This window comes from Gardnerella washingtoni (genome assembly GCF_049262705.1).
GTDB classification, from domain to species: Bacteria; Actinomycetota; Actinomycetes; order Actinomycetales; family Bifidobacteriaceae; genus Bifidobacterium; species Bifidobacterium vaginale_D.
The window spans coordinates 459,781-517,451 of the sequence record NZ_CP058398.1; the positions used below are offsets into that span (position 1 = coordinate 459,781).

Sequence of the window (57,671 nt, forward strand, 5' to 3'; positions counted from 1 at the left end):
AAGTTGGATTAACGGGAGATCGCAAGCCTGTTGCAATGGACGCTAGAAAACTGCCAGAAGATATTAACGAATTGGCTAAAGTGCTTGAAAATGTGGATGTGCTTGGTCGTGTGCTTCCTCATCAAAAGAAGGCAATTGTTCAGGCGCTTCATACTCAGGGTCATGTGGTTGCTATGACTGGTGACGGCGTGAACGATACTTTGGCTCTTAAAGAAGCTGATTTAGGCGTTGCTATGGGCAATGCTGCTCCCGCTGCAAAAGCTGTAGCTCAAGTGGTTCTTGTTGATTCACGATTCTCGCATTTGCCGGATGTTGTAGCTCGCGGTAGGCAAGTAATGGCAAATATGGAACGTGTGGCTGGCTTGTTCCTTGTAAAAACTGTATATTCTGCGCTTATTTCTGCAGGAGTCGTGCTTCTATCGTTGCACTTCCCGTATTTGCCTCGTCACATTACTTATATTGGTTCTTTAACTATTGGTATTCCAGCATTTTTGCTCGCTCTTGCTCCTAATACTCGTAGATACATTCCAGGTTTCTTGAAGCGAGTTGTTCGTTTTGCTGTTCCTAGCGGATTTGCTATAGCTACTTCTGTGCTCGCTACTGCTGTTATAGCTCCTCGCGTTTTGGGATTGAATCTTGACGAAGATACAGAAAATAGTTTGAAAGCTTCTCGCTTTATTGTTTCAAGCGTGCAAGCACTTGCAACTACTCGTAGTATTTGTTCCGTAATCGTATTTGTTCTTGGCATACTCGTACTTGCAAGCGTTGCTAAACCTTTGCGCTCGTGGAGGGGGATTATGGTTGCGCTATTTGCTGCAGCTGGAGTTGCTGGAGCTTTTATACCGTTTACTGCAAAATTCTTTGAACTTCACGTGCCGACTGCAGGAAGTGCATTTATTGCAATGCTCGTAGCTGTTGTTTTAGCTGTACTCTTGTGGTTTGTATGCGTGAGCTTAGCAAACTTATTGTCTCAACAAAGCAAGAAGTGAACAATCTAACATATTTCTAACGCAATTAGTGTGTCGTAGCGAGATTGAGAATGCTTACAATAGATACGTGTTCAGTATTTTAGAAATGTTTTCAGTTGGAGTTGGTCCTAGTTCTTCGCATACGGTTGGTCCTATGCGTGCAGCTTATGCGTTCGTTACTTCATTACAACAAAGCGGTAATCTTAAAAAAGTTGCGCACGTAAAAGTGACGCTTTATGGCTCATTGTCTCTAACCGGTCTTGGTCACGGAACTGATCGTGCTTGTGTTGCAGGGCTTGAAGGAAATCTTCCCGACAATGTAAATACTAACCATATGCTTACAATTCGTGAAGAATGTCAAAAAACTGAAGCATTGACGCTTGCTGGAGAGCATACAATTGCTTTTGATTACGATAAAGACGTAATTTTTGAAAAATGGAAGCGTATGGTTGTGCATCCTAACGGAATGCGTTTTGTCGCAACGGATGTTGACGGAAATAACATTGATGAGCAAGTATGGTATTCAATTGGCGGCGGATTTGTGCGTCAAGGTCATGCAGACGACGCAATGGTTGGGTTGCATGAGCGAGTCACTGAGCAGGATGAAAATAACGCAAATAAGAGTGATATAAGCGAAAGTAATAGCGAAAGTAATAGCAAAAATACAGAAAGCATTTCAAAACAAACAAAAGATTCCACGGTACCATATCCTTTTACTTCTTGCGACGAGCTTATAAATATTTGTCGCGAAAAGCATATGTCAATAAGCGATGTTGTATGGCAAAACGAGCTTGCATTGCATGAAGGTGATGCCGACTACGTACGTAACTATTTGTTACACGTTTGGAATGTTATGAGCAAATGTGTCGAAAATGGCTGTAATTCAAAGCAGGCGATTTTGCCAGGCGGGTTGGATGTGCCTCGCAGAGCGCCTCGCATGTATGAGCGTCTTGCAGCGAACTCAGACATGCTTCGCAATAATCGTAGACGTGCAGATGCAGCTTTGGAAACTTCGGATTCTGCATGGGTAAATCTTTTTGCGCTTGCAGTGAGCGAAGAGAATGCTGGTGGTGGACGTATTGTTACTGCTCCAACGAATGGTTCTGCAGGCATTATTCCTGCGGTATTACAGTATTACTGGCGATTTGTTGATTCTGCTGATGAAGATGGAATTGTACGTTTTTTGCTTGCTGCTGGTGCTGTTGGCTACTTATTTAAGCGCAATGCTTCGATTTCGGGTGCTGAAGTTGGTTGCCAAGGTGAAGTGGGTTCAGCCTGTTCAATGGCTGCAGCAGGACTATGTGAAGTATTAGGTGGTACTCCTGAGCAGGTTGAAAATGCTGCAGAAATCGGCATAGAGCATCATTTAGGATTGACTTGTGATCCGGTTGGTGGATTAGTACAAATTCCGTGCATTGAGCGTAATGCTATGGCTGCGAATACTGCAATTAACGCTGTACGCATGGCCATGCTGGGGGACGGTTCGCATATGGTAAGTCTTGACCAGGCGATTAAGACGATGAAAGAAACTGGTCATGATATGATGTCGAAATATCGAGAAACCTCAAAAGGTGGATTAGCTGTTAACGTTGTTGAATGCTAATTTGTGATTACGAGTGATATTTACATGAAGTTATGCACAATATATTATATGTATGTGCGACCGTAACGATTCAGTGCTAATCTAGGACAGGTTAATCTCAGAAGTATTAATCTCAGTGGTGCTTGCTGGTTTGGTTACTTACAAATCTGGAGAAGTGCTCATGTAGTAATGCAGGATGTGGCTATGAAATTTTTATGTAGTCACCTATGCAGATGTTATACTATTTCAGATTATACTGTTTGGAAGTTTGTAAAGGAGGCAATATGGCACAGGATATGCCAGAAGTGATTGCAGAATTTGGCACGACGCCAACGGTGACGTTCCCAGCATCTGAACCGCCAGCTGGGCTAAAAGTTGTTGAGTTGGTTGAAGGTAATGGTCCAGTGGTTCGTGCTGGTGACACCGTAACTGTGAATTATCACGGCGTTGTTTGGGGTGCTGAGCAGCCGTTTGATTCTAGCTTTGCTCGCCATACTCCAGCTAGCTTTGGTATTGGTGTTGGTCAAGTAATTCAGGGTTGGGATCGCACGGTTCCAGGACATAATGTTGGCTCTCGCTTACTGATTTCGATTCCACCTGAGTATGGCTACGGTTCTCGTGGTGTTCCGCAGGCAGGCATTGGTGGTGGTGATACCTTAGTGTTTGTTGTTGATATTATTTCAACTCGTTAATGAAGCGTATTTATTTATTTGTGAATATGGATTATTGCTCGTATAGAGTTTGTATCCTTATAGGAGATCGTTGGATAAGGAGGTAACAATGGCTGAAGAAAAAACTATTCTGCTTACGCAGGAAGCGTACGATAAATTAAAAGAAGAGTTAGCGCATCGTGAAGGTGAATATCGCGATGAAATTACTGAGCGAATCGCTGCAGCTCGTGCTGAAGGTGATTTGTCGGAAAACGGTGGCTATCAAGCTGCACGTGAAGAGCAAGGTAAGAATGAAGGACGCATTAATGAGCTTATTGTGAAGCTTCGTAATGCGAAGATTCTTGAAGCTCCTAAGGATGGCAGTGTTGGTAATGGATCATTAGTAACACTGGAACTGGCTGGCCGTGAGATGACCTATGTTCTTGGTTCTCGAGATATTGCTGTTGCTACAGAGTACGATGTTATTAGCCCTGAGTCGCCAATTGGTGCAGCAATTATGGGTGCTCATACTGGAGATACTGTTAGCTATGCGGCTCCAAATGGACGTGAAATTTCAGTGACAATTAAGGATTCGCATCCACTTGCGTAAGTAAGTTTCATAATCTTGCCAAGATGCTTTGCTGTATTTTGTCGTTAACGTTAGTTTGTGTGTTATTTTTTCAATAAGAGCAGATTATAGTTAATTTTGCAGTAGCTGAGGTAAGTATTGTTCTCCCCACCTAATTCGTGTGTGAATAGGTGGGGAGATTTCTTTAGGGTTTGGGTTTAAAATTTTGTATCTTAGAATTTTAGAATTTTAGAATTTTAGAATTTGTTTTTATGATTTGCAATTTATATTTTCTGCTGTTTTGCTTCTCTGTGCTAATGGTATGCTGCACCTGATTGCGTTAAATTTTATTGTTTGTTCAGCAGTTACGTATTTGTTAGATTTTTCGCAATACTGTAACAACTTTTCCCATAATAGTCGCGTGTGAGCCGTCAATAGGAGAGTAAGCTGGATTGTGCGGAATGAGCCACACGTGACCGTGGTCATTTCTAAAAGTTTTAACAGTTGCTTCGTTATCTAATAATGCAGCAACAATGTCTCCGTTTACTGCTTCATGCTGTTCTCTCACAACAACATAATCTCCGTCGCAAATAGCGGCATCAATCATTGAGTCTCCATGTACTTCAAGCATAAAAAGATTGCCACTACCTGTAAGGCGTTCTGGTAGACGCATAACATCTTCGACATGTTGTTCAGCTGTAATGGGTACTCCGGCAGCGATGCGACCAACTAACGGCACGTCTCGAGAGTTGATGAGTGCATCAGATTCATAAATACTGATGTTGGCAGCCTTTGAGATATTTTCGGTATTGCTATGGGAAGTATCACTACTTGTAGTATCAGTTGCTGCGTCTTCAATAATTTCGATTGCACGACCTTTATTTGCATTAATCCGCAAAATGCCTTTTGTTTCGAGAGCACGTAGTTGATGTTTGACAGATGATGGGCTACGTAGTCCGACTGCTTCTCCTATTTCGCGGAAAGAAGGAGGATAACCATGGGTTTTGAGATTACGTTGAATTGCATTAACGATATTGCGCTGACGTTCAGTAAGTGGCACTTTGGTAGTGCTGTTAATACGGGCGTCTTTGTTGCCTGTATGTGTGTCCTCGTTGCTCATGATACTCCTTTCGTTATGTATATAATAACGCATTTTTGAAAAAAATCAAACATCTGTTCGACACGCCATTGCAACTTACGAACAAATGTGTCATTATTAGTACACCTGTTCGATAGAACAAATGTTCAATTCGCTAAAGGTGGAGGAAAGATGACAATGAGTGCGTTATTACATAATAGTTATCGTGCTGTAGTTTTGGCTGATAGATGCGAGACTAAATATGCTAATCACAGGATTAGTAATGCTGTAAAACATGCTCATAAGAATTTGATATTTCGTATGTTACCGTTATTGATAGCAGCAATTGCAATCTGCGCACTATGCATGCCGCGGATGGCTATTTCTGCTGTTCCAGAAAAATATGTGACTTACACAGTTCGACCAGGAGATACGCTGTGGAGTTATGCTGAAGCTATTACTCCTCGTGATGGTGATATTTCGGATAATGTTGAACGATTAATTCTTCTTAATCATCTTTCTTCGCCGGATTTGGAAATCGGACAGTCTATTAATGTTCCGGTAGTTGATGCTAGGTAATTGATTATACTGATGCAACAATGTATGAATGGGGGAAATCATGAGAAGGGAAATTATGAATACGTGGGTTATTACTTCATACGAAGGTAATCATCATGATGATGAGGATGAGAGCGGTATGCAGTATGAGTTTTGGTTGTATCCAGATGGGTTCTATGTTATAGATAGCAGTTATTTGGAATATAGCTTTGAAACTATTGCTGATGATCCAAAAGGTTGTATACAAGAAAATTGCATTGAAAATATTGAAGCACAAATATACATTGTTTGTTGTTAAACGTTGTTGTTAACAATCGTATGTTGATAGAATTCTTTACGTGGAAGTAAATAATTGCATTTTATTCAGCAATATTTGAATAAAATAAATAAGATGTGTCGTGTTTTCTTAATTTTTTAGTATGCTGGATGTATGCATTGTCCTTTTTGTAAAAATTCTGATACGAAAGTTATTGATACACGTATTAGCGAAGATGGCTATTCTATACGCCGTAGACGTGAGTGCCAGGTGTGTGGAAATCGCTTTACAACAGTAGAAACAACGCAGTTGCTCGTTATGAAACGTTCTGGTTCTATTGAACCTTTTGATCGAGCAAAAGTTGTTGCTGGTGTCGGTAAAGCATGTCAAGGTCGTCCTATCGATATTGAAGCGTTGAAAAATCTTGGTATGCAGGTTGAAGCGGATTTGCGTGCGCGTGGCTTAGCACAAGTAACATCTGAAGAAGTTGGTAAAGCCATTCTTAAACCACTACGCGAACTAGATGAAGTTGCATATCTTCGGTTTGCAAGCGTATATCAAAACTTTACTGGTCTTGAAGATTTTGAACATGCCATTGAGGATTTGAAACAAAGCAAACTAGAAGAATAAAAGAATAGAAAACACGTGTAAATAATACAAATTTTTGCGTTTCTATTCTTTTATTCTTCTATAACGCATACTTATGAACCGCAATGATGATATGAATTATTATTCAAAATTCTTATCATCGTGAGTGCGAATAATGTGTAATTGCTGCGTTGGTCTAGTCATGGCCACATAAAGATTGGCTGCAGCAGTGAGCCTAGAGGCTGCTTCTTGTTCGATTTGTGAAGGTTGAAGTACAATCACTGCGTCATACTCTAGACCTTTTACATCTTCTGCTGTGCAAACGCTGCATTGACAATCGTCGGCGCTTTGCTGACATAATTGATTCCACGTTTTTTCGGGTAATGCAAGTCGTAATGCTTGATTAACAATAAGCTGAGTATGTTGTACTGTGTCGCGAGGCGCAATGATTGCAATACGTCCACTTCCATCATCAGCAATAAATCGTTGGAATAGATTTGTGCAAGACTGCGCAAGAGCTGTATCAAGTTCTTTTTGAGATTCAACTGTTTGAGATACAAGTGAATCAGGAACTGATCGAACTGCGTTGACTGTAGATATATATAATCCGGAATCAGTCGCAGCTTTGCTTGCAAATTCAGAAACTTCGCGAGGATTGCGATAATTAATCGTTAATTCGTAAAGATCCCAATTGGACTCGCCAAACAGCGAATTCATATTTTTCTGCCAATGGTGAGTTCCACCCAAGGCAGAAGTTTGAGCAACATCGCCAACAATAGTAAAGGAGCGTGAAGGGCATCGACGAATAAGCATACGCCAATCCATGGCGGTAAGTTCTTGAGCCTCATCAACGACTACGTGTCCATATGTCCACTCGCGGTCAGATGCAGCTTTGCGGGCAAGTATACTAGCGTCATCGCCCTGCAAATTGTCGAGAAGCATATCGGCGGTTACTATGCCATTGCCAATTCCAGCTTGTGCTAAAGTGTCGGCCGCAAACTGTTGTTCCTCAAGTTTCTTAGCCTGCATCGCTGATTTCTGAGCCTCAATCTTAGGATCCGGGCCGAGTAATTCCATAGCTTCGTCGAGTAGCGGTATATCGGAACGAGTCAGTGGGCTACCTTTTGGTCTAGTAAGAGTGTCAATATCGTCATTGCTTAACCAAGGTGCGTATAGGCGTAGTTGATCCGGTTTAGCAAAAAGCTGATCAATGAGCCATTTGCCAGTCATAGGTAGCCAAGCAAGATTCAACGCAATTCGTAGCTTGTCGTCTAATCGAAGTTGAGAAGTTATGTCGTTCAATTCAGCCTGATCAGGAACATAATCAAGCTGCTCTAAATAGCGGTTTTTTAAGATGCTTAGCACAGTTTTAACAAATGTAGTACGTGCTTGATTATGCGGTTGATGAGTGTGTTGTGCATCTGATTGAGCGAGTTTTATATCTTGCGCGAGAAGAGGAATGCTGAATCCTCCAATACGTATCGTTGGAAGATTTTTAGGCACACGAATGCGAGCCGCAATAGCATTGGCAATAACTGTGCGCATGCGATACATGCCTTTTAGTTTCGCTGCATAAGGAGCATCTTCAGAAGTTGCGCACACTCCTGGAATTAAGTCTGCAATAGTACGACTTACTACGCCAGTTTCACCTAAGGAAGGGAGCACTTGATCAATATAACGCAAAAACGCTGAGCTTGGTCCAACAATAAGTACGCCAGAGCGTTCAAGCTTGCGTCGGTGCGTATATAGTAGGTAAGCTGCACGGTGTAATGCAACTGCTGTTTTGCCGGTACCAGGTCCTCCCTGTACTACAATTGTATGATCAAGTGGTGCACGAATAATGCGATCCTGCTCAGCTTGAATGGTGGCTACAATATCTGTCATCTTCCCGGTGCGACGAGAACCCAAAGAAGCAAGTAATGCGCCTTCTCCGGTAAGAGTTCCTTGCTGTGACGCTTTCCCTACTTCTTCAGAATGGATATCAAGAACTTCATCTTCAATACCGATAACATCACGGAAACGAAGAGTGATATGACGTCGCATAACAATATCTCCGTGATGTGAAGGTGTTGCCTCATAGAAAGGTCGTGCAGCTTCAGCTCGCCAATCAGTAAGAATAGAATCATGATTTTCACTTAACAAACCGATACGACCAATATAGCGACGTGTACCTTCGGTATTGTCAAGCCGACCAAAAACGAGACGATCTTCAACAGCTCGTAACTGCGTAAGACGATCTTCATACATGGTTGCAAAGGAATCGCGTTCTGTACGTTGCGTGGGAGAACCATGTGAACCAGCAGCGCGTACAGCGTCCAAACGTGTACGAATAGTGTTACGCAAGTCATCGAGCCGACTATAAGCACGGTTAACAGCCTGCTGTTCTTCGCTAAGTTGTGAGGAATAAGTAGACATATTCGTCCATTCTTCGTAAAGTATTGCAACCGAATTGTATCTAAAATTAGGCATTTAAGTATATCTCGAGGTTTATACACGTATCTTGATTTCGTGTTGCGTAAGAATTGATATTCCATAAATTGAGGATTCCATAAATTGAGCGAAATTTTAGTTTTATTTCCGAATTGACAAAATATAATCTAAACATATGTTTATAAGGGTTGATTTTGAATTATAAAGGGATAGAATTTTCAGATTGTTAAGCATAAAACGATGAGGTTTACTCCTATAAGTTTGTTGCAACTGGTTAAAAAATAAACAGAATATCTTACTTCATCACTGTTGATGGTAGTGAGTTTATGATATAGAAAGGCTGCTCACATGAAGAAGCTCATTCTTGATTTGGATACTGGTGTCGATGATACCTTGGCAATTTCTTATGCTCTTGGTAGTCCAGAAGTTGAGCTGATTGGTATTACTGGTACTTACGGCAATGTGCTTATGGAACAGGGTGTTCGTAATGCTCTTGCTATAACCGAATTATTCGGACATCCAGAAGTAAAAGTATATCGTGGTCTGTCGCATGCAAGCAAGAAGGATTCATTTGAAGTATTGCCAATTTCTGCATTCATTCATGGTGACAATGGTATTGGCGACGTTGTTATTCCGGATTCCAAGCGTGAAGCTGAATCCGAACCTGCAGTAGATTTCATTATTGATGCAGTAAAAACATATGGAAAAGATCTTATTTATGTTCCAACAGGACCTATGACCAATATTGCTGCAGCTTTGAAGAAAGCTCCGGAGATTAAAGATGAGATTGGTAAGATTGTTCTTATGGGTGGGGCTCTCACAGTTCATGGAAATGTAACGCCTTGGATGGAAGCGAATATCTCCCAAGATCCAGATGCTGCAGATGTCCTATTCCGTTCTGGTGCTCCGGTAACAATGGTTGGATTGGATGTGACTTTGCAAACCTTGCTTACCTATAAGGAAACACAAAAGTGGCGTGAACTTGGTACCAAAGCTGGTACCTTCTTAGCAGATATGACTGATTTCTACATTAAGGCTTACGAAACTACTGCTCCACACCTCGGTGGTTGTGGTTTGCACGATCCGTTAGCTGTTGCTGTTGCTGTGGATCCAACGCTGGTAACAACGTTGCCAATTAACATGCAGGTAGATGTAGAAGGTCCAACGCGTGGGCGCACTATTGGTGATGTCACTCGCTTGAACGATCCAGTTAAGACTATGCAAGTAGCTGTAGGTGTGGATGTGAAGCGTTTCTTGAATGAATTCATGTCTCGTATCTCTGGTTTGGCAAAAATCGCCGGCTGAATGCTGTAAACATTGTCGAATATAAGGAATTAACTGATTGGACTATTATGACTGAAAATGCAACTTCTATTGCGGTAGATCCGTATGAGGATCCAAAAACGCGTAACAAGGTAGCAATTTATTCTCTTATTTTGCTGCTGATTACATTTATTTTAGGAACATTGTGTTTGCAAGGTTTTAATCTTGTATTCAACCAGATTGGTAAAGCTGTTGGAGCTCCAGAACAGGCGTCTCTTATTACCAGCTTACCGATTATTGTTCTAGGTATAGTTTGCTTTATATATGGATCTTTAGGTGACTTTGTGTCACTTCGTAGACTCATAACAATCGGTCTTGTTACCTTGTTTGTTGGGTCTCTGTTTGGTTTTGTTGCAAACTTCTATTTCACTCCAAACTTGTGGACCGTCATTATTGCACGTATTCTACAAACCGCTGGTGAACAGGTTGCAGGATCTTCCTTCCTTGTTATTGCAACTAAGTATTTGCGTAATGATTTGAAGGTTATTTTCTTCGGTCTCTTTACGGCCGCCTATCAGCTTTCTGCCTCTATTGGCGTGTTTGCTGCTGGTGCTCTTAGCTCTATTGCTTGGCAGTATTTGTTCTTGATTCCTGCAATTACGATTTTGTTCTTGCCTGTGCTTGTTAAGTGCTTGCCTACAAAGAATGGTATTGGTGGAAAGATTGATAAACTTGGCTTTACAGTATTTGGTATTGCTGTAACACTTCTTACACTGTTCTTCTCTTATAAGGCGTGGGGATTGTTACTCGGTTCTATAGTGCTTTTTGTTTTGTTTGCTTTCTACATTATGAAGGCAAAGAACCCGTTTGTAACTCCCGCATTCTTCAAGAATAAGCGTTGGCTTTCGGGCATTATTTTGATCTTCATCTTCTACTTCACCAACTATTGCATGCCTCCTATTTACAATGTGATTGGTGGCGCTCTGTATCATATGAATACTTCGCAAGTATCTTCCTACCTTGTGTGGGCTTTTGTGTGCGCTGCAGTATTCGGTGTGCTTTCTGGTACGATTATTAGTCATATTGGCCGCAAAGCTGGCATTATCACAGCATCATTATTGATGATTGTTGGTTGGGTTGGTGCTGCTTTGCTCATCAATACCGATTTCATGTCGCTTACTATTTGCGCTTGCATTTACTATGCGGGATGCGGTTTGATGTATTCTCCAATTGTCTCAACAGTTCTTTCTGCTCTTCCAGTTGAAGAATCTGGTCGCGGCTGTGGCATGAATGATTTGATTATGAATGTTACTGCTTCTATCGGTATTTCTATTTTCAGTGGTTTCTTTGGTGGAGATTTATTCAAGGGCTTCTCCCTCAGTGGTCTTCATGGACAGGCTTCTGGTTATTCCAATTTGCTCATGATGGGTGCTGGAGTGGCAGTTATTGGCTTAGTAGTTTATTTGGTTCGCAGCTGCTTTATCTCCGAAAAGAATGAAATTAGTGAAGAATAGTCTCAATAGGCTAATAAGTAAACAAAAATAAGTGTAGGCGGTCGTACAAAATGCGTGTGACCGCCTACACTTTTAGTTAATCATTTTATGCGTCTAGCTTTCGCATACGCTGTATACTAATTGGGTAAGCTGTTCCAAGTTCTTGTGCCCACAGTGACACATAAAACTCTTCGCACATCCAACGCAATCTTTCCGCAATATTTTCTGCTTCATCATGCGATGGCCCGGCAGGTAAAGATTTAGCTTTATCTTGTGCTTTTTCAACAATTTTGTGCGCTTCTTCAGCTTCCCAAGCCCAGCGAACATCGCGATTCTTATCTGATTTAGCTTTAGTGAGTCTAATCGCATCAGCTTGCAAGTATTTTTCAATTCTAGGAAGTGAATTTGCTGGAGCTTTTGCAATAAACCCTTCGTACACGAGGCTTGCAACATGTTCGCGAATAGATTGCAAAACAGATAATAGTGGTAAATCAGCCTTACCGGAAACAGCTTTGGTAACTTCTGCCTGTCGTTTTAATATGGCAATTACATCGTGTGCAACTTCATATACAGTATCCTCATACATTTGAGAAACGTTAGCTACAGCTTCTTTTAATAAAATATCGTCCGTGATTTTTTCAGGATTTGGTATGAGTCGCTTAACTGCAGCCATTTGCAAGTCTTCAGCTAATTTTTGAGAACTTGAATAAGGTGCAGCGGTAAGCATAAGAGCTTCTGATCCAAGCCATCGAGAAGTAATGCGCTTATTATCCAACCGTAACATGTGTAGAGCACCTTCCCATACCATTTGAGAACGCGAAAGCATAGTTGCGCCAGATTTATGTAACAGATCAGCTCTTTGTACAATGTTTCCAGCTTGTGCTGCTTTATTTGCTCTACGATCAACTACTGCTCTTGCTGACTTCTGAGCTTCTTTGGCAAAATGTTGCTGTAATGTAATCAAAGACTTATTAGTACCAAGAATTGTAGGTTTTACTCGATAAGCAAAGTTTTTATGATTTGCAGGCTGATTGTGATTTCCTTTAGATTTTCTTTCTTCAACGCTAAAAGTCACGCGTAAATATGATGAAAGTCTGTTCATCTGTTCATCGTTAAATACTTCAGGATGAATTTGTGCTCCAACAACAGCAATAGCAGCTTGAGTAAAAACTTCACGAAAATCTTGCCACGTAAGTTTGTTACTATCTTCGCTAGTTTCAACAATTCCAGGAAGCATATCATAATGTTCGTCAATCCAACCGCGAATTTTTTGAGCAGTGTCTGGTGCTGGCACGAATTGCACGCGCAAAGCTTTTGGTAAAGACTTAATCATGCCGATAATCAATTCGTTAAGTAAGCCGGGAACATTCCATGTGAATTCTTCTGGAGTTAAACGAGAAAGTACATGAAGAGGAACATGCACTGTTACACCATCTAAAGGATTGTGAATATCGTACACATAACTTAAACGCAATCTTATAGGTTGACCATCGGTTCCGATTGTGTTCCAATGGTCTGGATAATCGGCTAAATCGGTGCTTTGTGTAGTTTGTAAACGCTCAACTTCATCAGGATTAAAATCAAGTTTGTGGGGATTTTCTGCACGATTGTCTTTCCACCATTTTGCTAAAGTAACAATACTGGTAATTTCTTGAGGAAGTTGATTATCATAAAAAGTAAATAAATCTTCGTCGTTTACTGTTTCGCTTATTTGGCGCGTACGATTTGCTTGATTATCGGCGTCGTCAAGAATAGCACGATTTGCCAAAATAAAACCGTCATGGGGGAATCGTTGCTGGATATCTCCTTCAACAAGACCCTGACGAATCATCAACATTCTAGCTTCATACGGATTGATGCGTGCCCATTGAACTGTACGATCTTGTACAATAGGTAATCCGTACAAAAGTACTTTTGACTTCGCTACAGCGGAGCCTTTAGAAGCACTCCAATGAGCGTCAGAATACGTTATTCTCGTAAGATTTTTAGCAAGAGGCTCAGCCCAAGCAGGATCAATCTGTGCACAATATCTTGCCCAAAGTCTAGAAGTTTCAACTAATTCAGTGCATATAATCCAGGAAGGTGTAGTTTTAGCTACAGAAGAAGCTGGGAATATTGCAAATCTTGTGCCGCGAGCGCCTTGATAATCGTTTTTAGCCATTTTTTGTGCACGCTTCATGGCTCGAATTTTTGCTGTTCCGCTTAATCCAGCAAAATCAGAAGCTTTCGGTTCACGCACAACTTGCATTCCCATCATCGAAAGTAAGCCTGCAAGCATTGAAGCGTGTATACCTTGTGAATCCCAAGAGCAACATAGACTATGAGCAGCCTGCTGATTATTAGGAAGTTGACGAATTTCCAGAGGAGGTCTTTTAACTGGAGCAGGTTCGCCAATTTTATAATGCAATTCTTGACACAAGTCTTGCAGTTGATGAACTAAATCTTTCCACTGTTTTAAACGCAAAAAATGGAAAAATTCTGCCTTGCAAATCTTACGAAGCGCATTATTACTCATATCTCCATCTGCTTGGAATAACCTATCCCAGATGTTTAAAGCAGTCAAAAAATCGCTTGTTTCATCAGCATAACGACGATGCAACCTATCTGCTTCTTCGCGCTGATCTTCAGGTCGTTCTCGAGGATCTTGCAAACTTAAGAATGCAACAACTACTAGTATCGCGGCAAGAGTATTTGGCGTAGTACGCTTAGCGGCTTCAATAATCATGCGACCTAAGCGAATGTCAATCGGTAACTTAGCAAGCTCGCGACCAATATGAGTTAAAGTAATTACACCAGATTTTCTGCTTATTGCGCCAAGCTCGGTAAGTTCGTTAAAACCGTCGCTTACGGCTTTGATGTCTGGTGGGTCAATAAAACCAAAATTAGTAATATCTTCGCCAGTTTTAGCAACACCAACCGAAAGCATATGCAGAACCACTGCACCAAGAGAAGTACGCAAAATTTCAGGATATGTAAAACGTGGGCGAGTTTCATAATCTTCGCGCGAGTATAAGCGAATCGCAATGCCGTCTGCAATACGACCGCAGCGTCCGGAACGCTGATCAGCACTAGCTTGAGAAATTGGTTCTATAGGAAGTCTTTGCACTTTCGCAGATTTAGAATATCTGGAAATTCTCGCAAAACCAGGATCTACAACGTATCGAATACCAGGAACAGTAAGTGAAGTTTCTGCAACATTCGTAGCAATAACAATGCGCTGATGAGAGTGTGATTCAAAAACTCTATGCTGATCTTTTGCAGAAAGACGTGCAAAAAGAGGCACAATTTCAATCGCATCAGTTCGTTTCATATCGTTTGCGCGTGTGCCAAAATATGAACGTAAACCATCTTCAAACTCTCGAATATCGCGCTCGCCTGAAGCAAAAACCATAATGTCACGAGCACCATGTTCGTGACTTGAATGAATAACCAACTGTGCGCATGCTCGAGTTACAGCAGAAGTCATATCTTCGTCAGCAATATCTTCACGTTCTTGTTGGTTAGATTGGCTTTCTGCAACGGTATCTTCATCCATGGTTATGTCTGCAAAACCTGGTACATGTCTCATAAGAGAAGGTGCAGAGCCAAGTGGTTCGTAAAGTACTCGCACAGGGTAGGTTCGTCCAGAAACTTCAATAACAGGAACTTTTGTATGTAGCGCGTTTTCAAAATGGTCGCGGAATTTCGCAGAATCAATAGTTGCAGAAGTAATAATTAGCTTCAAATCGCGACGTTTCGGTAGCAAAGTTGTTAAATAGCCGAGAAGAAAATCAATATTAAGGCTGCGTTCGTGCGCCTCATCGATAATAATCGTGTCATATCGAGTAAGAAGTGGATCGCGCTGAATTTGCGCAAGTAAAATGCCATCAGTAACAATACGCAATTTTGTTTGAGATGAACTTTCATCAGTAAATCGCACCTGATATCCGATTTCTTCGCCCAGCTTTACTTCCATTTCGTTAGCAATACGCTCGGCTACAGTGCGAGCAGCCAAACGGCGAGGTTGAGTATGTACGATTTGCTTTCCTCTGCCACCTCTTCCAAGCTCAAGCGCCATTTTTGGGATTTGCGTAGTTTTACCAGAACCAGTTTGACCGGAAACAATCACAACTTGAGAAGACTTAATTGCTTCTATAATTTCGTCATGTGCTGCACAAATAGGAAGATCAGCAGGGTAATCGAATTTCATAGTATATTTATTTCTTTTCGTAGATATTTACTTTTTTAGTACTTCGATAACACGGTACCCTTTGGAACTAGCGTATTTTTCAACGCTAAAACTTTCATCCAGATTCTCCGCAAGCCAAGTAATTAATGAATCTGATCCAAGATTTTTTTGCACAACTAAATATGCTGCTCCTCCTACTTTTAAACGCGGTAGCCAAGTAAGCAACATATCGTGCAATATCTCTTTTCCAACGCGAATTGGAGGATTAGACCATATAATATCAAAATTATTAAATTCTTCAGCATATTTCTGCAAAGCATCTTCAACAAGAGTTGCATGAATATGTTTTAGTCCAGCGTTTTTTGCGTTTTGCGTAGTAAGTTCTAATGCACGCTCATTAACATCGACTGCGAAAATTCTTGCATTTGGAGACTCTAATCCAAGCGCCACACTAATAGGACCCCAGCCGCAACCAATATCAAGGAATTTTCCATTTTCTGGCAATTTTGGAGCATGTTTTAGTAATACTGAAGTGCCTAAATCAAGTCTCGAAGCACTAAAAACCCCGTTAGAAACTTGCATAGATACATCATTATTTCGCAAAGTAACGTGTAATATTCTGCGCTCGTCTTTTGATGATGGTGCTGCGGAAAAGTATTGTTCTCCGCTGATTTTTGTTTTACTAACTGTCTCTGATTGTTTCACTCGATGCTGATTGCTCATAATATTGCTCAAATTGTATTGTCTTGCAACAGCAGTACTGCTAGTGCTGCTATCTTGTTATATTTTGCGCTGCTTTATCGTATCTTTCGTATTACTTGAGTATTGTCTCCTCAAATCTCCATAATAAAACAAACGTTGTAAAACGCTAGCGAGGTTCTAGTCGCAACTCGCTACAATCGAATAGGGGCGGGTATAAGTGGTCGATAGTCGCAGCACTGCTGAAAGAGCTGATATGTTTAAAGAGCATGATTCCAGCTTTCCAGAACATAACTTTGATAAGAAAAATGCAAGTTCTCATAATTCTGGCCTGCTTTCATGGCATTCTGATGTACTTCTTGACACTACTTCAGCAAGTGAACAGCATGATGAAACTTGGCAAGAGCGTGAGTCTCGAAATGCTTTGAAACGTGTTGCCGGACTTGGTGAGTTGCAAGATGTTACAGAAGTTGAGTATAGAAAACTCCGTCTTGAGCGCGTTGTGCTCGTAGGTGTATGGTCTAGTGCAAAGGGAACTCTTGCTCAGGCAGAAGAGTCATTGCGTGAGCTTGCAGCTTTGGCACAAACTGCCGGTACAGTAGTGTGCGATGGTATGCTTCAACAACGTTATAGGCCAGATGCTGCAACATATGTTGGTTCAGGTAAAGCGCGAGAACTTGCAGCTGTAGTAGCGCAACATGATGCTGATACGATTATCGTCGATGATGATTTGCCGCCAAGTCAGCGTCGTGCTTTAGAAGATGCAACTAAAGTTAAAGTTGTTGACAGAACTGCTGTGATTTTAGATATTTTCGCTCAACATGCTACGAGTCGCGAAGGTAAGGCTCAAGTTGAACTCGCACAGTTGCAGTATATGCTTCCTCGATTGAGAGGATGGGGCGCAGCTCTTTCGAGACAGGCCGGTGGTCGTGCTGCGGGAGATGCTGGTATTGGATCTCGAGGTCCTGGTGAAACTAAAATTGAAATGGATCGACGTGCAATTCGTAATCGTATTGCTAAATTACGTCATGATATTGCACATATGGCACCAGCGCGAGTTGTAAAGCGTGGCTCTCGACGTCGTCAAGATATACCGACAGTCGCAGTAGTAGGTTATACGAATGCGGGGAAATCCTCTATTATTAATCGGCTAACTGGTTCGCAAGAATTAGTAGAAAATGCTTTGTTTGCAACGCTCGATACCGCTGTGCGTCGCGCTCAAACTCAAGATGGTAGAACTTATACGTTAGTAGATACAGTAGGATTTGTACGCAGGCTTCCAACCCAGCTAGTAGAAGCTTTTAAATCTACGTTGGAAGAAGTTAGTCAAGCAGACGTCATCTTGCACGTAGTTGACGGTTCGCACCCAGATCCTATTGCGCAAATTGATGCTGTAAACGAAGTTCTCGCAAATATTGATGGGGTAGAAGATACTCCGCAGATTATGGTGTTAAATAAAGCAGATATGATGAGTGATGCTGCACGAGAGCGTTTTGCTTCGCTGTATCCAGACGCTGTTATAGTTTCTGCAGCAAGCGGCGAGCATCTTCACATATTGCGTAACCGTTTAGAGGCATTACTGCCATCGCCGCGTGTTCGTGTAGAAATTATCTTACCGTATACTGCGGGAGCGTTACTGTCACAAGTCCGTGAAAATGGTGTTGTAGAAAAAGCTGAATATGCTGACAATGGCGTAGAACTTGTGGCTTGGGTAGGTCCGTCATTGGCTGCAAAACTAATGCAAGTGGCTTTGGAATAATAAATTCCGGTGGTGCGATTAGAGTAAAGGTGTTCATACCAATAGGCTCTTAATGTGAGAGCAGTCCCAGATAATCACAATGGGCGTATGATTGTGCGCTCTACGGGACGTAACAGGTTGCCGAAAAGAGGTTTTTGCTCATGGTGAGTTCGCAGGTTAAGCCAACGAAGCTTGCAATTATCGGTGCTGGTGCAGTCGGTTCTACGCTTGCTTTTGCTGCTGCGCAGCGTGGTGTTGCGCGTGAGATTGTGCTTGAAGATATTGCTAAGGAACGTGTTGAAGCTGAAGTTTTGGATATGCAGCACGGTTCTAGTTTCTATCCTGCAGTTTCTATTGCAGGTTCTGACGATGTGGAGATCTGCCGCGACGCTGATATGGTTGTAATTACTGCTGGCGCTCGCCAGAAGCCAGGTCAAACTCGTTTGGAACTTGCTGGTGCCACTATCAATATTATGAAGTCCATCATTCCAAATGTGGTGAAAGTTGCCCCTAACGCCATTTACATGCTGATTACCAACCCTGTAGATGTGGTAACGCATGTTTCTATGAAACTTTCTGGTCTTCCAGCAAATCAAATCTTTGGTTCTGGCACCAACCTTGATTCTGCTCGTCTTCGTTTCCTGATTGCACAACATACTGGCGTTAATGTTAAGAATGTTCACGCTTATATTGCTGGCGAACATGGTGATTCTGAAGTTCCGCTGTGGGCTTCTGCAACCATCGGTGGTGTTCCAATGTGCGATTGGAATGCTCTTCCAGGTCATGAGCCACTTGATGCAGCTAAGCGTGAAGAGATTCATCAGGAAGTTGTGAATGCTGCTTACAAGATTATTAATGGTAAGGGTGCTACTAATTACGCTATTGCAATGTCTGGTGTAGATATTGTAGAAGCCGTTCTTCGTGACACTAACCGCATTTTGCCAGTATCTTCTTTGCTTGATGACTTCCACGGCATTTCTGATGTGTGCATGTCTGTACCAACCTTGCTTAACCGCAATGGTGTGAACTCTCGTCTTAACACTCCAGTTTCTGACCGCGAATTAGCTGCCTTGAAGCGTTCTGCAGAGACTTTGCGTGAAACTGCTGCTAAGTTTGGTTTCTAGTTTATAACATACTAGTTTCTTTTCTAAAAGTTTAAGCCACTTCTTTACTTAGTTGTGAGGGAGTGGCTTTTGCTATGACTCAACAACATGCCACATAATATTTTCTACGAGTTCGATATATCATTATTATTATGGCAGATTTTTCTCATATTCTTGCGACTCGTTCTGATTTTAACGATAGTGATCGCGAATGGCTTCATCATCTCGTAGCTGATTGGCAAGTAATAGCTGATTTAAGTTTTGCAGATTTATTGTTAATTATTCAAAACGGTGAGGGAGATTATGTTGTTGCTGAGCAGTGCAGACCTTCCACGGCTATTACATTGCGTACTGATGATTTGCTAGGGAAGAAATTGGATGATTCGCTTGTGCCAGAGCTTAGCGATGCAATTAAGTCTGAAACAAGTTTCCATTCATCGACTTTGCGATCAGTTGGTCGAGCAACAGTGTGTTATGTTTATGCTCCAGTTAGACATCGCGGTAAGACGCTTGGATTGGTTATGCGTGAAACCAATTTAGCAACACGTGAATCGAATGGTCGATATGAGATGGAAAGCATTAATGCGGGAAAAACATTATTTGATATGATTCCTCGTGAACAATTCCCGTATCGTGAATCTGTGTTGAATCAACGACATAATGCGCGTGTTTCTGATGGTTTTATTGTGTTAGAAGCTGATGGAATAGTGCGTTATGCTTCACCTAATGCGATTAGTTGTTTCCGTCGTTTGGGTGGTTTAGATACTATGCAAGGCGAGTATTTGAGTGAATTTGGTACGCGTCTATTGCATACTAATGATACTGTTTCTGAAAGCCTTCCTCTTGTACTTACAGGTAAAGCAGATGTTGATTGTGAGTTAGAAGCAAATCATTCTATAGTTTCTATGCGTTCTTTGCCGTTGTGGGGACCAAATAATCGCGTTGGTGCGGTTGTATTATGTCGTGATGTTACAGAAGTGTTGCGTCGTGAGCAAGAATTACGAACTAAGAATGCTACTATTTCTGAAATCCATCATCGAGTAAAAAACAATTTGCAAGCTGTTTCTGCATTGTTGCGCCTGCAAGCGCGTAAAACAAAATCAGCTGAAGTAAGGAAAGAACTTGAGGAAGCTCAACGTCGTGTGCAGACTATTGCATTAGTTCATGAAGGTTTAAGCCAGACTGCTGATGAAATTGTTGATTTCGATAAAGTTATTTCCAGTCTGTTGAAAATGTCTATCGAATTGGCTTCTCAGAATCAAAATATTGATATTGATTTTGTTGGTAAATTTGGTCGTCTGGCTGCACAAGATGCGACTCCGTTATCATTAGTGTTGACTGAATTAGTAACGAATGCTGTTGAGCATGGCTTTGAAGGTCGTGAAAGCGGTCATATTCGTATTGCTGTTGGTCGTGGCGGCGACAACCTTAATATTGTCGTGGAAGATGATGGAGATGGGATTGATAGTGAATCGTCTCATGGAATGGCGAAACCGTCAGGTTCTGGTCTTGGAACACAAATTATCAACACATTTGTTACTAATGATTTTGGCGGAACTGTGCGGTGGTCACCTCGTCGTGAAGGTGGCACTCGTGTAGTATTGGACATCAAATTGCGTGTCTCTGGCATTGAATGATACGTCATGCAGAAGAGCTAATACTATAAAGTAACAATAAGTATCACTATAGGGAAAGTATCACTTATAGAGAATCTCATCACGCATAAATACAAATTGCCGCAGTTTAAGTAAGCATCAAAAATGAGCTGCTTACTTGTGGTGAGTTCTCTTATGGTGAGCTTATATCATTTTACATTGTTGCATCTTGACTTTTGCGCGCGCGAATGACTCGACGTTTTAACGTGCGTCGTTCATCTTCGCTCAAGCCGCCCCATACGCCATAGTCTTGATTCGTTTCTAATGCGCATCGTAAGCATTCGGTTGCAACTTTGCATGAACGACACACTGCTTTTGCTTCTTCAAGTTGCTGCATTGCAATGCCCGCACTACCAAGAGGAAAGAAAAGCTCAGGATCTTTATCTCGGCATGCAGCTGTATTACGCCAATTAAACGAATTGCTCATGAATTACTATCCTCATTTCTTATACCTTACGGAGGTGCACTTAAGAAGTCTACCTGAATGTAAGGAAAGCATGAATATGTGATTTTTTCAAGGTATTTTGCATCTTTATTAAGATTTTTTATTTTCTGCAATCGTTAGGCCATACTACTTGTACTAAATTTGCTGCCCCTGGAGCAATAATGACACAGCGTCCTGGGAGTTGGTAGTCTTGTGCATCAAGAGTTTTTGATAATGCTGTGGGTATGCCAAGCATAGTATCCATTCCAACATCACCAGTGGGGAATATGATGCGAACTGGTGCTTGTTCTGGCAATCGTAAATTGCGTGCAGTATTCGTGCTAAAAACAATAGGAAAGTAACTATTCTGCAATTGTTCTTGGAAAGCAATCGCCTGCTGATCAGCATTAAGCGGATTAAGCAATTCATCTGCATCATCAATGAGCAATGGTGAAACATTATGTTGAACGCATGCTACATTTTGAGCTGTTAATGTTGTGCCAGAATATACTGGCACTTGTAGAGCTTGTGAAATTATGCGTAGTATTGTGCTTTTACCTTGTTGACGTCCTCCAATAATAGCTACGTTTCCTAAATGCAGTGGTAAGAATGCTGGAGATAAATGAATGCTGTCATCCTGCAAACCAATAACAACAGCTTGTGCTAATGGATTCGTTATACGCGTTTGTTGATGAGTTGCTACTTTTATTTTATTATCGTCAGTTTTATGCTCATATCGTTTAAGTTGTTCTATAGAGAGTAGAGATGGTAATGGAGCGCTAAATAATGTTGGTGAATATTCATGATGACAGAACCTTCCTGCCAATTGTATAGCGCGCACCAATCGTCGAGGGTTTTGACTTTGAGCACATCGTAGTGAAGTTACTCCCTCTCCAATATTGTAGTAGGCACTTCCTGGGGTATGGGGGCTTATGTGAGAAGCTTGCGATGTGCCTAGTAATTCTTGAGATTGCATTCCGTCTCTCACGCGTAAACAAATATTAATAGCAATATTAGCTTTCATATCTGCGCTCACTTGACCTAACGGATTTTGCGTTCCAGCAATAATATGCATGCCTAGAGATCTACCTACGGAAGCAATGCGTATAAGACGTGGCATGTAGTCAGGAAGTTGATCTTTTAAAGCATGAAATTCGTCTATAACAATAAGCAATGAAGGTTCTGCTGGAATAACTTGTGAAATATTGTGACAGCCTTGTTGTGCAACTAAGCGTTCGCGCCTATCTAATTCTAATTCTAGTCCTCGCAGGGCTCTAGTTGCGTGACGTAAGTTTAGATCGCCAACGTTTCCTACAGTGTGTGGCAGAGTTGACAGGGCATCGAAAGTTGCGCCACCTTTAAAATCCATGAAAACAAAATGTAATTGTTCTGGAGCATACTGGAATGCTAATGCTAAACACCAAGTTGTAAGCAATACGGATTTGCCTGATCCTGTAGTTCCTGCTACTAACGCATGTGGACCATTGTTAATTAAATCCATGTAGCAGTAACCATTGTTACTTACGCCCAGTGGTGCAATAAGGTGCTTTTGTTTAGTACTAGGCAAAGATGCGTGTGAAGTTATATATTGATTTGCTGATTCTAGTGTATTCTGTGCGCAATTTGTTGTTATATTTTTTAACCAAGTGTATAGTACCGTTTTCCAAGGTGGTTGTGCTGTACAAGCTGCGTTTCTATTCATCAATAATGTTTCTAAACTTACTGGTGTAAGATTATCTGGTAGATTTTCTTCAGATGCTTGTTCATAAGAAAAATTAGCTGCAGAAGAGTAGGGTTCTTGTGTAATTTGCTGGTTTTGTTCTGCGTTTTGTGTGTTCTGCTGTTGTGTTAAGTATTGCAAAATTTGTGGTACTAAACTTGTTACATACATCATAATGCTTGGAACAATCATTGCCAGCATCATCCAATTGTTTTGCATCCAAGCCATTATTGCTAATGCAATATGAGCTAGTATAGGTACAATACTTGCTGCAAGTTGTACGTACATGAGTACTTTGGTGGTAGTTATCGTTGTATGAGATTCTTTGCGCATAATTGTATAATGACAATATTTGCTTACTCATAACAAGAGTTGCATGAACTTGTGGTTAAAAGATAAAGCGGCGGAGTATGCAGCTTAGCTATATTTTATAGACAAGTGCGTGTCAGAACGCAGTATTTTGTAATTCGGCAAGTGTTCCAACAGCACCTGGTTTATGTGTTCCTGCTGCAAGCTGATTGAACAAATCTAGATTTTTAGCATCGTCAAGCAACACAGATGAACCGACTCCTGGCACTTGATAATCAGGGTTTGTCCAATATATTGTGCCAGATACGCCTTGTGAACCTGTTGCTTCTCTAAAAGCTTGAGCCATTTCCCACAGAGTACCAGGATTAGATTTTTCGTCAAGTAAAACTGAGCTTAAGCCTGCTTTGGCAAGTTTTTTTATTTTCCCCAAATTTGTAATCGTATCGCGTGCTAAAGCTTTTTTCATAATTGCTGCAATAACCATGCGTTGACGTGCAGCACGACCAAAATCGGACTGTGGATCTGCATAACGCATGCGTGAAAATGCTAGTGCTGTGGCACCATCAACATGATGACAGCCAGAGGTCCAATGTAATCCGCTAAATCTATCACTTACTGTGCGGTTGTAGCATAAATCGATTCCATCGAGTGCGTTAACAACATTGGTAAGACCATTAAAACGTATTTCTGCAACGTGATCGATTCTGTGACCAGTAATGGATTCAACTACTGAAGTTAGTGCTTTATTTCCGGCAAACTGAGCTACGCTGTTAATTTTCATATGTTCACCATTGAAGGAAATAAGTGAATCGCGAGGAATGGAAATGAGAGAACTGTGACCGTTGCTTGGCTTCGTGAGTACAAGAATAGTATCAGTTCTAAAACCGGTAATTTCTTTAGCTTCTTCACCTTCACGCTGATCAGAACCGAGAATAAGCCAAGCAGTTCCTTGGGTGCTTGGTGTATTCGTAAGCCATGATGTGCGATTCATGCGGGAATCTACCCAATGCCACGAGTATACGCCTAATCCCATGCATGTTATTACGAGTATTGTGAGCAGTGCTAAGAAAACATGGAGGAACCTGTGCGACTTTTTGACTGGCATTTGTGCAGCAGCTTCTGCGACATTGTTCAATGCCGTGGAAGCGTGGATATGTGGTGCTGGGTGTATTTGTCGTACCTGTTTTGGTTGCTGCTGATGTGGTGCGTAAGTAACAGGCTGTTGTGTATAAAACTGATTTGATGTTCTTACTTGTTTTCGTTGCGTTTGAGGTGCAAAGGAAGGTGCCTGTGTTGTACTGGGATGATGTGCAGTAGTTTTCGCTTGTTTTGTGTGTGTTGGTATGAAGCTTGGGGGAACGTTGGTAAGAGACGAATCGTTAGTGTGCGAAGGATTGAAGATTGGCGGATTTGTGCTATCTTCAGAAAAGTCCTTGTGCGATTGCGAATTCATGCATCCTCCCAATGCGCTTCATAGTTATTACAACGAAATAATGAGTACTGTAAATCTACAGCACTCATGTTACTTATATTACCTCATTTATTTCGAGGTACAGCGCACAATACATTATTAACATACCGATCTGCAATACCAACATATTGTCCAGTTTGTGGATCGTGAATAGTTCCATTAGTAGGATTTACAATTCCACCAGTGTTTGGATCGATAAGTTGTCCTTGAGCATTTTTAGCTAACCCTGTTTTAGGATTAATTGAACCTACATGCGTAGTCTGCGTATTTATTTTGTTTAATTTATCGTTTTCACTTACGCTGGTATTGTCGTCATCAATATCATCAGTCTGATTAGTATTTTTGGAATTATTGTTAGTACTTTTTTTGTTTTTATTTGTAGCTTGCAAAAAGAGTGGCTTATTCTCGCGCATTCTTTTCCAAATACTGTCTGCTTCATCGGACCATACAACGCGATTTGGATCATACGCATCTGGAACAACAGGAATTGTTTGCGCATAAATATGAGAAGTATTTAATTTGCGCATACTGAGCGCAAGACCAACTAGAGTGCTCGGATCAGCTAATCCTTCGCTGATACTCAAAGCACCTAATGCTGATTTAGCAAGCTGATAAAGTTCTCCAGTTTGGGTAAATAAATTCTTAGATAGTGCTTGATGCAAAAGCTGTTTAATAAGATATTGCTGCCTAGTAGTGCGCATAATATCGGAACCGTCACTTGCGGTATCGTGTCGCATACGTGCGTATTGTGTAGCAAGACGACCATCTAAATGCTGCATGCCTTGTTTAAAATTCACGCCTGTATACGTATCTCGTGTAGCAGTTGGAATACATAAAGATACGCCGCCAATAGCATCAATCATATTGCTTAATCCACTAAAATCAGTGACAATAAAATGATGAATATTTAAGCCAGTAAGTGCATTAACCGCTTTCAAGGAACATGACGCTGCTGAAGCTAAATCTCCGCCTTGTGCGTATCCGCTAGCGAAAATTGAGTTAAACATAACGTGTTGGCGTGCTGGAATGCGACCTTTTGTAGTGTCGCAAGCAGGAGCATTGACCATGGAATCGCGTGGAATAGAAACGATATTCATATATGATCTGTCAGCACTAATTTGCACTACCATGGTGGTGTCAGATTGATGATCGCCTGTCTCGCTATCGTGAGTAAAGCTTCGATTATTGCCGTCGCGTGAATCTTGACCTAAAACGAGAAAAGTTACAGGTTTTCCTGCATTAACGTCTAGGGTTTGGCGTGCCTGTTTATCTCGGGAAATTACGCTGATAACACGACTGCTTACAGTTGAAGAAAAATCTAACCATGTAGCAGCCATAATTGTCAAAAAGAAGGTGAGTACTGAAATGATAACTATACACAGTATCTTGCGCGTGCGGTTAATCATACGATAACCGAAGCTATGACGCGGAGTAGCGGAATTCCAATTATCTGATTGGTACCGTACATCTTCAGGATACCGCGAAGTTGCCATCGTGCCTTCTTTCGCAATAGGAGAAAGACTCTGTATGCTGCTGTAATGCTAATTTTATGCGCAAGAAATAAAGCTATATTCCAGTAAGCACATATAACGAGCTATTGTAGTGTAAGGCATTGAGATTTAACGCTTTGCGTGCCTTATGTTGGTAATCATTGTTGAGAACAAAAGATTGTAGATTTTTAATTCATCAAGTTGATAAATTTTGATAAATTTTTCATTTATGAAGTCGCGACAACAATAACGAATTGTAATATTCGTACTAGTTTAGTGTTTGCTTATTAAACATGTGTGAAATTTAAATACATTTTTGAATAAGTTTTTTAAAAAATAGTGGTTTGTGTTGCGGCGGATACCTACCCCTTGCGTACACTGGTAAGTATGGATTCAACTACTGCTTATACTGGTGCATTTGAAAACGAAGTTTTACAGGTGCTTTCTACAGCAAAATCAGCTCGTCCACATGAAATAGATTCTTCTATTATGGCGATGATGTGCGTGGAAAGAGATACTCGTTTCTATACTGAGACATTGAAGGCAGTATTGAATCAGTCGGTTCTTCCTGGAACATTAGTTGTAGTCGACTGTGCAAACAGAGTCCATCAAATCATGCAAACAACGATGCAAGTGCGTCTTAATTCGAACTTGTTTTCGGGAATGCTTGATTCGAGATTATCATCTCTGCCTTCTTTGGACGCTATTCATCATAATGATTTAAATGTTTCAAATGATTACCGTGATAGTAGCGCTCCATATGAGTCACATGCCCAGTTTGATGATAATTTTGAACACAAGCCATTGCGCATAGTTATTGTTCCAGTATCATCAGCGCGTTCGTTTGGTGATGCTATTGAAAAGGCTTTGAAACAGCTTTTACCATGTGCAGGAGTCTCGTCATTATGGCTTCTGCATGATGATTCTAGACCGGCTGACTCGCATTGTTTGGAAGCTTTGCGTGAAACTTGGCGTAATACGCCAACCGCATCGGTACTAGGTGCTAAACAAGTTGATTGGCAAGATACTGTTCTACATAATGTTGGTATGTATGCATGGAAGCATACTGTGCATACACTCACGGTTGACGGCGAGGTTGATCAAGAGCAATATGATGGTCGAGGTGATGTTTTTGCGGTATCTCTTGCTGGCGCATTAGTTACACTATCGGCTTGGCAAACCTTACGTGGAACTCAATCTTGGATGACTACATTTGGTGAATCAAGAGATTTTTGTCGCCGCGTATGCTTATCAGGCGGTCGTGTAGTAGTGGTTCCGTCTGCTCGTATCGCTCATCGACGCGCACGTTTAGAAGGGCTACGTACGCGCAATGGAGAAGCTAGAAGTAACGAAAAAGCTGGTTTTCAACATGGTGTAGCTCCTGCTCTTATTGCAAAACAGCGTTACCGGTATACTGATATACGTATGTTTTTGTGGCCTATTGTTTGGGTTTGCAGTTTGCCAGCGGCTTTAGTGAGCGCTTTGCATTCTTTGTTTGTGAAGCATCCTTATGCTGCTGTAGTGCGGTTGCTACTTCCTTGGCTTGCTATTATGCAATTGCCTCATGCTATGTTTGCGCGTCGTAGAGTAGCGCGTAACACTCGTGTTTCTCTCAAACGACTGACTTCGTTGGTAGCGGATCGCAAACAGATTGCTCGTTGGCGTGATCGCAGTATAGCATTACAATCTCAGCAACATTATGTATTACTAAGTCCTCTAGCAAGAACCCATTTACATGTTCGCGTATTACGACGTTGGAGTGCGGTTGTTCTTGCAGCATTATTGTTATTTGCTGTCATATTGCACTTATATGGTGCGCCGTGGCGTGAAGTTTTAGGCGGTGCATCGCTGTACGCGCAGCAGTGGTTACCAACCGGCGCAGATTTTCATCAATTATGGAATGCTGCTATCGGTGCATGGACTCCTGACAATGGTTTTGGCCCTGCGCTACCTCCTACACCTTGGCTGAGTGTTTGGTTGTTGGCATCAGCTATAACGGGTGCTAAACCAGTATTAGCTGTTACACTTATGTTCTTTTTTGCAGCGCCTGCCATGTGTATGAGCTTTTGGGCGCTCGCAGGTGTATTTACTCGTTCCGATACGGTTCGTGTTTGTGCTGGCATTTGTTGGACTATGATTGCCATAGCCTTTGGTTTGTTTGCTCGTGGTGATTTACCAATGCTTATGACTATGGTATTTCTGCCTGCTGCATTTGCCTTTGCGTTCCATGCAGTTGGAATGTATGTAACAGAAGATCCTGTACGTCCTGTTCCTTCTGTTCAGAGCGCCGCTTGCGCTGCACTATGTTTTATGGTTCCAGTGGCAGCAGAACCGCAACTTTTACTTCCGCTTATCATTATTTTTGTTGCATCTCTTATTATGGTACGTTCGCATCGTCTTATGTTCGTACTTATGCCAATTCCATCAATTGTGGTGTTACTTCCAACTATAGGTAGTGCTATTCGTTATGGAAATTCCGGTATGTGGCGTCAAATATTTTCTAGTATGGCATTGCCTTTGCGTAGTGTTCAAGGTGCACCACGTGTACAAAATTATATTGATGCATTATTGCAAGCGTTTAATATGGCTTCACCTCATGTTGCAAGCGCTATACCTTTGATGAGTTTGCGAACAATAATCATGGTAGTGTTTGCTGTTCTCGCAGGAGTTATGGCAGTTTCGGCATTAGCTTTGCCTTTTGCTTTGCGTGTTTCACGTATGATGTGGGTTGTAATTATTAGTGGCATGTTGTTGACGCTCATTGCTGTGCGCATTGTAGTAGCAGCTGATATTACTGGCCCTGTAGCAGCGAGTACTTTACCAGGAGTAGCATTGTCAACCTTAGGTGTTTTGTCATGCATGTGTATGGTTGCTGGACAAGCTGTTCGTCGTTTTGAACCTCTTCGTGTTGTGCAAAAATCAGAGTCTGAAACTGTTGAAAATTATCAAACTCGTATCGATAAACGTGCTGCTATGCGGCGTTCCGCAGCTAAATTAATGCAACATGTAATTCGAGTGACACGTGCTGTGCTTGCCAGCGGTATGTTGACTATGGCAGTATTGCTGGGTCTTTTTGCTGTGCTCAGTGGACCAGCCACGTCTATTATGGCAAGTAATGATGGTCTACCGATGGTTGTGTCAGATTATTTACATAAAGCGGATACTCATCGTGTACTTGCTTTACAGGCGCAGAGTGCTCATAAATTAGCAATTGCCGTTATGCGAACATCTCGAGGAGATGCTATCGATGAATCTCCTGCACTTCGTGTAAAGCAAATAATGTTTGGTGAACCTGTAACTGATAAAGTAGTATCTCGTGCAGCAGCTCAACTGTTATCTCATGCAGATAATGGTGCTATAGCTGCACTGAAGCAACTTGGAATTGGTGGCATTTATATTGTTAATGGTTCTACTAAATTGCCAACGAATTCCGTAAATACCATGTCAATACAACAACTGCTTCGTCCTGTAGCGCAACCTGCAAGTATGGTTAATAAAGAAGCTACAGATCGATTAATAGCACATGTAAATGCGTCAGAAGGTACACAGTTAGTGGTTTCTTTACCTCAAGGTACATATTGTCGATTTGATGGCATGCCAGACGCAAAGTCATTAGCATCAACGTCGTCATATTATCGTTCACGTCCATTGTCATGGAGAATCCCATGGGTGTTTTCTTTGGCAATGGTGCTGTTGATATACTGTTTAGTTGCTGTTCCGCGCTTTGGGCGATATGCAGTACTTGAACGTTCTGATAATCAGCGTCAGGAGGAATTTGATGAACTGGCGTAAACATCCTCATGAAGGTTCAAAACATGGTGAATTGCCTTCAGAAGTAGATATTAAGCAGCAACACAAAATTGTGGGAGTCGCAACACTCGCTACTTTAAGTGCTGTATTGTTACTTACTGTTGCTTGCATTGTAACAGTATGCGGCGCTATGCCACACTTTGCTGATAATGCGCACAATCCGTCCAGTAGTGTTGCTCGTAATGTTGGCGCGACTCGTCTGCAATCAGTGTGTCCTATTCGCTTATCGTTACCAGATCTATCGCAGTATGGTGATAGTCAATATAACGAATCAGAAGGGGACTTGCAATCTTTTGCTCGTTATGGAGCTTTTGGTGATGTGTATCGTGCTAGTGTGCACAATGTACAAGATGCTGATGATCAGTCATTGATATTGAATACGCAAGCGTCTGATACAGATTCTTCAGCGCTTATCGCTGATCACGATGTTAATCATGATGCTCAAGTTTTAGAAGGACGTTTATCTAGAGTGGCATCTGGGACTGGTATAGCTGCATCAATGATTTCATGGGCTACGAAAGGAGACGTGCGAGGCTTGGCTGCTACTACTTGTTCCATACCAGTAATGAAACAAACTTTTTTGGTTCCAGAAGCCAGCGAAGGCACTTCTCTCCGTTTGGAAGCATTTAATTCCGCTGCTAAACCAACGGTAGTTCGCGTTCGTGCATGGTCTGCTCAGCACGGTAGTACACCATTAACTTTTTTCTACAGGCAGTGCTTTTACGGTACCTGCTCACTCACATGCTTATTTTGATCTTGCTGCTGCAGCGCCAAGATCTGGAGGATTATACGTACAAGTTGAAAGTGAGCAAACGCCAGTAGCTGCTTTTGTGAAAGTAATACATATGCGCGGATTGACAGTAAGAGGTGTCGATATTATTCGTGCGTTAAACTCACAATCACATACTAATATTCTTTCTGGTATCAGTGAGGGTGACCAAACAAAAGTGTATGTATGGCCTCAGAAAGATGGTAACGTAACACTTTCCTGGATGAATGAATCTGGCGTTCAAACGATTAAAGAATTGTCATTGAAGTCTCGTCATTTACAAGTTATTGATCTTGGGAAAGTGCCTGAACATGTTCATGCTCTGAGTGTAACAGGTAGTACTCCAGTAGCTGCTATGGCATCAATTACGCGTGAAGGTAAAGATGGTCAGGCTGATGTTGCTTTTATTAGTGCATCGCGCTCGCAGGGCAGTAGTGCTATTGTTTCGCCAGTAGCTGCTGATGAAACAACGTTGTATCTGGCTTCAGCCAACGATCATGATTCATCTGTGCTATTACAAGGTTTTGATGCATCAGGTGTTTTAGTTGACGCAAAACGTATTACAGTTCCATCTCATGCAGTAGTTTCTATTCCTGCTGTAGACGTATCACGCGGTGCTGTAATGTTTACAGTACAATCGCATAATAACATTACTTTTTCTGCACGCATTAGTAAAAGTGAAGTAGAAAAGTCTGATGTTGCTGGTGTTGCATGGCTTGATTCACAGTCTTTAGAGCCACAACAGATGCAAGTATATGTCAGCAGTAATCATCATATTGTGCATTAAATATTGTAATAAAGAACTTGTTACAAAAATAATCGTATATTATTAGTAAGAGTTTATATGACTAATCGTAAAAAAATTATTATAGATACAGATTGTGGTTCTGATGATGCTATGGCGATTGCTATGGCGTTGCGTGATAGTAATTACGAGATACTTATGTTTTCTACTGTCGCAGGCAATGTAAGCATGAATCAGGCTACTATAAATACGTTGACGACGATTGAATATGCAGATACTTATGCGCCACCAGTATATTGTGGTAGTCGCAAAATGTTAGTGCGAGATCTTGCGTTTGCTCATGAAACACATGGTTGCGATGGTTTGGGGGATATTGGGCTAGTGCCGCAGAAACTTAAGATTTCAAGCGGTAGTGGTGTGCTCAAGATGCTTGACTTACTTCGTAATAGTGATGATGGTGAAATCGACATTATTACGTTAGGGCCATTAACGAATATTGCGCTTGCTTTGCGTCTTGATGAGGATGCAATGCGTAAAGTTGGTAATCTTATCATTATGGGATCTGCTGGTCTTGGCAGGGGTAATGTTACACCAGTTGCAGAGTTTAATATTTGGCAAGATCCTGAGGCTGCGAAAATAGTGATTGAATCGGGGTTGCCTCATATTACGCTGGTTGGTTGGGATGCTTGTTTGGGTGATTGTATGTTAAGTCCGCAAGAAATCTCTATGATTCGTAAGAGTGGTTCTTTAGGACAATTTGTTATTGATTGCAATAGAGAACTTATGCAAATGAATATCGGCCGCTTCGGTGACGCATATCTTGACATGGCTGATCCTTCGGCTGTTGCAGTTGCATTATATCCGGCATGCATTGCAGCGTGTGAACCATACTATTGCGAAGTCGATATTACACAAGGACCGAGTTATGGTGCTGTTATTGTTGATGTTGATCATTGTACTGGCAAAAAAGCAAACGTGCGAATATGCAGTAAACTTAATCCAATGCTTTATAAGCAGTACATGTATGCTATGTTAGGCGTGAAAAGTTTGGGAGAATAATGCTTACATTCCCCAATCGGGGTCGATTTCTTCAGGTCTACGTCCGTATAATTCTGCAAGTCTTTGCACAAGCTCGTCGCGGATAGCGTATTGAAGTTCAGTGCGACTACTTACGTGAGTGCATAATGGTAAACGATACAAAACAATACGAGGTGGGATGCCGCGACTTGCTGGAAAGACTTGCGACATAATCCGACGATTGCGCTCCCACAATACTGGTTGTGATGGTGGCACATCTTCTACTGCAAATTGTATATCTTTTGTTAATGCTCTCCATGCACCATGAAGACGACGAATTTGAGCTGCTACCATAGCATCAAACATTCCGCTTGCTGTTCTATATTGTGGAAGTCGTGTTCCAAATATTGGTGCTCGTAATCCTCTACCGTGACGGTTTCGGTAATGTCGTTGTTCCCAAATTACATCTGTCATATTTCCACTGTAGGTGAAGGCTAGGGCAATCAAATAAACAAGTTTGTGTTTTACGGCGTGTGAAATATAAGCACACTATGTGATACTAGATACGTAGCGTACAAGTCAAGGAGGAGCGGCAATGCTCAAACCAATAATTCATGATTGGAATGAGTGTGCTCTTGACTTACGTATTGCACAATCATCACTTATTGGTTTTGACTTAGATAATACGTTAGCATGTTCTAGGAAACCCATGCTTTTGCCTATGGCTGAATCTTTAAGCAATCTTATGAATGAGTTGCCTGTGGCAATCATTACTGGTGGTTGTTTATCGCTAGTACAAAGTCAAATTTTGGATATGTTACTGCCAGGTACTCAGCTTAATCATCTTCATATTATGCCAACAAACGGCACAAGTTACTATCGTATTGATTCTCATAAGATGTTGCACTGTGTTTATGAGCATCGTATCAATGCAGAACAAACGCGATGTGTAATTGCTGCTATACAACAGTGTGCCAAACACATGGGTGTTTGGAAAGAGTCTGGCGATCCAATGCTGTGGGGTAATCAGATTGAGCATCGCGGTAGTCAAATTACTTTTTCGGCTTTGGGTCAGCTTGCCCCGATTGAATATAAAAAAGCTTGGGATCCTACTGGTGTGCTAAAAGCAAAACTTGCGCAAAGTATTGCCTTAGCGTTGCCAGAGTTTGCTGTGCGAGCAGGCGGCGATACCAGTGTGGACGTATATAGACGTGGCGATGACAAAGCACAAGCGTTGCGTATGCTAGCCCAATATGGTGATTTTGCTATTGAACGTATTACTTTTATTGGTGATCGCATGACGCCTGGTGGTAATGATTATCCAACAGCTTTTACTGGTGCATTAGCTGTACATGTGACTAGTCCGACAGATACGTTAAAGCTTTGTAATAATGTGCTTACGCATTTTCATAAATAAAGTTTTATATTGCACTTGCGTCTTTAATCATAAATATAAATTTTGCATAGCTTTTAACCACAAGAGTGTTTTTTATTTGTGACTGTGTTGTTTTGCTTTTATGCTGTCAGTATGGTTGGGAGACGCAAAGCAGTAACATGCTCTCATAGTAAACAGCAAATAAGCGTGGCGTGTAATGGGGGAGTTACACGCCACGCTGGTGTTCGTAAATTGAAATTTGGGAATGTGTTAGATTGTATAGATAGTTGGCATGCTGCATCTTACGACAGTGTAGTTCGTGCATGGTGGAGTATGTTATTTCCTCGTGGTTGTGCAGGGTGTGATGCTGTTGATGCTGTATTATGCACAAGATGTGTTCGTGCTTTACAGTGTTGGCAGTGTGCTTCGTTTACTGCCGCAGTATGTGGTAATAGGTATGCATGTGGTCTATATGAGCATGCTGTAAGGCGAGCAATATTGCAGTGGAAAGATCATGGCGATATAGCATGTGATAATGCATTTGCTGCACTACTTGCTGATTTGGTTATAAAAGTTATACGTAAAATTATGCAGCAACGTGACACTATAAATAATAGGAATGAGGGAATCGATAATTCTTTCGATACCACATTTTCTCATGATTGCAACAAGTTTATATTAGTTGTTCCGGTACCATCTTCAAAGTCTTCAATACGTTATCGAGGTCGAAATCATATGCAGCCAATAGCGCGCATGGTCGCACAAAATCTGAGTAACAATGGTATTGCCGCTTGTGCAGCCAATATACTGTGTATGAATGCTCGTGTTACAGCAAAGTCAGTACAAACTGCAGGTTCTCGTGGTAGATCACGTAGAGCGTCACATGCATTTACAGTAAATTATCGAGTCCTACAAAAATTGCGCGCAAAACAAAATGTCTCGCACAGTGTTATTCTCATCGATGATATTGTTACTACAGGGTCTACTATGAGTAGCTGTGCAGTAGCGTTGCAGCATGCTAAGTTAAATGTTTTGGCTGCTTTTTCGTTAGCATGTGTGCGTTCTTGCGAAGACGATACAAAAAATTATGTTTATTAAATTATGCTCATATCTTGTTGTAATTCAAAGGGAGTGTAATTTCAAAGTTTGGTCCACGTTTGTCGTCTACTACTTTTACGGTTCCATCATGAAGTTGTGCAGCCCAGCGTGCGATTGATAATCCTAAGCCTGTACCACCAGATTCTGTGCCCATATGCTGATTGCCTTTAACGAATCTGCGAAAAATATCTGCTCTTGCTTCTTGAGGAATTTGTTCACCAAAATTTATCACATTACTAACTACTGTATTTTGACTGTGATTAATATGAGCACTAATAAGCACGTGAGTTCCATCTTTTGAATGTTTCAGCGCATTAGTGATAACGTTAGTAAAGAGTTGTGAGAGTCTTCCCCGATCTCCAGTTAGCATAATATTGTTGTCAATATGAATGGTAATCTGATGATTATGACCCGCATCAGCTAGTTCGAGTGGTTCAATGATTTCATCAAGAAATTCTGCAAAATTAAATGAGGTGATATTAAGACTTGCTGCTCCTGCTTCTACGCGTGAGAGGTCAAGAAGGAAAGTAATAAGATCAGCAAGTTTATGCGTTTGGTTTAAAATAACCTCCATGTTGGCTGGTGTTGGCTCTGTTACTCCATCCGCAAGATTTTCGAGCATTGCTTGTAAAGCAGATACTGGTGTGCGTAACTCATGACTAACATTGGCTATGAGTTCGCGTCGCATCTGATCGGCATGTTCAAGCTCTTCTGCCATTTCATTAAAAGCAAGTGTGAGTTTGCCAACCTCATCACGACGATTTTCTATAGCTACTCGTACAGAATAATCACCTTCAGCCATTGTTTCCGCTGCATTTTTCATTTGCCTCAGAGGTGCAGTAAGTCCGCGCGAGAAAAGGTATGTAATACCTAAAGCTACGACAAGTGTTAAAGGCATAGCAATCCAACCATTCAAGCCAGTCTTCAACAAAAACCAGGCCATGACGAATGCGATGGCAGTTGCAAAAACGATAATCGCTGAAAGCTCAATTTTTAGTGATGAAAAAAATCCAACAGGACGATGAGGATAACGATGTTCTGAATGTGTTTTTGTATTTTGTTTTTTAAATTGATGCTCTGAGTATGAGTTAGAAGTTTTATGTAACATGACAGTTGCTATATATACAAGATTTGTGAAACTTTGAAAAATGTTTTATGAGGTAATGTTGTATTGCGTAACAGTATAAGAAATTTTGCAAGCACTATACAACTTGTGAATGCAAAACTTCATCATAATCACTCATTGGTGGTTCAAACGCATATCCAATACCATGTGCTGTGCGAATCCATTCAGAGCCGATTTTATGGCGTAATGACTTAATATGGGAATCGACAGTGCGTGTGCCCGAAGCGTCTGGCCAATCCCACACTTCAGCGAGTAGTGCTTCGCGCTTGAAAACTGTGTGTGGATGACGTGCAAGCATTGCAAGCAAATCAAACTCAGTCGGAGTAAAATGTATCTCCTCATTGTGCAACGTCACTAAGCGTTGGCGAGGTTTAATAACGAGCGCACCAAAATCAAGTGCTTTCTCATTTTCCGTAGTCTTGGCAATCTGTGTTGCTCGTTCTACTCTACGCAAAAGTGCTGCACAACGGGCTATTAATTCGCGAGGAGAAAATGGCTTAGTCATATAGTCATCTGCTCCTGCACTTAAGCCTACAATTTTATCTGCTTCTGCGTCGCGAGCTGTTAGCATAAGAACAGGTACAGGTCGTTTAGCAATAATTCGACGCGTAGCTTCGATTCCATCCATAATGGGAAGCATGATATCCATAATAACAAGATCAGGTTGTAGTTGTTCAGCAGCTTTGACAGCAGATACTCCATCAGCAGCGACGCGCGCAGACCAGCCTTGTGCAGTAATACGCTGTGCGATAGCCGTAGCAAGATCTGGCTCATCTTCAACCACAAGAATGGTTCGACGAACAACGCTAGGTGATGGAGTTTTTAGCATAATTTTCTTTGAATAGACCTTTCAGTGCTGTACTGGTTTCAAGAACACTGCTCCCAATGCTGGCACAGTAATCTTTGCCGAGTATGGACGAGAATGATATTCTTCAGCAGTGGCAGTGAATGTGCCATTATGAATATCAGATCCGCAATACTTTGCATCATCTGTAGTGAGTATTTCTTCCCACTTGCCACCCTTTGGCAATGCAACTTGATAATCTTGCCAAGCCTGACCAGAGAAGTTCACTACTACAACGATTTCCTCACCGTCATCACCAATACGTATGTAGCTTAAGGTGTTGTGATCAGAGTCATCACTAGTAAGCCACTGGAATCCATCAGGAGTAAAGTCTTGACTCCAGAAAGCTCTAGAACTCTTGTATAGAGCATTCAAATCCGCAACAAGCTTTTGCACGCCCTGATGGAACGGCCATTGCAGCTCATTCCAGTTAAGCGAAGTATTGAAGTTCCATTCACTGGACTGTCCGATTTCGCCACCCATGAACAGTAAGTTCTTGCCTGGATGAGACCACTGGTATGCAAGTAATGCACGTAATCCTGCGAACTGTTGCCATTCGTCGCCTGGCATCTTGCCGAGCAGTGAGCCTTTACCATACACAACCTCATCATGGCTTAATGGCAACACATAATGCTCAGAATATGCATAAACCATAGAGAATGTAATCTCATTATGATGCCAACGACGGTTAATTGGTTCTTCCTTAAGGTATTGCAAAGTGTCGTGCATCCAGCCCATGTTCCACTTCAAGCCAAAGCCTAAGCCGCCCATATCAGTTGGTGCAGTCACACCTTGATAAGCGGTGGATTCCTCAGCAATCATCATGATGCCAGGATTGTTCTTGTATGCTGTTGCGTTTGCTTCTTTAATGAAGTCAATTGCTTCAAGATTTTCGCGTCCACCGTAGATGTTTGGTCTCCACTGTCCTGCTTCACGGCTGTAATCCAAGTACAGCATGGAAGATACTGCGTCAACGCGCAATGCATCAACATGATATTCGTCAAGCCAGAAGCAAGCATTAGCAACCAAGAAGTTGCGAACTTCGTGACGACCAAAGTTAAAGATATAAGTACCCCAATCTGGATGTTCACCTCGCATAGGATCAGGATCCTCATATAATGCTGTGCCATCAAAGCGTCCAAGAGCGAAGTCGTCCTTAGGGAAGTGAGCTGGCACCCAGTCCATGATGACACCGATACCTGCTTTGTGGAGCTTATCTACCAAGTACTTAAAATCATCAGGGGAGCCTAGACGAGAATCTACTGCATAGTAGCCTGTAACCTGATAACCCCATGATCCAGAGAACGGGTACTGCGTAAGTGGCATAAACTCAACGTGAGTAAAGCCTTCCTTCTGCACATAATCAACCAACTTATCTGCAAGTTCGCGATAATTTCCTAAATCACGATTCCAGCTATTAGCCTGCACTTCGTAAATACTAATTGGACCATTATGAGCATCAGTCTTGGCACGCTTCTCCATCCAGTCGGTATCGTGCCACTTGAACTCAGAATCAACAACAACAGATCCAGTATTTGGTGGAACTTCATGTGAGCGTTCCATTGGATCAGCCTTCATAATCCAATTACCAGACTGAGTAAGAATTTCATATTTGTATACTTCGCCAGCCGTAACGCCCGGAATGAAAAGTTCCCAAATGCCGGAAGAACCAAGTGAGCGCATCGCGTGACGACGACCATTCCAATAATTGAAGTTACCAACCACACGAACTGCACGAGCATTAGGAGCCCACACAGAGAAAGCTGTGCCGGTTACCTTTTTCACCATTTTACCTGTTGTAGGTGAAACAAGTCCCCAGGTATCTGTGATTGTCTTAACATGTGCGCCGAGTGCTTCCCAAAGTCGCTCATGACGTCCTTCACCAAAGAGATACATATCAAGCTCGCCAACTTGCGGCAAATAGCGGTATGGATCATCATCAGTGGATTCGGAGCCATCAATTTCTACTGTGTATACGCGATAACTTGGCACTGACCAAGTCTTAGCTTTAGCATGTTTTACTGCAGGGATAACTGCTGTGAAAATACCATTATATTCATGAGTTGCTTCATATTCACCATTTTTAGTGAGAATCACAACTTTTTTGGCCATTGGGCGTAAAACGCGGACGGTTACAGTGTTAGCACTTTTACCAGTGCCAAGATGCCCACCGAGAACCTCGTGTGGATTGTAATACTCTGCATTGCTCACCGCAGCCAACACATCCTGGCGGACTGGGACTGCGAGTGCATCTTCGTTGATGTTAGTAACTGTACTCATGCTGTCTATCATACATGCTTTGTGCGTATAAGTCGCGTGTGTTTCGCAGTATTGTGAAAAAATTATGAAAGTTTTTCCAAGTCGTGCCCTTATGGGAGACTGAAATGAGTTTTTCTGTGTGTTCGGAGGGTTCTGTGGAATATCAAGTCGGCGATATGGTCGTCTATCCTCGTCATGGTGCGGCTCGTGTTGAAGAAATCAGTGAGCGAACCGTCAAAGGCGTCACTCGTCAATATTTACGTTTAGTAGTGTTATCTTCTGATGGTTTGGAAATTAATGTTCCAGTTGATAATGTGAAAAAAGTAGGTGTGCGAGACATTGTTGGAGCTCAGGAAGTTGCAAAAGTTTTTGAGATTTTGCGTACACCGATTATTGAAAAAGAAATGAATTGGTCGCGTCGTTACAAGTTGAATGTAGAGAAAATTGCTACAGGCGATGTTAACAATATTGCGGAAGTAGTTCGTGATTTGTCGCAGCGCGATGTGGATGAGCATGGTCTTTCAGCAGGGGAGAAGCGCATGCTTGCTCGTGCTCGCAGTATTTTAATTTCTGAGATTGCACTATCGGAAAAAATTAATGAATCTGAAGCTGAGCGACTCCTTGATGTGAATCTTGGCTATCAAAAACCGCGGTCAGGTGATGAAAAGCACCATACTGTTGCTCCTGAAGAACCAGCAAATCGCACTTTAGCGTTGTTGGCAGAGCGTAATAAGAAATCAAGAAAAAAGTAAACGGGATTGTTCTAAAACAACAGTTTAGGATATTTGATATTTGTTTTTGCTGTTCCCTGTGTCGTTAATAAAAAATCTCTTGCGCTTTGCTGCAAGAGATTTTTTATGTTATTTGTAATCGAATTTATTTACCAGGATCTTGTTGCCCTTCATTGGAGTTTTTTGGATCAGTATTTTTCGCTACATTTGGTTTCTTAGTAATTGGTTTCTTTTGAGATTCCTGCTCGTCAATGTCTTTGCGCATATCTTTTGTTGCTTGTAATGCGTTTTGAAGATCATCGCAAATCTTCATAATCCACTGATCAAGACGATTAGCATACTTTGGCATAAGCTCACTAACTCGTACTGTAGATGTGTAGCTACGTCCCGCAATGCCATTGAGTAAATTAAGTATGTCGTTGCCTTGTTGACTATCGCTAATTAACACATCAACTTTACGATCTTCAATAAGTTTTTGGAATTCTTCGATGCTTGAATGTTGTGGTTCATTATTGTTGCTTACTGCATCGGCATATTCTTTTGGTGTGCTATCTTTCACATTTAAGTCAGACATAAGCCAGAATAAAATAGGAGATGTAGAAGCATATTGGGCATTACCATATTCTTTTGAAAAGTCACTCAGAACAGTGGTTAACTTCTTTTCGCGTTGTTGCCATTGTGCTAATCGTTGATTAAAAACGTTCTTTTTATTAGGTCGTACTTTAGAAAAAGTATCCGCCATTGCAGAAGCCATTGCCTCTCGAGCGTCGTGAGAGAACCAGAAGTATGGGTTATCACCATTTAATGCTCCTACTGTTGCTGCGGCGCTGATAATTTCAGCTTTCTTTGGGTGTGTTTTGGTAGCCCAGTCATCATAGCCCGCGCCATTAGTGATAACTACCTGTGCATTTTGCATATTCTGTAAATCTTTTGTATGGGGTTTGAACGCTGTAATATCACTATTTGCTCCAGTCATAATGGAATCAACTTTGATATCATTTCCGCCAATTTCTTGAGCTAAGCTACCCCAAGTATCTACTGTAGATACTACAGCAATCGGCGCAATCGCTTTAGGTTTTTCTTGAGGTTTTTCTATTGTTTGCTGTCCGCAAGCAGAAAATCCTAGTAGTACTGCAGATGCAATACAACATGTCATGACGGTTCTTCCGAGTCTTTTCATTGTATGGGTAATAGTATGCATTGCTGCAGTCCTCTCGTAATAATGGCGCATCAACTCGCATGCGCCATTGCTAGTTGCCAATCGATATAGATACATCTATACCTCACGATAGCCTATCCTTACGAATTGTGCGAGTTGGGAGGAATAATTTATGACTATTGTGTTGGATGGTAAAGCTTTAGCATCTAAAATTAAAGAGGACTTGGCAACACGAGTAGCAGCATTGCGTAAGTGTGGCATTGAGCCAGGTTTGGGTACACTATTAGTTGGTAAGGATCCAGGTTCGTTAAAATATGTTGCTGGCAAACATCGTGATTGCGAAGAAGTGGGGATTCGTTCTATTCGATGTGATCTATCTGAGGATGCAACTGAAGATGAAGTTCTTGCAGCTGTAGAGAAATTAAATAATGATCCTCTTTGCACTGGTTTTATTGTGCAACTTCCTTTGCCTAAAGGTATTGATACTCAAAAAGTTATTGCTTCAATTGATCCTGCAAAGGATTGTGATGGTATGCATCCTTATAATCTTGGCGAACTTGTTACGCATATTTCTGGAAATATTACAACACCTTTGCCGTGTACACCGCGTGGAATTTTAGCTTTACTAGATGAATATGACATTAACCTTTCTGGGAAAAATATTTGTGTACTTGGTCGCGGAATTACAGTTGGTCGCACCATCGGTCTTCTTTTAACTCGTAGAGGAGTAGATGCAACTGTTACCTTGTGTCATACTCGTACGCGGAATATGCAAGAGATTATGCGTCGTTCTGATGTGATAATTGCCGCGATGGGCTGTGCCGGCTTTGTTAAGCCAGAAGATGTTAAGCCTGGTGCAGTTCTTGTTGACGTTGGTGTATCGCGAGTTTTTGATGAAGAAGTTGGCAGATACCGTGTAAAAGGTGATGTTGATCCAACTTGTCGCGAAATTGCTGGAGCATATTCTCCAAACCCGGGTGGGGTAGGGCCTATGACTCGTGCGATGCTGTTAGCGAATGTCGTTGATATGGCTGAGCGAACACTTGATAAGCAATGAGTACGACACGCCCGAAGTAAAACAATAATTTTGGCTATGCCTGTATATAACATTGACAGAGCATGTGCATCATACACATGTGAACATAAAAGCATAATTTAATATCGAGTAATATCCACCCCAAGAAGAAACCACTAATAAATAATGGCAGAGAATAATAACGAAGTCGCCAAGGTTGCGATTAATGATATTGGCACCGAAGAAGACTTCATCAAGGCAGTCGATTCAACCATCAAGAATTTTGATGATGGTGATTTAGTTGAAGGTACCGTCGTAAAGATTGATCACGACGAAGTATTGTTGGATATCGGCTACAAGACTGAAGGTGTGATTCCTTCCCGTGAACTTTCCATCAAGAAAGACGTTGATCCAGATGATGTCGTTGAAGTTGGCGACACCATTGAAGCCCTTGTTGTTACTAAGGAAGACAAGGAAGGACGTCTTATTCTCTCCAAGAAGCGTGCACAGTATGAGCGTGCTTGGGGTGACATCGAGAAGATTAAGGATGCAGACGGCATCGTTGAAGGTACCGTTATTGAAGCTGTTAAGGGCGGCTTGATTGTTGATATCGGTCTTCGTGGCTTCTTGCCAGCTTCCCTCGTTGAAATGCGTCGCGTTCGCGATCTTTCCCCATACATTGGCCAGAAGATTAAGGCTAAGATTCTTGAGCTCGATAAGAACCGCAACAACGTTGTGCTTTCTCGTCGTCAGTTCCTTGAGGAAACCCAGTCTGAAGTTCGCGAGACCTTCCTCTCGCAGCTTAAGAAGGGTCAGATTCGCGAAGGCGTTGTGTCTTCTATCGTAAACTTCGGCGCATTTGTTGACCTCGGCGGCGTTGACGGCCTCATTCACGTGTCTGAGCTTTCCTGGAAGCACATCGATCACCCATCTGAGGTTGTTAAGGTTGGCGATAAGGTTACCGTTGAAGTTCTCGACGTTGATCTCGATCGCGAACGTATTTCCCTTTCCCTTAAGGCAACTCAGGAAGATCCATGGCAGCGCTTCGCTCGCACCCATGTTCCTGGACAGGTTGTTAAGGGCAAGGTCACCAAGATCGTTCAGTTCGGTGTGTTCATCTCCGTTGAAGATGGTATTGAGGGCTTGGTTCACATTTCTGAGCTTGCAAACCGTCACGTAGAGAACCCAGAAACTGTCGTTAAGGCTAACGAAGAAGTATTCGTGAAGGTTATCGACGTTGATCTTGATCGTCGTCGTATCTCCCTCTCCTTGAAGCAAGCTACTGAAGCTGTCGATCCAAATTCTGAAGATTTCGATCCAGCTCTCTACGGCATGCCAGCTGAATATGATGCTGAAGGTAACTACAAGTACCCAGAAGGCTTCGATCCAAACACTAATGAGTGGATGGCTGGCTACGAGCAGCAGCGCGAAGAGTGGGAAGCTCAGTATGCTGCAGCTCACGAGCTTTGGGAAGAACACAAGGCATTCGCTGCTAAGGAACTCGCAGCTGCAGCTGAATCTGCTGCCGCTGACGGCCAGAGCGAAGAAGCTGAAAAGAAGCCAGCTAAGGAAGAGAAGAAGGAAGAAGTTGCTTCCAACTATTCTTCTGAGGCTTCTAACGAAGGTGCTTTAGCTGATTCCGATCAGCTCGCAGCTTTGCGCGAACAGCTTTTGAGTGAAAAGAAGTAGTTTCTACTAAAAGCGTATGAACAAGATGCCCCGGTGAGTGATCATCGGGGCATCTTGCGTATTTCGATTATTGCAATGTTCTCTAAATACTCTGATTTTATAATTTATATTCTGTAATTAAATGTGAGTACAACAAATTTTCTTTTAAGAAGCACGATTATATGATTTTGTTAAAACATTAATGAAGTTATTAAAAGGATTGGTGAAAATTATGAGTACATTTGATAGCAATCAGCACAATACCCAATTCCCTCCATATGGTGGGAATAACAATCAGAATACTCATGCAACTTTGGTGAGTCCTCGTCAGAAAATCGTTGCTGGCTTGCTAGCTATTTTCTTGGGTACATTAGGCATTCATAATTTCTATCTTGGTTTTAAGGGTAAGGCCATTGCTCAGCTCCTTATTTCCGTTCTTTCTTTTGGTTTGCTTGCAGGTATTTCGATTATATGGTCATGTGTTGAAGGAATTTGCATTCTTTGCTCAAAGCCTGGGACTCAGTGGCATAAAGATGCCAATGGTGCAGAATTACAAGACTAATCATTTTATTTTCTTTAAGAAGTAATGCTCTGGTACTTATTTACTGGGGCATTACTTATAATTTATATATGACAATAATGCGGATTGCAGTAACGGGCGGAATTGCGGCTGGAAAATCTACAGTGGTAAACCATCTGCGTTCGCTTGGCGCTTTTGTTATAGATTACGATATTTTAGCGCGTAAAGTAGTGGAACCAGGAAGCACAGTATTGCAACAAATCGTAGGAATTTTTGGGGAAGATTCTGTTCTGGAAGATGGTTCTTTAAATCGAGCGTTTATTGCGGAGCGTATTTTTGGCGACGACGATGAGCATAAGCAAGCATTAAATAAGATTGAATCTATAATTCACCCGGCTATCTACAATCGTGCGAAGCTTTTAGAAAGCGAATATAAAAGCGAGTATGTTAGTAAAATTTCTAAAGCAAATTGCGATGAAATGAGCAGCATGAGCTCGATTATTGTGCACGATATTCCGCTTCTTGCGCAAGTAATCGACAGCATTCCATTTAGTTTTGACCATATTATTACTGTTGAAGCGCCTCAAGAAGTTCGCGTTAAGCGAATGATAAGCGATCGAAATATGACGAAGAGTCAGGCTTTAGCGCGCATAAAGAGTCAGCTTCCTTGTAAAGTTCGAAAAAATATGGCAGATTTTGTAGTCGATTCAACGAAACCAATGGGATCGATGCTTAACAGTGTTGATGATACGTTGAAATCATGGTTGTGTGAAGTAAGTAATAAAAGCGCTGAAATAGCAAACTTAGGGAAGTAAAAGATTATGACGAATAAAATTCAGCGTACAAACAAGCCTTTTGTAGTAAAAGCGCCATACAAGCCTTCAGGAGACCAGCCGCAAGCAATCGAAGAGTTGGCAAATCGCATTGAAAACGGCGAAAATGACGTTGTTTTAATGGGTGCTACGGGAACTGGTAAAACTGCTACAACTGCTTGGCTGATTGAGCGTTTGCAACGGCCGACACTTATTATTGAGCCGAATAAAACTTTGGCAGCTCAGCTTTGTGCAGAGTTTCGTGAGCTTATGCCAGATAATGCTGTGAGCTATTTTGTGTCTTACTACGATTACTATCAGCCGGAAGCGTATATTCCGCAAACAGACACGTATATTGAAAAAGACTCAAATATTAACGACGATGTTGAGCGTCTTCGCCACGCAGCTACAGCGAATTTGCTTACTAGACGGGATTGTGTTGTTGTAGCTACTGTTTCGTGCATTTATGGACTTGGTACTCCAGAGGAGTATGCCGAGCGAATGCTTATGTTAAGCGTTGGTCAGCAGCTTGAGCGAGATACACTTCTTCGCCAGTTTGTGAGTATGCAATACAAACGCAACGATATTGCGTTTACGCGCGGAACTTTTAGAGTGCGCGGTGACACAGTTGAGATTATTCCAGTGTACGAAGAATTAGCTGTGCGAATTGAATTCTTTGGTGACGAAATTGACAGAATTACGATGTTACATCCGCTTACAGGGGAAGTAATTCGCCAGGAGAGTAGCGTTCATATCTTCCCAGCATCTCACTATATTGCAGGACCTGAGCGCATGGAGCGTGCATTAGAGGCAATTGAGAAAGAACGTGACGAGAGAGTAGCACAGCTTAAAAAACAGAATAAGTTGTTGGAAGCTCAGCGTTTGGAAATGCGAACTACGTATGATTTAGAAATGCTGCGACAAGTTGGAGTGTGCCCGGGAGTGGAAAATTATTCTAGGCATTTTGACGGACGTGATGCAGGTACACCTCCGCATACTCTGCTTGATTTTTTCCCAGATGACTTTTTGCTGGTTTTAGATGAGTCACATGTAACAGTGCCGCAAATTGGAGCCATGTATGAAGGTGACGCTTCGCGCAAAAGAACGCTTGTAGAGCATGGCTTTAGGCTTCCTTCTGCAATGGATAATCGCCCGTTAAAGTGGAAAGAATTTTTGGAGCACGTTGGTCAAACTGTGTATCTTTCTGCAACTCCTGGAGATTACGAGTTGGGGCTTTCGGATGGTGTAGTTGAGCAGATTATTCGCCCTACTGGTTTGCTGGATCCTAAGATTGAGGTTCGCCCTGTGGAGGGACAGGTTGACGATTTGCTTGCGGAAATCAAGGCGCGAGTGGCAAAAGATGAGCGCGTGCTTGTTACTACGCTTACAAAAAAGATGGCTGAAGACTTAACTGATTATTTTTTGGAGCTTGGTATTAAAGTTGAGTATTTACATTCAGATGTTGATACTTTGCGCAGGGTGGAGCTTTTGCGCGAGCTTCGCGAAGGCAAAATTGATGTGATTGTTGGCATCAATTTGCTTCGTGAGGGTTTGGATTTGCCGGAAGTTTCGCTTGTGGCGATTTTGGATGCAGATAAGGAAGGCTTCTTAAGATCCTATCGTTCGCTTATTCAAACGATTGGTCGCGCTGCTCGTAACGTTTCCGGAACTGTGCTTATGTATGCGGATAGCGTTACGGATGCTATGAGCAAGGCTATTAGTGAGACGGAGAGGCGTCGCGAAAAGCAAATCGCGTATAACAAGGCTCACGGAATTGATCCTAAGCCTTTGCTAAAGAAGATTAGCGATGTGAACGATATGCTTGCTAAAGAAGATGTTGATACTCAAACTTTGCTAGCAGGCGGTTACAGGAATGCTAATAAGGCTGGGAACTCGCATTATGGCGTGCCAAAAGAGCCGAATCTGGGGCAGCAAAGCAAAGAAAAGCGTATGGCGAATATTTCGGCCTTGCCGCAAAGCGATATTATGTCGTTAATTAAAAATTTAAGCGAGCAAATGCATGTTGCTGCAGAACAGTTGCAATTCGAGCTTGCAGCGCGATTGCGCGACGAAATACGCGATTTAAAGAAAGAGTTGCGACAGATAAAGGATGCTCAAAGTTAGTAAACATCTATTATTTAAGTATTAGCCAAGTATTTTTTGTGATTTTCTGTGAACGTTCACAAAACGCCGAATAAATGTGGTAAGCGGTCACAATCCGTTGATACACTAGAAAGCGGAATTGGGCGTTTTATGGTTTTTATCGTTAAAACGTTCATAAAAAATAAACAGAAATAGAAATAGGTAGGCATTATGCGTAAAGCCAAAATCGTTGATACTATTGGTCCAGCTACCGAATCGTTGGAAGGTATTACCAAGCTTGTTGAAGCTGGTATGGATGTTGCTCGTTTGAACCGTTCTCATGGCACTCCTGAAGATCATTTGCGCGTGTACAACAACGTTCGTGCAGCTTCCAAGTCCACTGGCCGCAATGTTGCTGCTCTTGTTGATTTGCAGGGTCCAAAGATTCGCTGCGGTTGGTTCAAGAAGAACGCTGATGGTGAAGATAAAGTTTATTTGGAAGAAGGCCAGGAGTTCATCATCACTACGGATGATGTTGAAGGTGACGAGCACCGCACTTCCACAACCTTCAAGGGCTTGCCAGGAGATTGCCATGCAGGCGACCCAATTCTTATTGATGATGGTAAGGTTCGTCTTGAGGTAACTAAGGTAGAAGGTAACGACGTTCACACTAAGGTTATTGTTGCTGGTCCAGTTTCCAGCCACAAGGGCATTAACCTTCCAGGCGTCGCTGTTTCGCTTCCAGCTTTGACTGAAAAGGATGAGGCTGATCTTCGTTGGGCTATTCGCACTGGCGCTGACATTATTGCTATGTCCTTCGTGCGTTTCGCTACTGATATTGATCGCGCTCATGAAATCATGGACGAAGAAGGTCGTCGTATTCCAATCGTGGCAAAGATTGAAAAGCCACAGGCTGTTGAGAACTTGGAAGAGATTGTAAAGACCTTCGATGGTATCATGGTTGCTCGCGGTGATATGGCTGTGGAAATGCCTCTCGAAGAGGTTCCACTGGTTACCAAGCGTTGCATTGAGCTTTCTCGCCGCTATGCAAAGCCAGTTATCGTTGCTACTGAAGTTCTTGGTACCATGGTTAACTCTCCAGTTCCAACTCGTGCAGAAGCTTCTGACTGCGCTAACGCAGTTCTCGACGGTGCTGATGCAACGATGACTTCTAACGAAACCGCTGTTGGTAAGTATCCAGATGTTACCGTGAAGACCATGTCCCGTATTTCTCAGTATGCTACTGAGCACGGCTATGATCGTATTCCAGCTGTTGAGCTTGACATGTCTAGCACCGGCGCTGTTTCTTCTGCAGCTGTTGACTTGGCAGATAAGCTTAACGCTAAAGCTATTGTTGCCTATACTCAGACTGGTCGAACAGTACATCGTATTTCTCGCGAACGTCCAACTGCTCCAATCTTTGGCTTAACTAACAATGAGCATACGTATCGTTGGTTGGCTTTGAGCTGGGGTACTGAGGGCTTCTTGATTGATGAAGATTATCATGATATGAACCGTCACGATTTGATGATTTTCACCGACAAGGTTCTTCGCGAAGCAGGTAAGGTTTCCGATGGTGATCAGATTGTTATTTTGAGCACTGCTCAAGGTGAGCGTCAAGCTGGTCGCACGGATTCTATCTATGTTCACACTGTTGGTGCTTGCGATTAATTTTGCTAGCTTTGATGCGAAATATTACGTTACTGTTGTGAATGTGTGAATTTTACTCATTCTGCAATATTGTGGCAGTTGCGTAGTCAATGTAATGCGCGCTTCTCATTTTATGGGTTGCGCGCATTATTGGTATTGGCTTGTAAATAAGTAGCATTGCGACACGCCAACACGCGCGAGGTGTTTGCATGTGACTTAAAGTGTGCTATAGTCAACAAGTCGCGCAAAAACGCAGAAAATTGAAAATGCCCCTGTATCCCAATTGGTAGAGGAAACAGCCTCAAAATCTGTGCAGTGTGAGTTCGAGTCTCACCGGGGGCACGTGCACAACGTCGCTTAGCTTGCTAGGCGGCGTTTTTTATTTTATTTTATTTATTTGTTATTCGGTTCTATAGCTAAGAAAGCGTATAATACTAGCAGCGTATTTGCATGAAAAAGTGCCGATTTGATGCGAAAGGAGCAATGATGATCCGTAATATAGCATTGCGCATGAATAAGAAAGAAAATAATCGTTTGAATGAAATAAGTAGTAATAACGAACGCAATGTAGGCATAGCTATAAAGTCAGTTGTTCTGATTGCTTTTCTGCTAGTTTTTGCAATGTGTTTCTTAATAATTCTTCATGTTAATTCAGCATTTGCTTCTACTAAATCTCATAATGGTCTTCCGTCAAAAGGTGTTATTGTTACTGCTTTTCAACAAAACTGGAAGAGTATTGCTAAAGAATGTAAGCAAACGTATGGTCCTGAAGGTGTGAAGTATGTGCAAGTGTCGCCTCCGGAAGACCATATTAAAGGTACAGCTTAGTGGACTTCTTACCAGCCAGTGAGTTATAACTTAAATTCTAAACTTGGTACTGAAGCTGAGTTTAAGAATATGATTCAGACTTGTAAAGCTCAAAAAGTTGGGATTATTGTTGATGCTGTAATTAATCACACAACAGGAGCTGATAATAAAGATACTGTTGGTGTTGGTGGAAGTAAATATGATGCAGCAAAACAGAGTTACCCTGATGCTGGTTATACGAAGGAAGATTTTCATCAAATAGCAGAGGATATTAATACGTATCGAAAAGCTGATGTTGTTTGGACGCATCGATTGGTTGGTTTATTGGATTTGGATACTTCTCAGCCTCATGTTCAGCAAGTTTTAGGTAGGTATTTTGCCAAATTGATACATATGGGAGTAGTTGGTTTTCGTGTCGATGCAGCAAAACATATGTCTCCTACAGATGTGAAGGGAATTAAAGAAGCTGCGGCTCAAGCTAGTGGAATGAAACCTGAAGACATTTGGTGGATGCAAGAAACTATAGGATTCCCTGATCAAGATCCAAAGATTCAGCCGGATCAGTATATCGGTACTGGCGAAGTAAACGAATTTGAGTATTCATACCGTTTGCGTAATTATTTTTACGGTTCTATTGAAAATTTAAAGCATATTACTGATAAGCTTATTCCAAGCAATAAGGCTGCTATTTTCGTAACAAATTGGGATACAGAACGTGATAATGCTACTCGTGTGCTCACGTATAAAGATGGTGATCGTTACGAATTAGCAAACGCTTTTATGTTGGCATATCCTTACGGAACACCTAACATTTACTCCGGTTACAAGTTTACGCAGCGAGATGTTGGTGCGCCTGGTGCGACTGATACTTCTGTTCCGGATGCAACTTGTGGCAAGGACTCTCAGTGGCAGTGCACTCAACGTTGGACATCAATCCGCGGCATGGTTGGATTCTACAATGCTGTTCAAGGTGCAAAAGTTACTCAATGGCAGGATGACGACGATAACAATATTGCTTTCAGTCGTGGTAATAAAGGCTTTTTGGCTATTAATAATACAGATAATGTTCAAAAAGTAAGTTATAAAACAGACATTCCTGATGGTGAATATTGCAATGTGTACGTATCAAGAACGTGTGGAAAGACTGTTGTGGTAAGCGGTGGGAAAGTGGTAACAACGATTCCTGCTCATTCTGCTGTTGCATTACATATTAAAGCTGTAAAGAGCTTCTACGATGGTGCTGCTGTTCATAAAATTTTGCTGATTATGACAGGTATTACAGTAATACTTATTGTGATAGTTGCTGTTCGCTATAAGAAGCGCAGCATAGATTCAGTACAGTTGCAAAAGCAGCATTGAACAGTACTCATAGCAGCTTATTTACACGCATATTTGCATTGAAAGTGGGTATGTGCTTTTTGCATGATGTCAGTATTGAAGTGGTATAATTACCTCGCTAGTAATATGCATTATGGTGACAGTTAGCAGCGCAGTAGCGCTAGCTGTTGTTCGCGTATTGTAGCTATCAGCATAACCAATGAAGAAGTATGCTGGTACCAACGGAGGAAAGGATATCGAATGAGTTTTCATCGACATTGTGCGTCGAAGATAACTTCGATTGTGGCGGCTACTGCGATGTTAGTAACAGGATTTGCTGCTACTAATACTGCTTATGCTGCTGATTCATCAATAAAAGAAACATCAAGTAATGTAACGCTGAAAAGTAAGGGTGTTATTGTTACTGCATTCCAGCAAAACTGGAAGAGTATTGCTAAAGAATGTGAACAAACGTATGGTCCTGAAGGTGTGAAGTATGTGCAAATTTCACCTTCTCAGGATCATATTAAAGGTAAAGCCTGGTGGACTTCTTACCAGCCTGTGAGCTATAAATTAAATTCTAAACTTGGTACTGAAGCTGAGTTTAAGAATATGATTACTACTTGCAAGGCAAAGGGTGTGGGGATTATTGCAGATGCTGTCATTAATCACACAACAGGAGCTGATAATAAGGATAAAGTCGGTGTTGGTGGAAGCAAATATGATGCGACTACGCAGACTTTTGAAGACGCTGGATACACTAAGGATGATTTCCATCAGAGCGCCGAAAACATTAAAGACTACACTAAAGCTGAGGATGTGTGGAATAACAGACTTGTAGGCTTACTTGATTTGGATACTTCTAAGCCTCATGTTCAGCAAGTTTTAGGCAAGTATTTTGCAGATTTGTTGAAACTCGGTGTTGCAGGTTTCCGTGTGGATGCTGTAAAGCATATTTCGCCAGCGGATATGAAAGCAATTAAAGCTGAAGCTGCGAAGCAAGCAAACACTACACCCGACAAAATTTGGTGGATGCAGGAAACTATTGGCAACCCTTCAGAAGCTCAAGAAATTCAGCCAGCTGCACATTTAGGCGAAGGCGAAGTCAACGAGTTTGGCTACTCTTATCAACTTAAGCAAAACTTCAAAGGCTCGTTGATGAAGGCAAGCAAGCCGCTGAACAAAATTCAAGACGGCATGATTGCAAGCGATAAAGCTGCTATTTTCGTTACGAACTGGGATACTGAGCGTGGTAACAGTGTACTTACGTATAAAGATGGTCGTCGTTATGCCTTAGCAAACGCGTTCATGCTTGCGTGGCCATACGGTACGCCAAACGTGTATTCCGGATACAAGTTTGATACTCATGATGAGGGTGCGCCTGGTGCGACTGATACTTCTGTACCGGACGCAACTTGTGGCAAGGATTCAAAGTGGCAGTGCGCTCAACGTTGGACATCAATCCGCGGCATGGTTGGATTCTACAATGCTGTTCAAGGTGCGAAAGTTACCGATTGGCAGGATGATGGCGACAACAACATTGCATTTAGTCGCGAAAAGAAGGGCTTCTTAGCGATCAACAATTCACTTGATGCAAAAGAAGTTTCTTATAAGACTGATTTGCCTGATGGCGAGTATTGCAATGTGTATGCTGCGGGAGACTGCTCTAAGACTGTTAAAGTTGAAAAAGGCGAAGTTAAAACCAAGATTGGCGCTCGCGAAGCAGTAGCATTGCATGTTAATGCCACAAAAGCTGCACATCCGGCTGGTACTGCTACAGACCCATCTGATCCTCAATATGGTGAAGAGAAGCCTGATGCTTCAATGCCAGGAGACTCTACTACAACTGTTTACTTTAAGCCAGACGAAAAGTTTAAGACTAAGAAGGTATACGTTCACTATGGCGTAGGCTCAAGTTGGACAAAAGTTCCTGGCGAAGAGATGCAGAAGGCTTGCGACGGTTGGTATAAGAAGACAATTAAGACCAATGGCAAAGATTATGAAGCAGTGTTTAACGATGGCAAAGATTACTGGTATCACGAAGGAGATAAGAATAACTTTAAGATTCCAGCAAATACTGATTCATATGTAGTACAAGATCACAAAGGTGGTGCTGGCGCTAATCCTTGCCCAGTAAAATATGAGCCAAAGACTACTGTTCGCATTCACTACGCACAAAAAGCGGGTGATACTCGCAATATCGGCATTTATTTGTGGGGCAAAGACAAGGATGGTAAAGATCTACCTGGAGTTTGGCATGAGTTCAATGGCACTGATAAATTCGGCAAAGTTTTTGAAACTACAGTTGACGGTGCTTTTGAAAACAAGTCACTTTCCTTTATTACTACTACAAAAGATTGGAATAAAGACGGTGGCGATCGTGTTATTGAAAACTGTGCAAGTGGTCTTGCTGAAGCTTGGGTAACAGGCGGAACGGGTACTACGCAGTTTGCTGCTCCAGACAATCTTAAGAAGAAGCCAAAAGAATTAAAGGTAACAGTTCACTACCATAGGAATAAAGGTGATTACCAAGGCTGGAATATGTGGACTTGGGATGACGGAACCGGTGGTACTGCTCGTTACTTTACTTCGCATGACGATTATGGAAAAGTTGCAACCTTTACTGCTAAGAATGATGCTGGTATAGAAAATCCAGGATTTATAGTAAGGCATTCAACTCCTACTAATGAATGGGAGGCTAAAGATTATGAGCAGAATCGTATAATTCCTAATAACATTATCAAGCTCGATAAGACTGATTCTACTAAAGGAACTGCGGAAATCTGGCTTTTGCAAGGAGATTCTAATGTATATGTAAATGCCACTATGCCACAGCTTGCAGCTCACGTGATGTCTGCTGATATTGCTGGCTTAAAGAAGTTAGCTGTAAAAGTGTCTGGTGACGTGTCTTCCTTGAAAAAATCTGATGTAACACTTTTGGATAAGAGTGAGAAGTCTCAAAAGGAAATTGAAATTGTTTCGGTTGAGACAAAAGGATCAGATGTTACCATTGTGACTAAGGATGACCTTAATATTAAACACAAGTATGAGTTGAGTATTAAGGGATTAGCTAAAGATATTAAGCTTTCTGCTTCCTCAAAAACTGGTGCTAGCGTAATTCGTACCGATGAATTCGATAAGAAATACGCTTATGCTGGCAATGATTTAGGTGCTGTGTATTCTGCTTCTTCAACTACTTTCAAGCTTTGGGCTCCAACAGCAACTGAAGTAAAGTTGATTACTTATAAGTCGACTGATGAAAAAGCTGAAAAAGACAAAGAAACAGCTATGAAAGCAGAAGATCATGGTGTATGGTCTGCAAAGCTTGATGGCGATAAAGCTAATACAGCTTACGCATATGAAGTTCATTTTGCTGATGGCACAGTGAATGTTTCTGCTGATCCTTATGCGAAAGCTGCAGTAGTAAACGGCGAACGTTCTGTTGTATTAGCAGATAAAGACGCTGGTGATGCTGGAAAGCGTATGCCAAAGTTTGCGCACCCAACTGATGCAACAATTGCAGAAATGGATGTTCGTGATTTCTCGATCAATCCAAACTCTGGTATTAGTGCCGCTCATCGCGGTAAGTATCTTGGTGTAGTGGAAGCAGGTACGAAGACTACAGATAAGCATAATGTTTCTGGCTTTGATTATTTGAAGTCGCTTGGTGTCACTCACGTACAAATCATGCCTATGTATGATTTTGATTCAGTGAATGAAACTGGTAACTTGGGTTATGGTCAGAAAGGTGCTCAAAACTGGGGCTATGATCCGCAAAACTACAATGTTCCTGAAGGATCTTACTCTACGGATCCTGCCAATCCAACAGCAAGAGTTAAGGAAGCTAAGCAAATGATTGCTGGTCTTCATAAGGCTGGCCTGCGTGTGATTATGGATGTTGTTTACAACCATGTTCATGATGTACAAAATCATTCGTTTAACAAGACTGTTCCTGGATACTACTTCCGCTATAAGGATGGTGCTCTGAATGGTAACTCTGGATGCGGAAACGATACTGCTTCTGAGCGTCAAATGATGCGCAAGTATATTTTGGATTCTGTGAAGTATTGGGTTACACATTACAACCTTGACGGCTTCCGATTTGATTTGATGGGCTTAATTGACCTGAAGACTATGCAGGAAGTGCGTGCCGAGCTTAATAAGATTGATCCATCAATTATTGTGCTTGGTGAAGGCTGGGATATGAATACTATGCTTCCTAAGAGCGATAGTACTATTCAACCTAATGGTTCTAAGATTCCAGGTGTAGCGTTCTTTAACGATTCATTCCGTGATGCTATGAAGGGTTCTGTATTTGAGGCTAAGGGTACTGGTTTTGTCAATGGTAATACGAGTAAAGATACGAAGGCTCTGCTTGAGCACAATTTGCTTGGTTGCCAATTTGGCACAGGCGGTAAGACTGCAGATGGTAAGAATACAATCAAGTGCTGGAATGGTAATGCTGAAATGCACTTTGCTGATGCGGGTCAAGTAGTTCAGTATGTAGAAGCTCATGATAACTTGTCGTTGTATGATAAGTTAAAGGTGTCTGCTCCTAAAGATACTGAAGACGTGCGCATGAAGCGAGTGAAGCTTGCAAATTCAATGGTTTTGCTTTCACGCGGCATGCCATTCATTCAGCTCGGTCAGGAATTCTTGCGAACTAAGAATGGTAACGGAAACAGTTACAATGCTGGAGATAAAGACAACGCTCTTGATTGGAATCGTGCAACAGAAAAGTCTGATTCTGTAAACTATTTCAAGGGATTGTTGAAGCTCCGCAAGAGCATTGCTTCTCTTCATGATTTTGATTATGCAACAATTAATAAGAACATGAAGATGATTGCTGGCACTCCTGATGGTGTAATTGCTTATACGCTTAAAGATGCAGATAAGCAATACGTTGTAGTATTCAATGCTAATAATGCTGAAACTCAAGTAAAGATTCCGGCTGGAAAGTATGTTGCATTGGTTGCTAATGGTGAAGTAAATAGTAAGCCACAGGCTGTGACTGTTGCTGCTGATGGAATATACAAGGTTGCTGCTCTTTCTACAGCTGTGTTGCTTAATGCAGAAAAGAAGCCGCAGCCGTCTCCAGCACCAGCACCGTCTCCAGCTCCAGCTCCAGCTCCAGCACCAGCACCGTCTCCATCTTCGCAGTCTGGTTCTACTTCAAGCTCAGATCATCAATCCCATGCTGTGAATTCTTCAAATTCAAAGAATGGGTCTGCAAGTACGAATACAGCAACAACGCAAGAGCAGTCTTCTCGTGAAAAGTCAATTTCAGATCAGAAGTTAACTTCAAACCGACGATCCAAGACGACTCTTACAAAGCAGGCTCGCACGTTAAGTGCAACTGGCAGTAGCATAGCGCAAGTTGTTGTTATGTGTGGCGTACTTGTAGCTGCGGCTGTCTTATGCTTGATGCGTAATAAACATGTTAAGCATATTGCTTAACGTGTGTTACATATTTGAGTAAGTTCTCGAATAGTAAGTTACGCTAGAAAGCATATACAATAAAACGAGGGCAATAGCATCGATGATGTTATTGCCCTCAACTTTGTGTTGGAAGCAAGGTATAGAATGAACGCGTTGAGGTATGCATAGCATAACATAGGTATTCTGCAGAGTAATAATGAGCGAAAGAAGAAATGATGTATTGTACCAACTGTGGATCTCCCGTTAAAAATAACGCACGATTTTGTTCGCAATGTGGAACTGCAGTTGATCATTCGACAGTAGACGGCGCAGTAGCTAACACTACTGTAGTTGACAGTGCGTCAACAAACAATGTGCCAACTGATAGTCCAAAAATTCCAAATATTGGTGTAACGACGACTGCTGCTTATACACCTACAGCAACTTCCATGCGCCAGCATAGAGATACACCTATTTCTCCAAATACTACTGCTGCTGCAGCAGCAGCCACTGCCACTACCGCTGCTTACGCAACTAATTCATGGACAGACGAAAATAACAATCGCAGAAATCTTATTATAGCTATTATTGTCGTTGTTTCTTTTATTCTTTCATGCATTTTGGGATGCCTAATTTGGGACTATATTCACCCAAGTCAAATACCTTATTCAAGATTGCGTACAGAACTCACGAAATCGCACAAATATTCAGATTATACGCTGAAAATTGTCAATTCTGATGTGTCACAATATCCACACGTGAAGTTGTATTTTTCGTTAACCGATAGCAGTGGTAAAGCATTGGAAATTGATTCCCCAACTGCTGCTATACGTGAAAAAATTGGTGGCGGCGAGGAAGTGGAACGACTTATCCATAAGGTTGAACGCATTAAAGATAATCAAGGAGTTAATTACGAGATACTGCTTGATAAATCTGGTTCTATGGAAGATTCTATTGATACTATGAAGCGCACTATGAGTGATTTTGTGCGTAGCCTTAACTATAAAGTCGGTGATAAAGGTGAATTAATATCTTTCGATAGTTATCTCATGTATATGGCAACGTATACAAGTGATAAAGATCGTTTGCTGAACGGCATTAATAACATGACGCCTTATGGTATGACAGCTTTATATGATGCGTTATACACTGGCGTTACTAATGCTTCAAATCATCCTGGTTTTGACTGTGTTATTGCTTTTACAGACGGACAAGATAACGAAAGTACGCATACTGCT

39 protein-coding genes, 1 tRNA gene and 2 pseudogenes (2 of these 42 only partly in view) are annotated in these 57,671 nt (G+C 41.8%); 29 read left to right on the forward strand and 13 right to left on the reverse strand.

Annotated elements, in window-relative coordinates; genetic code table 11:
• The 4 genes from HXT28_RS01760 to HXT28_RS01775 form a co-directional block, all read left to right on the forward strand.
• Positions 1 to 989, forward strand: partial view of an HAD-IC family P-type ATPase gene (locus tag HXT28_RS01760; protein WP_422113571.1) — the end only. Its footprint begins 1,663 nt before the window's first position; only the last 989 of its 2,652 coding nucleotides appear in the window; the start codon falls outside the window, past its left edge; its stop codon occupies positions 987 to 989.
• A gap of 85 nt (positions 990 to 1,074) precedes the next feature.
• A complete protein-coding gene (locus tag HXT28_RS01765) occupies positions 1,075 to 2,571 on the forward strand; it encodes an L-serine ammonia-lyase (protein WP_064347113.1) in 1,497 nt (498 codons plus the stop codon).
• A 263-nt stretch (positions 2,572 to 2,834) separates the two neighbouring features.
• Entirely contained in the window at positions 2,835 to 3,242 is a 408-nt protein-coding gene (locus HXT28_RS01770) for an FKBP-type peptidyl-prolyl cis-trans isomerase (RefSeq protein ID WP_016638054.1), read from the forward strand.
• Positions 3,243 to 3,330: 88 nt separating this feature from the next.
• Positions 3,331 to 3,810, forward strand: coding sequence for a GreA/GreB family elongation factor (locus HXT28_RS01775; protein ID WP_016637699.1), 480 nt, complete (start codon positions 3,331 to 3,333; stop codon positions 3,808 to 3,810).
• A 334-nt stretch (positions 3,811 to 4,144) separates the two neighbouring features.
• Here HXT28_RS01775 and lexA read toward each other — a convergent pair whose 3' ends face one another.
• Positions 4,145 to 4,846, reverse strand: a complete 702-nt coding sequence (lexA, locus tag HXT28_RS01780) for a transcriptional repressor LexA (protein WP_422113687.1) — start codon at positions 4,844 to 4,846, stop codon at positions 4,145 to 4,147.
• 129 nt (positions 4,847 to 4,975) lie between these two features.
• Here lexA and HXT28_RS01785 point away from each other — a divergent pair, with 129 nt between their 5' ends.
• From HXT28_RS01785 to nrdR, 3 genes are all read left to right on the forward strand, one after another.
• Complete coding sequence (locus HXT28_RS01785; protein ID WP_016637697.1) at positions 4,976 to 5,425, forward strand: LysM peptidoglycan-binding domain-containing protein; 450 nt, start codon at positions 4,976 to 4,978, stop codon at positions 5,423 to 5,425.
• Positions 5,426 to 5,465: 40 nt separating this feature from the next.
• A complete protein-coding gene (locus HXT28_RS01790) occupies positions 5,466 to 5,702 on the forward strand; it encodes a hypothetical protein (protein WP_422113572.1) in 237 nt (78 codons plus the stop codon).
• 132 nt (positions 5,703 to 5,834) lie between these two features.
• Positions 5,835 to 6,290 carry a transcriptional regulator NrdR gene (gene nrdR / locus HXT28_RS01795; RefSeq protein WP_032814599.1) on the forward strand — a complete coding sequence of 152 codons (456 nt, stop codon included), beginning with the start codon at positions 5,835 to 5,837 and terminating at the stop codon, positions 6,288 to 6,290.
• 99 nt (positions 6,291 to 6,389) lie between these two features.
• Here the strand turns inward: nrdR and HXT28_RS01800 are convergent, their stop codons facing one another.
• A complete protein-coding gene (locus HXT28_RS01800) occupies positions 6,390 to 8,663 on the reverse strand; it encodes a HelD family protein (RefSeq protein ID WP_032814597.1) in 2,274 nt (757 codons plus the stop codon).
• 363 nt (positions 8,664 to 9,026) lie between these two features.
• On the opposite strand from HXT28_RS01800, the gene HXT28_RS01805 reads away from it, so the two are divergent.
• A complete protein-coding gene (locus tag HXT28_RS01805) occupies positions 9,027 to 9,983 on the forward strand; it encodes a nucleoside hydrolase (RefSeq protein ID WP_016636560.1) in 957 nt (318 codons plus the stop codon).
• 47 nt (positions 9,984 to 10,030) lie between these two features.
• On the forward strand, positions 10,031 to 11,455 hold the full coding sequence (locus tag HXT28_RS01810) for an MFS transporter (protein ID WP_064347059.1): 1,425 nt from the start codon (positions 10,031 to 10,033) through the stop codon (positions 11,453 to 11,455).
• An 85-nt stretch (positions 11,456 to 11,540) separates the two neighbouring features.
• Here the strand turns inward: HXT28_RS01810 and hrpA are convergent, their stop codons facing one another.
• Positions 11,541 to 15,650, reverse strand: a complete 4,110-nt coding sequence (gene hrpA / locus HXT28_RS01815; protein WP_422113688.1) for an ATP-dependent RNA helicase HrpA — start codon at positions 15,648 to 15,650, stop codon at positions 11,541 to 11,543.
• Positions 15,651 to 16,325 (reverse strand): class I SAM-dependent methyltransferase, encoded by a 675-nt coding sequence (locus tag HXT28_RS01820; protein ID WP_422113573.1) that lies wholly within the window; start codon positions 16,323 to 16,325, stop codon positions 15,651 to 15,653. It lies immediately after the preceding gene.
• 232 nt (positions 16,326 to 16,557) lie between these two features.
• Between HXT28_RS01820 and hflX the strand changes: the two genes are divergently transcribed.
• The 3 genes from hflX (at position 16,558) to HXT28_RS01835 (ending at position 20,779) form a co-directional block, all read left to right on the forward strand.
• Positions 16,558 to 18,060 (forward strand): GTPase HflX, encoded by a 1,503-nt coding sequence (gene hflX / locus HXT28_RS01825; protein ID WP_422113574.1) that lies wholly within the window; start codon positions 16,558 to 16,560, stop codon positions 18,058 to 18,060.
• A gap of 140 nt (positions 18,061 to 18,200) precedes the next feature.
• Complete coding sequence (locus HXT28_RS01830; RefSeq protein ID WP_016636555.1) at positions 18,201 to 19,163, forward strand: L-lactate dehydrogenase; 963 nt, start codon at positions 18,201 to 18,203, stop codon at positions 19,161 to 19,163.
• 131 nt (positions 19,164 to 19,294) lie between these two features.
• The gene (locus tag HXT28_RS01835; RefSeq protein ID WP_422113575.1) at positions 19,295 to 20,779 is read left to right on the forward strand and encodes a sensor histidine kinase; all 1,485 of its coding nucleotides are present in this window, start codon (positions 19,295 to 19,297) and stop codon (positions 20,777 to 20,779) included.
• Positions 20,780 to 20,951: 172 nt separating this feature from the next.
• Here the strand turns inward: HXT28_RS01835 and HXT28_RS01840 are convergent, their stop codons facing one another.
• The 4 genes from HXT28_RS01840 to HXT28_RS01855 all read right to left on the reverse strand — a co-directional run bounded on the left by HXT28_RS01840 (position 20,952) and on the right by HXT28_RS01855 (position 26,214).
• Positions 20,952 to 21,224: a WhiB family transcriptional regulator gene (locus tag HXT28_RS01840; RefSeq protein ID WP_016636553.1), complete on the reverse strand. Its 273-nt coding sequence runs from the start codon at positions 21,222 to 21,224 to the stop codon at positions 20,952 to 20,954.
• Positions 21,225 to 21,342: 118 nt separating this feature from the next.
• Positions 21,343 to 23,274: an FtsK/SpoIIIE domain-containing protein gene (locus tag HXT28_RS01845; protein WP_422113576.1), complete on the reverse strand. Its 1,932-nt coding sequence runs from the start codon at positions 23,272 to 23,274 to the stop codon at positions 21,343 to 21,345.
• 112 nt (positions 23,275 to 23,386) lie between these two features.
• Positions 23,387 to 24,703: an LCP family protein gene (locus HXT28_RS01850; protein ID WP_422113577.1), complete on the reverse strand. Its 1,317-nt coding sequence runs from the start codon at positions 24,701 to 24,703 to the stop codon at positions 23,387 to 23,389.
• Positions 24,704 to 24,786: 83 nt separating this feature from the next.
• A complete protein-coding gene (locus HXT28_RS01855; RefSeq protein WP_422113578.1) occupies positions 24,787 to 26,214 on the reverse strand; it encodes an LCP family protein in 1,428 nt (475 codons plus the stop codon).
• A 384-nt stretch (positions 26,215 to 26,598) separates the two neighbouring features.
• Between HXT28_RS01855 and HXT28_RS01860 the strand changes: the two genes are divergently transcribed.
• The 4 genes and pseudogenes from HXT28_RS01860 to HXT28_RS01875 all read left to right on the forward strand — a co-directional run bounded on the left by HXT28_RS01860 (position 26,599) and on the right by HXT28_RS01875 (position 32,594).
• Positions 26,599 to 30,003, forward strand: coding sequence for a glycosyltransferase family 2 protein (locus tag HXT28_RS01860; protein ID WP_422113579.1), 3,405 nt, complete (start codon positions 26,599 to 26,601; stop codon positions 30,001 to 30,003).
• Complete coding sequence (locus HXT28_RS01865) at positions 29,990 to 30,775, forward strand: DUF5719 family protein (RefSeq protein WP_422113580.1); 786 nt, start codon at positions 29,990 to 29,992, stop codon at positions 30,773 to 30,775. The genes HXT28_RS01860 and HXT28_RS01865 overlap by 14 nt, the downstream gene beginning before the upstream one ends.
• Before the next feature lie 10 nt (positions 30,776 to 30,785).
• Positions 30,786 to 31,577, forward strand: a pseudogene (locus HXT28_RS01870) (DUF5719 family protein); the annotation flags it as partial.
• 57 nt (positions 31,578 to 31,634) lie between these two features.
• Positions 31,635 to 32,594 carry a nucleoside hydrolase gene (locus HXT28_RS01875; protein ID WP_422113581.1) on the forward strand — a complete coding sequence of 320 codons (960 nt, stop codon included), beginning with the start codon at positions 31,635 to 31,637 and terminating at the stop codon, positions 32,592 to 32,594.
• Between the two features lie 3 nt (positions 32,595 to 32,597).
• On the opposite strand, the gene HXT28_RS01880 is transcribed toward HXT28_RS01875, so the two are convergent.
• Entirely contained in the window at positions 32,598 to 33,026 is a 429-nt protein-coding gene (locus tag HXT28_RS01880) for a metallopeptidase family protein (RefSeq protein WP_081091160.1), read from the reverse strand.
• A gap of 121 nt (positions 33,027 to 33,147) precedes the next feature.
• Between HXT28_RS01880 and HXT28_RS01885 the strand changes: the two genes are divergently transcribed.
• Together HXT28_RS01885 and HXT28_RS01890 are read left to right on the forward strand one after the other, a co-directional pair.
• Entirely contained in the window at positions 33,148 to 33,969 is an 822-nt protein-coding gene (locus tag HXT28_RS01885) for an HAD hydrolase family protein (RefSeq protein ID WP_016636545.1), read from the forward strand.
• Between the two features lie 111 nt (positions 33,970 to 34,080).
• Positions 34,081 to 35,025 carry a ComF family protein gene (locus HXT28_RS01890; RefSeq protein ID WP_016636544.1) on the forward strand — a complete coding sequence of 315 codons (945 nt, stop codon included), beginning with the start codon at positions 34,081 to 34,083 and terminating at the stop codon, positions 35,023 to 35,025.
• Between the two features lie 7 nt (positions 35,026 to 35,032).
• Here the strand turns inward: HXT28_RS01890 and HXT28_RS01895 are convergent, their stop codons facing one another.
• From HXT28_RS01895 to glgB, 3 genes are all read right to left on the reverse strand, one after another.
• Positions 35,033 to 36,133: a sensor histidine kinase gene (locus HXT28_RS01895; RefSeq protein ID WP_016636543.1), complete on the reverse strand. Its 1,101-nt coding sequence runs from the start codon at positions 36,131 to 36,133 to the stop codon at positions 35,033 to 35,035.
• A 94-nt stretch (positions 36,134 to 36,227) separates the two neighbouring features.
• Positions 36,228 to 36,980 (reverse strand): response regulator transcription factor, encoded by a 753-nt coding sequence (locus HXT28_RS01900; RefSeq protein ID WP_422113582.1) that lies wholly within the window; start codon positions 36,978 to 36,980, stop codon positions 36,228 to 36,230.
• A 21-nt stretch (positions 36,981 to 37,001) separates the two neighbouring features.
• Positions 37,002 to 39,275, reverse strand: coding sequence for a 1,4-alpha-glucan branching protein GlgB (glgB, locus tag HXT28_RS01905; RefSeq protein ID WP_032814587.1), 2,274 nt, complete (start codon positions 39,273 to 39,275; stop codon positions 37,002 to 37,004).
• A 134-nt stretch (positions 39,276 to 39,409) separates the two neighbouring features.
• Between glgB and HXT28_RS01910 the strand changes: the two genes are divergently transcribed.
• On the forward strand, positions 39,410 to 40,006 hold the full coding sequence (locus HXT28_RS01910) for a CarD family transcriptional regulator (RefSeq protein WP_196227886.1): 597 nt from the start codon (positions 39,410 to 39,412) through the stop codon (positions 40,004 to 40,006).
• Positions 40,007 to 40,130: 124 nt separating this feature from the next.
• On the opposite strand, the gene HXT28_RS01915 is transcribed toward HXT28_RS01910, so the two are convergent.
• Positions 40,131 to 41,186 carry a metal ABC transporter solute-binding protein, Zn/Mn family gene (locus HXT28_RS01915; RefSeq protein ID WP_032814606.1) on the reverse strand — a complete coding sequence of 352 codons (1,056 nt, stop codon included), beginning with the start codon at positions 41,184 to 41,186 and terminating at the stop codon, positions 40,131 to 40,133.
• Positions 41,187 to 41,316: 130 nt separating this feature from the next.
• Between HXT28_RS01915 and HXT28_RS01920 the strand changes: the two genes are divergently transcribed.
• From HXT28_RS01920 to HXT28_RS01965, 10 genes and pseudogenes are all read left to right on the forward strand, one after another.
• Positions 41,317 to 42,201: a bifunctional methylenetetrahydrofolate dehydrogenase/methenyltetrahydrofolate cyclohydrolase gene (locus tag HXT28_RS01920; RefSeq protein WP_016636538.1), complete on the forward strand. Its 885-nt coding sequence runs from the start codon at positions 41,317 to 41,319 to the stop codon at positions 42,199 to 42,201.
• 144 nt (positions 42,202 to 42,345) lie between these two features.
• Positions 42,346 to 43,848: a 30S ribosomal protein S1 gene (rpsA, locus tag HXT28_RS01925; protein WP_004135961.1), complete on the forward strand. Its 1,503-nt coding sequence runs from the start codon at positions 42,346 to 42,348 to the stop codon at positions 43,846 to 43,848.
• A gap of 211 nt (positions 43,849 to 44,059) precedes the next feature.
• The gene (locus tag HXT28_RS01930) at positions 44,060 to 44,389 is read left to right on the forward strand and encodes a TM2 domain-containing protein (protein ID WP_064347116.1); all 330 of its coding nucleotides are present in this window, start codon (positions 44,060 to 44,062) and stop codon (positions 44,387 to 44,389) included.
• A gap of 68 nt (positions 44,390 to 44,457) precedes the next feature.
• Entirely contained in the window at positions 44,458 to 45,162 is a 705-nt protein-coding gene (gene coaE / locus HXT28_RS01935; RefSeq protein ID WP_064347080.1) for a dephospho-CoA kinase, read from the forward strand.
• A 6-nt stretch (positions 45,163 to 45,168) separates the two neighbouring features.
• Entirely contained in the window at positions 45,169 to 47,283 is a 2,115-nt protein-coding gene (uvrB, locus tag HXT28_RS01940) for an excinuclease ABC subunit UvrB (RefSeq protein ID WP_422113583.1), read from the forward strand.
• Between the two features lie 189 nt (positions 47,284 to 47,472).
• The gene (gene pyk, locus HXT28_RS01945) at positions 47,473 to 48,912 is read left to right on the forward strand and encodes a pyruvate kinase (protein ID WP_016636532.1); all 1,440 of its coding nucleotides are present in this window, start codon (positions 47,473 to 47,475) and stop codon (positions 48,910 to 48,912) included.
• Between the two features lie 247 nt (positions 48,913 to 49,159).
• A tRNA-Leu gene (locus tag HXT28_RS01950) sits at positions 49,160 to 49,233 on the forward strand.
• 279 nt (positions 49,234 to 49,512) lie between these two features.
• A pseudogene (locus HXT28_RS01955) lies at positions 49,513 to 51,057 on the forward strand (alpha-amylase).
• Between the two features lie 219 nt (positions 51,058 to 51,276).
• Entirely contained in the window at positions 51,277 to 56,472 is a 5,196-nt protein-coding gene (gene pulA / locus HXT28_RS01960) for a type I pullulanase (RefSeq protein ID WP_422113584.1), read from the forward strand.
• Positions 56,473 to 56,666: 194 nt separating this feature from the next.
• A protein-coding gene (locus HXT28_RS01965) for a VWA domain-containing protein (protein WP_422113585.1) crosses the window boundary here: on the forward strand, positions 56,667 to 57,671 show its 5' portion. It continues 753 nt past the right edge of the window; only the first 1,005 of its 1,758 coding nucleotides appear in the window; its start codon is at positions 56,667 to 56,669; the stop codon falls past the right edge of the window.

Excerpts from the sequence above, each read along its gene's own strand:
- HXT28_RS01765 (WP_064347113.1), top strand. The coding sequence starts at position 1,075 with ATGTTTTCAGTTGGAGTTGGTCCTAGTTCTTCGCATACGGTTGGTCCT.
- HXT28_RS01770 (WP_016638054.1), top strand. The coding sequence starts at position 2,835 with ATGGCACAGGATATGCCAGAAGTGATTGCAGAATTTGGCACGACGCCA.
- HXT28_RS01775 (WP_016637699.1), top strand. The coding sequence starts at position 3,331 with ATGGCTGAAGAAAAAACTATTCTGCTTACGCAGGAAGCGTACGATAAA.
- HXT28_RS01790 (WP_422113572.1), top strand. The coding sequence starts at position 5,466 with ATGAGAAGGGAAATTATGAATACGTGGGTTATTACTTCATACGAAGGT.
- nrdR (WP_032814599.1), top strand. The coding sequence starts at position 5,835 with ATGCATTGTCCTTTTTGTAAAAATTCTGATACGAAAGTTATTGATACA.
- HXT28_RS01800 (WP_032814597.1), bottom strand. The coding sequence starts at position 8,663 with ATGTCTACTTATTCCTCACAACTTAGCGAAGAACAGCAGGCTGTTAAC.
- HXT28_RS01805 (WP_016636560.1), top strand. The coding sequence starts at position 9,027 with ATGAAGAAGCTCATTCTTGATTTGGATACTGGTGTCGATGATACCTTG.
- HXT28_RS01810 (WP_064347059.1), top strand. The coding sequence starts at position 10,031 with ATGACTGAAAATGCAACTTCTATTGCGGTAGATCCGTATGAGGATCCA.
- HXT28_RS01820 (WP_422113573.1), bottom strand. The coding sequence starts at position 16,325 with ATGAGCAATCAGCATCGAGTGAAACAATCAGAGACAGTTAGTAAAACA.
- hflX (WP_422113574.1), top strand. The coding sequence starts at position 16,558 with ATGTTTAAAGAGCATGATTCCAGCTTTCCAGAACATAACTTTGATAAG.
- HXT28_RS01830 (WP_016636555.1), top strand. The coding sequence starts at position 18,201 with ATGGTGAGTTCGCAGGTTAAGCCAACGAAGCTTGCAATTATCGGTGCT.
- HXT28_RS01835 (WP_422113575.1), top strand. The coding sequence starts at position 19,295 with ATGGCAGATTTTTCTCATATTCTTGCGACTCGTTCTGATTTTAACGAT.
- HXT28_RS01840 (WP_016636553.1), bottom strand. The coding sequence starts at position 21,224 with ATGAGCAATTCGTTTAATTGGCGTAATACAGCTGCATGCCGAGATAAA.
- HXT28_RS01845 (WP_422113576.1), bottom strand. The coding sequence starts at position 23,274 with ATGCGCAAAGAATCTCATACAACGATAACTACCACCAAAGTACTCATG.
- HXT28_RS01850 (WP_422113577.1), bottom strand. The coding sequence starts at position 24,703 with ATGAATTCGCAATCGCACAAGGACTTTTCTGAAGATAGCACAAATCCG.
- HXT28_RS01855 (WP_422113578.1), bottom strand. The coding sequence starts at position 26,214 with ATGGCAACTTCGCGGTATCCTGAAGATGTACGGTACCAATCAGATAAT.
- HXT28_RS01860 (WP_422113579.1), top strand. The coding sequence starts at position 26,599 with ATGGATTCAACTACTGCTTATACTGGTGCATTTGAAAACGAAGTTTTA.
- HXT28_RS01865 (WP_422113580.1), top strand. The coding sequence starts at position 29,990 with ATGAACTGGCGTAAACATCCTCATGAAGGTTCAAAACATGGTGAATTG.
- HXT28_RS01875 (WP_422113581.1), top strand. The coding sequence starts at position 31,635 with ATGACTAATCGTAAAAAAATTATTATAGATACAGATTGTGGTTCTGAT.
- HXT28_RS01880 (WP_081091160.1), bottom strand. The coding sequence starts at position 33,026 with ATGACAGATGTAATTTGGGAACAACGACATTACCGAAACCGTCACGGT.
- HXT28_RS01885 (WP_016636545.1), top strand. The coding sequence starts at position 33,148 with ATGCTCAAACCAATAATTCATGATTGGAATGAGTGTGCTCTTGACTTA.
- HXT28_RS01890 (WP_016636544.1), top strand. The coding sequence starts at position 34,081 with ATGGTTGGGAGACGCAAAGCAGTAACATGCTCTCATAGTAAACAGCAA.
- HXT28_RS01895 (WP_016636543.1), bottom strand. The coding sequence starts at position 36,133 with ATGTTACATAAAACTTCTAACTCATACTCAGAGCATCAATTTAAAAAA.
- HXT28_RS01900 (WP_422113582.1), bottom strand. The coding sequence starts at position 36,980 with ATGCTAAAAACTCCATCACCTAGCGTTGTTCGTCGAACCATTCTTGTG.
- glgB (WP_032814587.1), bottom strand. The coding sequence starts at position 39,275 with ATGAGTACAGTTACTAACATCAACGAAGATGCACTCGCAGTCCCAGTC.
- HXT28_RS01915 (WP_032814606.1), bottom strand. The coding sequence starts at position 41,186 with ATGCATACTATTACCCATACAATGAAAAGACTCGGAAGAACCGTCATG.
- HXT28_RS01920 (WP_016636538.1), top strand. The coding sequence starts at position 41,317 with ATGACTATTGTGTTGGATGGTAAAGCTTTAGCATCTAAAATTAAAGAG.
- rpsA (WP_004135961.1), top strand. The coding sequence starts at position 42,346 with ATGGCAGAGAATAATAACGAAGTCGCCAAGGTTGCGATTAATGATATT.
- HXT28_RS01930 (WP_064347116.1), top strand. The coding sequence starts at position 44,060 with ATGAGTACATTTGATAGCAATCAGCACAATACCCAATTCCCTCCATAT.
- coaE (WP_064347080.1), top strand. The coding sequence starts at position 44,458 with ATGACAATAATGCGGATTGCAGTAACGGGCGGAATTGCGGCTGGAAAA.
- uvrB (WP_422113583.1), top strand. The coding sequence starts at position 45,169 with ATGACGAATAAAATTCAGCGTACAAACAAGCCTTTTGTAGTAAAAGCG.
- pyk (WP_016636532.1), top strand. The coding sequence starts at position 47,473 with ATGCGTAAAGCCAAAATCGTTGATACTATTGGTCCAGCTACCGAATCG.
- pulA (WP_422113584.1), top strand. The coding sequence starts at position 51,277 with ATGAGTTTTCATCGACATTGTGCGTCGAAGATAACTTCGATTGTGGCG.